This window comes from Mycobacterium sp., assembly GCF_049585075.1.
Taxonomy (GTDB): domain Bacteria; phylum Actinomycetota; class Actinomycetes; order Mycobacteriales; family Mycobacteriaceae; genus Mycobacterium.
Window position 1 is genome coordinate 1 of sequence record NZ_JBAUZA010000201.1, and the last position, 54,553, is coordinate 54,553.

General features: G+C 65.2%; 53 protein-coding genes, 4 pseudogenes and 2 riboswitches. Of the genes and pseudogenes, 33 read left to right on the forward strand and 24 right to left on the reverse strand.

What is annotated here, in order from left to right; genetic code table 11:
* Positions 1-187: hypothetical protein (locus WB785_RS09710; protein WP_424078753.1), on the forward strand; the 187-nt coding region annotated here is incomplete at its 5' end.
* A gap of 439 nt (positions 188-626) precedes the next feature.
* Positions 627-860 (forward strand): hypothetical protein, encoded by a 234-nt coding sequence (locus tag WB785_RS09715; RefSeq protein WP_424078754.1) that lies wholly within the window; start codon positions 627-629, stop codon positions 858-860.
* Here WB785_RS09715 and WB785_RS09720 read toward each other — a convergent pair.
* From WB785_RS09720 to WB785_RS09730, 3 genes are all read right to left on the reverse strand, one after another.
* On the reverse strand, positions 857-1,726 hold the full coding sequence (locus WB785_RS09720; RefSeq protein WP_424078756.1) for a pseudouridine synthase: 870 nt from the start codon (positions 1,724-1,726) through the stop codon (positions 857-859). The two genes, WB785_RS09715 and WB785_RS09720, sit on opposite strands and share 4 nt — an antisense overlap.
* Before the next feature lie 7 nt (positions 1,727-1,733).
* Positions 1,734-3,491, reverse strand: a complete 1,758-nt coding sequence (locus WB785_RS09725) for a glycerol-3-phosphate dehydrogenase/oxidase (protein ID WP_424078757.1) — start codon at positions 3,489-3,491, stop codon at positions 1,734-1,736.
* A gap of 155 nt (positions 3,492-3,646) precedes the next feature.
* Positions 3,647-5,053, reverse strand: a complete 1,407-nt coding sequence (locus tag WB785_RS09730) for an NAD(P)H-quinone dehydrogenase (protein ID WP_424078759.1) — start codon at positions 5,051-5,053, stop codon at positions 3,647-3,649.
* 75 nt (positions 5,054-5,128) lie between these two features.
* On the opposite strand from WB785_RS09730, the gene WB785_RS09735 reads away from it, so the two are divergent.
* Positions 5,129-5,602, forward strand: coding sequence for a gamma-glutamylcyclotransferase (locus tag WB785_RS09735; protein WP_424078760.1), 474 nt, complete (start codon positions 5,129-5,131; stop codon positions 5,600-5,602).
* Between the two features lie 4 nt (positions 5,603-5,606).
* On the opposite strand, the gene WB785_RS09740 is transcribed toward WB785_RS09735, so the two are convergent.
* Genes WB785_RS09740 through WB785_RS09755 form a run of 4 tightly spaced genes read right to left on the reverse strand, consistent with a single transcriptional unit; the run spans position 5,607 to position 9,095 of the window.
* Entirely contained in the window at positions 5,607-6,779 is a 1,173-nt protein-coding gene (locus WB785_RS09740; protein ID WP_424078762.1) for an amidohydrolase, read from the reverse strand.
* Complete coding sequence (locus WB785_RS09745) at positions 6,776-7,960, reverse strand: M20 family metallopeptidase (RefSeq protein ID WP_424078764.1); 1,185 nt, start codon at positions 7,958-7,960, stop codon at positions 6,776-6,778. The genes WB785_RS09740 and WB785_RS09745 overlap by 4 nt, the downstream gene beginning before the upstream one ends.
* 44 nt (positions 7,961-8,004) lie before the next feature.
* Positions 8,005-8,484 carry a hypothetical protein gene (locus tag WB785_RS09750; protein ID WP_424078765.1) on the reverse strand — a complete coding sequence of 160 codons (480 nt, stop codon included), beginning with the start codon at positions 8,482-8,484 and terminating at the stop codon, positions 8,005-8,007.
* Positions 8,457-9,095, reverse strand: coding sequence for a TIGR03086 family metal-binding protein (locus tag WB785_RS09755; RefSeq protein ID WP_424078766.1), 639 nt, complete (start codon positions 9,093-9,095; stop codon positions 8,457-8,459). Before WB785_RS09755 ends, WB785_RS09750 begins: the two co-directional genes overlap by 28 nt.
* A 66-nt stretch (positions 9,096-9,161) precedes the next feature.
* Between WB785_RS09755 and WB785_RS09760 the strand changes: the two genes are divergently transcribed.
* The 3 genes from WB785_RS09760 (at position 9,162) to WB785_RS09770 (ending at position 12,041) form a co-directional block, all read left to right on the forward strand.
* Complete coding sequence (locus tag WB785_RS09760; RefSeq protein ID WP_424078816.1) at positions 9,162-9,584, forward strand: MarR family winged helix-turn-helix transcriptional regulator; 423 nt, start codon at positions 9,162-9,164, stop codon at positions 9,582-9,584.
* Between the two features lie 11 nt (positions 9,585-9,595).
* Positions 9,596-10,402, forward strand: coding sequence for a purine-nucleoside phosphorylase (locus WB785_RS09765; protein WP_424078768.1), 807 nt, complete (start codon positions 9,596-9,598; stop codon positions 10,400-10,402).
* Positions 10,403-10,463: 61 nt separating this feature from the next.
* Positions 10,464-12,041, forward strand: a complete 1,578-nt coding sequence (locus tag WB785_RS09770; RefSeq protein ID WP_424078769.1) for a phospho-sugar mutase — start codon at positions 10,464-10,466, stop codon at positions 12,039-12,041.
* A gap of 1 nt (position 12,042) precedes the next feature.
* Here WB785_RS09770 and upp read toward each other — a convergent pair whose 3' ends face one another.
* Positions 12,043-12,666: a uracil phosphoribosyltransferase gene (upp, locus tag WB785_RS09775; RefSeq protein WP_424078770.1), complete on the reverse strand. Its 624-nt coding sequence runs from the start codon at positions 12,664-12,666 to the stop codon at positions 12,043-12,045.
* A gap of 190 nt (positions 12,667-12,856) precedes the next feature.
* A complete protein-coding gene (locus WB785_RS09780; protein WP_424078772.1) occupies positions 12,857-14,239 on the reverse strand; it encodes a PE-PPE domain-containing protein in 1,383 nt (460 codons plus the stop codon).
* Positions 14,240-14,441: 202 nt separating this feature from the next.
* On the opposite strand from WB785_RS09780, the gene WB785_RS09785 reads away from it, so the two are divergent.
* Together WB785_RS09785 and WB785_RS09790 are read left to right on the forward strand one after the other, a co-directional pair.
* Positions 14,442-15,341 (forward strand): alkaline phosphatase family protein, encoded by a 900-nt coding sequence (locus WB785_RS09785; protein WP_424078773.1) that lies wholly within the window; start codon positions 14,442-14,444, stop codon positions 15,339-15,341.
* 50 nt (positions 15,342-15,391) lie between these two features.
* Positions 15,392-16,660: a primosomal protein gene (locus WB785_RS09790; RefSeq protein WP_424078774.1), complete on the forward strand. Its 1,269-nt coding sequence runs from the start codon at positions 15,392-15,394 to the stop codon at positions 16,658-16,660.
* 75 nt (positions 16,661-16,735) lie between these two features.
* On the opposite strand, the gene WB785_RS09795 is transcribed toward WB785_RS09790, so the two are convergent.
* Genes WB785_RS09795 through WB785_RS09805 form a run of 3 tightly spaced genes read right to left on the reverse strand, consistent with a single transcriptional unit; the run spans position 16,736 to position 19,575 of the window.
* Entirely contained in the window at positions 16,736-17,824 is a 1,089-nt protein-coding gene (locus WB785_RS09795) for an adenosine deaminase (RefSeq protein WP_424078776.1), read from the reverse strand.
* Complete coding sequence (locus WB785_RS09800; RefSeq protein WP_424078778.1) at positions 17,824-19,146, reverse strand: thymidine phosphorylase; 1,323 nt, start codon at positions 19,144-19,146, stop codon at positions 17,824-17,826. The genes WB785_RS09795 and WB785_RS09800 overlap by 1 nt, the downstream gene beginning before the upstream one ends.
* A 48-nt stretch (positions 19,147-19,194) precedes the next feature.
* Positions 19,195-19,575, reverse strand: coding sequence for a cytidine deaminase (locus tag WB785_RS09805; RefSeq protein WP_424078817.1), 381 nt, complete (start codon positions 19,573-19,575; stop codon positions 19,195-19,197).
* Positions 19,576-19,882: 307 nt separating this feature from the next.
* Between WB785_RS09805 and sdhC the strand changes: the two genes are divergently transcribed.
* From sdhC to WB785_RS09835, 6 genes and pseudogenes are all read left to right on the forward strand, one after another.
* The gene (sdhC, locus tag WB785_RS09810; protein WP_424078819.1) at positions 19,883-20,221 is read left to right on the forward strand and encodes a succinate dehydrogenase, cytochrome b556 subunit; all 339 of its coding nucleotides are present in this window, start codon (positions 19,883-19,885) and stop codon (positions 20,219-20,221) included.
* Complete coding sequence (locus tag WB785_RS09815; protein WP_424078779.1) at positions 20,218-20,685, forward strand: succinate dehydrogenase hydrophobic membrane anchor subunit; 468 nt, start codon at positions 20,218-20,220, stop codon at positions 20,683-20,685. Before sdhC ends, WB785_RS09815 begins: the two co-directional genes overlap by 4 nt.
* A gap of 11 nt (positions 20,686-20,696) precedes the next feature.
* Entirely contained in the window at positions 20,697-22,451 is a 1,755-nt protein-coding gene (gene sdhA / locus WB785_RS09820) for a succinate dehydrogenase flavoprotein subunit (protein ID WP_424078821.1), read from the forward strand.
* Positions 22,451-23,245 (forward strand): succinate dehydrogenase iron-sulfur subunit, encoded by a 795-nt coding sequence (locus WB785_RS09825; RefSeq protein WP_424078780.1) that lies wholly within the window; start codon positions 22,451-22,453, stop codon positions 23,243-23,245. Before sdhA ends, WB785_RS09825 begins: the two co-directional genes overlap by 1 nt.
* Positions 23,246-23,389: 144 nt before the next feature.
* Positions 23,390-23,554 (forward strand): hypothetical protein, encoded by a 165-nt coding sequence (locus WB785_RS09830; protein ID WP_424078825.1) that lies wholly within the window; start codon positions 23,390-23,392, stop codon positions 23,552-23,554.
* Positions 23,545-24,153: pseudogene (locus WB785_RS09835) on the forward strand (carboxymuconolactone decarboxylase family protein); the annotation flags it as partial. The gene WB785_RS09830 and the pseudogene WB785_RS09835, both read left to right, overlap by 10 nt.
* Here the strand turns inward: WB785_RS09835 and WB785_RS09840 are convergent.
* Positions 24,098-25,027, reverse strand: coding sequence for a sigma-70 family RNA polymerase sigma factor (locus WB785_RS09840; protein ID WP_424078782.1), 930 nt, complete (start codon positions 25,025-25,027; stop codon positions 24,098-24,100). The pseudogene WB785_RS09835 and the gene WB785_RS09840 sit on opposite strands and share 56 nt — an antisense overlap.
* A gap of 32 nt (positions 25,028-25,059) precedes the next feature.
* On the opposite strand from WB785_RS09840, the gene WB785_RS09845 reads away from it, so the two are divergent.
* The 3 genes from WB785_RS09845 to WB785_RS09855 all read left to right on the forward strand — a co-directional run bounded on the left by WB785_RS09845 (position 25,060) and on the right by WB785_RS09855 (position 28,684).
* The gene (locus tag WB785_RS09845) at positions 25,060-26,391 is read left to right on the forward strand and encodes an aspartate aminotransferase family protein (RefSeq protein ID WP_424078784.1); all 1,332 of its coding nucleotides are present in this window, start codon (positions 25,060-25,062) and stop codon (positions 26,389-26,391) included.
* A complete protein-coding gene (locus WB785_RS09850; RefSeq protein WP_424078785.1) occupies positions 26,388-27,377 on the forward strand; it encodes an SMP-30/gluconolactonase/LRE family protein in 990 nt (329 codons plus the stop codon). Before WB785_RS09845 ends, WB785_RS09850 begins: the two co-directional genes overlap by 4 nt.
* A 68-nt stretch (positions 27,378-27,445) precedes the next feature.
* Entirely contained in the window at positions 27,446-28,684 is a 1,239-nt protein-coding gene (locus tag WB785_RS09855) for a D-alanyl-D-alanine carboxypeptidase family protein (protein ID WP_424078787.1), read from the forward strand.
* Here the strand turns inward: WB785_RS09855 and arsB are convergent.
* Both arsB and WB785_RS09865 read right to left on the reverse strand, forming a co-directional pair.
* Positions 28,681-30,191, reverse strand: a pseudogene (gene arsB / locus WB785_RS09860) (ACR3 family arsenite efflux transporter). The gene WB785_RS09855 and the pseudogene arsB sit on opposite strands and share 4 nt — an antisense overlap.
* Positions 30,188-30,592: an ArsI/CadI family heavy metal resistance metalloenzyme gene (locus WB785_RS09865; protein ID WP_424078788.1), complete on the reverse strand. Its 405-nt coding sequence runs from the start codon at positions 30,590-30,592 to the stop codon at positions 30,188-30,190. Before WB785_RS09865 ends, arsB begins: the two are co-directional and overlap by 4 nt.
* A gap of 95 nt (positions 30,593-30,687) precedes the next feature.
* Here WB785_RS09865 and WB785_RS09870 point away from each other — a divergent pair, with 95 nt between their 5' ends.
* Genes WB785_RS09870 through nagA form a run of 3 tightly spaced genes read left to right on the forward strand, consistent with a single transcriptional unit; the run spans position 30,688 to position 33,593 of the window.
* Positions 30,688-31,047, forward strand: a complete 360-nt coding sequence (locus WB785_RS09870; RefSeq protein WP_424078789.1) for an Rv2640c family ArsR-like transcriptional regulator — start codon at positions 30,688-30,690, stop codon at positions 31,045-31,047.
* A gap of 9 nt (positions 31,048-31,056) precedes the next feature.
* Complete coding sequence (locus WB785_RS09875) at positions 31,057-32,460, forward strand: sugar porter family MFS transporter (RefSeq protein WP_424078790.1); 1,404 nt, start codon at positions 31,057-31,059, stop codon at positions 32,458-32,460.
* Positions 32,451-33,593: an N-acetylglucosamine-6-phosphate deacetylase gene (nagA, locus tag WB785_RS09880; protein WP_424078791.1), complete on the forward strand. Its 1,143-nt coding sequence runs from the start codon at positions 32,451-32,453 to the stop codon at positions 33,591-33,593. The genes WB785_RS09875 and nagA overlap by 10 nt, the downstream gene beginning before the upstream one ends.
* A 70-nt stretch (positions 33,594-33,663) precedes the next feature.
* Here the strand turns inward: nagA and WB785_RS09885 are convergent, their stop codons facing one another.
* Positions 33,664-34,566: a class I SAM-dependent methyltransferase gene (locus WB785_RS09885; protein WP_424078822.1), complete on the reverse strand. Its 903-nt coding sequence runs from the start codon at positions 34,564-34,566 to the stop codon at positions 33,664-33,666.
* A gap of 63 nt (positions 34,567-34,629) precedes the next feature.
* On the opposite strand from WB785_RS09885, the gene WB785_RS09890 reads away from it, so the two are divergent.
* Positions 34,630-36,102: a PLP-dependent aminotransferase family protein gene (locus WB785_RS09890; protein ID WP_424078792.1), complete on the forward strand. Its 1,473-nt coding sequence runs from the start codon at positions 34,630-34,632 to the stop codon at positions 36,100-36,102.
* Here WB785_RS09890 and WB785_RS09895 read toward each other — a convergent pair.
* Positions 36,038-36,571: a methyltransferase family protein gene (locus WB785_RS09895; protein WP_424078794.1), complete on the reverse strand. Its 534-nt coding sequence runs from the start codon at positions 36,569-36,571 to the stop codon at positions 36,038-36,040. The genes WB785_RS09890 and WB785_RS09895 overlap by 65 nt on opposite strands.
* Before the next feature lie 100 nt (positions 36,572-36,671).
* Here WB785_RS09895 and WB785_RS09900 point away from each other — a divergent pair, with 100 nt between their 5' ends.
* The 3 genes from WB785_RS09900 to WB785_RS09910 all read left to right on the forward strand — a co-directional run bounded on the left by WB785_RS09900 (position 36,672) and on the right by WB785_RS09910 (position 38,145).
* On the forward strand, positions 36,672-37,283 hold the full coding sequence (locus tag WB785_RS09900; RefSeq protein WP_424078795.1) for a TetR family transcriptional regulator: 612 nt from the start codon (positions 36,672-36,674) through the stop codon (positions 37,281-37,283).
* Between the two features lie 83 nt (positions 37,284-37,366).
* Positions 37,367-37,735, forward strand: coding sequence for a DoxX family protein (locus WB785_RS09905; protein ID WP_424078797.1), 369 nt, complete (start codon positions 37,367-37,369; stop codon positions 37,733-37,735).
* Positions 37,736-37,755: 20 nt separating this feature from the next.
* A riboswitch (guanidine-III (ykkC-III) riboswitch) is annotated at positions 37,756-37,819 on the forward strand.
* A gap of 11 nt (positions 37,820-37,830) precedes the next feature.
* Positions 37,831-38,145, forward strand: coding sequence for a DMT family transporter (locus WB785_RS09910; protein ID WP_424078823.1), 315 nt, complete (start codon positions 37,831-37,833; stop codon positions 38,143-38,145).
* Here the strand turns inward: WB785_RS09910 and yhjD are convergent.
* Both yhjD and trpS read right to left on the reverse strand, forming a co-directional pair.
* A complete protein-coding gene (gene yhjD, locus WB785_RS09915) occupies positions 38,142-39,170 on the reverse strand; it encodes an inner membrane protein YhjD (protein ID WP_424078798.1) in 1,029 nt (342 codons plus the stop codon). The genes WB785_RS09910 and yhjD overlap by 4 nt on opposite strands.
* Positions 39,171-39,179: 9 nt before the next feature.
* Positions 39,180-40,196, reverse strand: coding sequence for a tryptophan--tRNA ligase (gene trpS, locus WB785_RS09920; protein WP_424078800.1), 1,017 nt, complete (start codon positions 40,194-40,196; stop codon positions 39,180-39,182).
* A 160-nt stretch (positions 40,197-40,356) separates the two neighbouring features.
* Here trpS and WB785_RS09925 point away from each other — a divergent pair, with 160 nt between their 5' ends.
* Positions 40,357-41,193, forward strand: a complete 837-nt coding sequence (locus tag WB785_RS09925) for an alpha/beta fold hydrolase (RefSeq protein WP_424078801.1) — start codon at positions 40,357-40,359, stop codon at positions 41,191-41,193.
* On the opposite strand, the gene WB785_RS09930 is transcribed toward WB785_RS09925, so the two are convergent.
* Positions 41,180-42,412 (reverse strand): NADP-dependent isocitrate dehydrogenase, encoded by a 1,233-nt coding sequence (locus WB785_RS09930; RefSeq protein WP_424078802.1) that lies wholly within the window; start codon positions 42,410-42,412, stop codon positions 41,180-41,182. The two genes, WB785_RS09925 and WB785_RS09930, sit on opposite strands and share 14 nt — an antisense overlap.
* 158 nt (positions 42,413-42,570) lie before the next feature.
* Between WB785_RS09930 and WB785_RS09935 the strand changes: the two are divergent.
* Together WB785_RS09935 and WB785_RS09940 are read left to right on the forward strand one after the other, a co-directional pair.
* A pseudogene (locus WB785_RS09935) lies at positions 42,571-42,690 on the forward strand (nuclear transport factor 2 family protein); the annotation flags it as partial.
* Positions 42,691-42,701: 11 nt separating this feature from the next.
* A complete protein-coding gene (locus tag WB785_RS09940; RefSeq protein WP_424078803.1) occupies positions 42,702-43,742 on the forward strand; it encodes an LLM class F420-dependent oxidoreductase in 1,041 nt (346 codons plus the stop codon).
* Here WB785_RS09940 and WB785_RS09945 read toward each other — a convergent pair.
* Positions 43,739-45,979, reverse strand: a complete 2,241-nt coding sequence (locus WB785_RS09945; RefSeq protein WP_424078805.1) for an NADP-dependent isocitrate dehydrogenase — start codon at positions 45,977-45,979, stop codon at positions 43,739-43,741. The genes WB785_RS09940 and WB785_RS09945 overlap by 4 nt on opposite strands.
* A gap of 179 nt (positions 45,980-46,158) precedes the next feature.
* Positions 46,159-46,279, forward strand: a riboswitch (SAM riboswitch).
* 172 nt (positions 46,280-46,451) lie between these two features.
* On the opposite strand from WB785_RS09945, the gene WB785_RS09950 reads away from it, so the two are divergent.
* From WB785_RS09950 to WB785_RS09960, 3 genes are read left to right on the forward strand one after another with little or no spacing between them, the layout of a single operon-like run.
* Positions 46,452-47,822 carry a bifunctional o-acetylhomoserine/o-acetylserine sulfhydrylase gene (locus WB785_RS09950; protein ID WP_424078807.1) on the forward strand — a complete coding sequence of 457 codons (1,371 nt, stop codon included), beginning with the start codon at positions 46,452-46,454 and terminating at the stop codon, positions 47,820-47,822.
* An 11-nt stretch (positions 47,823-47,833) separates the two neighbouring features.
* A complete protein-coding gene (gene metX, locus WB785_RS09955; protein ID WP_424078808.1) occupies positions 47,834-48,961 on the forward strand; it encodes a homoserine O-acetyltransferase MetX in 1,128 nt (375 codons plus the stop codon).
* Positions 48,958-49,689 (forward strand): class I SAM-dependent methyltransferase, encoded by a 732-nt coding sequence (locus WB785_RS09960; RefSeq protein WP_424078809.1) that lies wholly within the window; start codon positions 48,958-48,960, stop codon positions 49,687-49,689. The genes metX and WB785_RS09960 overlap by 4 nt, the downstream gene beginning before the upstream one ends.
* Before the next feature lie 15 nt (positions 49,690-49,704).
* Here the strand turns inward: WB785_RS09960 and WB785_RS09965 are convergent, their stop codons facing one another.
* Positions 49,705-51,156, reverse strand: a complete 1,452-nt coding sequence (locus WB785_RS09965; protein ID WP_424078811.1) for an FAD-binding protein — start codon at positions 51,154-51,156, stop codon at positions 49,705-49,707.
* Between the two features lie 124 nt (positions 51,157-51,280).
* Between WB785_RS09965 and WB785_RS09970 the strand changes: the two are divergent.
* Positions 51,281-51,682, forward strand: a pseudogene (locus tag WB785_RS09970) (DUF732 domain-containing protein); the annotation flags it as partial.
* On the opposite strand, the gene WB785_RS09975 reads toward WB785_RS09970, so the two are convergent.
* Both WB785_RS09975 and WB785_RS09980 read right to left on the reverse strand, forming a co-directional pair.
* The gene (locus tag WB785_RS09975; RefSeq protein WP_424078812.1) at positions 51,682-51,963 is read right to left on the reverse strand and encodes a DUF3017 domain-containing protein; all 282 of its coding nucleotides are present in this window, start codon (positions 51,961-51,963) and stop codon (positions 51,682-51,684) included. The pseudogene WB785_RS09970 and the gene WB785_RS09975 sit on opposite strands and share 1 nt — an antisense overlap.
* Complete coding sequence (locus tag WB785_RS09980) at positions 51,960-52,805, reverse strand: bifunctional methylenetetrahydrofolate dehydrogenase/methenyltetrahydrofolate cyclohydrolase (protein ID WP_424078813.1); 846 nt, start codon at positions 52,803-52,805, stop codon at positions 51,960-51,962. The genes WB785_RS09975 and WB785_RS09980 overlap by 4 nt, the downstream gene beginning before the upstream one ends.
* 15 nt (positions 52,806-52,820) lie before the next feature.
* Here WB785_RS09980 and WB785_RS09985 point away from each other — a divergent pair, with 15 nt between their 5' ends.
* Together WB785_RS09985 and WB785_RS09990 are read left to right on the forward strand one after the other, a co-directional pair.
* The gene (locus WB785_RS09985) at positions 52,821-54,059 is read left to right on the forward strand and encodes an NADH:flavin oxidoreductase (RefSeq protein ID WP_424078814.1); all 1,239 of its coding nucleotides are present in this window, start codon (positions 52,821-52,823) and stop codon (positions 54,057-54,059) included.
* A 60-nt stretch (positions 54,060-54,119) separates the two neighbouring features.
* Positions 54,120-54,553, forward strand: a 434-nt coding sequence (locus WB785_RS09990; RefSeq protein ID WP_424078815.1) for an FHA domain-containing protein, incomplete at its 3' end; no start/stop codon positions are given.

Consider the following 54,553-nt stretch of genomic DNA (forward strand, 5'->3'; position numbering starts at 1 on the left):
CTTCAAAGTAGGCTTGCCGCCGCATGCCACCTTCGCCGGCAGCGTCCCCGTCGCCGAGCTTCCTCCGGGAGCATTCTTGTCACCGCCACATGCCGACAAAATCGCTGCACAAGTGGCTAGGACAAGCAGCGCAGCGCCAAATCTGTTGATTTTCAACCCAATTCCTTCAATCGGAACGATGTGGTGATCGACGCCGGCCTAGCCGCAGCCCGACACACTGCTGGCATGGTAACAAGATTCGCCGCTGCGCAATCGTGCCGGGGCATCGTCGGATTCGCGATTTCAGCCGCAGTTTCCGAGCTGTTTACGTCCAGAGAGCGGTCACCGACGCGCCCGCTATCTCAGCGTCGACGAGGCCCGTCGCCGAAGCGCCAGTCCGCAGGCGATCGACTACTGGGGCCCGGATGCCTGTCCGAAGATTGCGACACGGCCTGCTGCGCACCGGGCAGAAACGTCTCCTGGCACGTACCGTGGAATAGAAATTGCCGATGCACGGTTGGTCATTGCTGACTGGCCTGTGACCCCGATCACCGACACTGCAGGGTCTTCGTGCTAGTCGCGGAGGAATACACCGACGACGTCGAATTTCGGCGAACGACGTCGCCGGATTACTGAAGGGCACCAGGGTGCTAGCACTGCAGAACCACGTCAACCTCAGCAACCTGACGACTATCCGCTCTCTCAATGCGGGCGTGTTGACGGCTCGCGCCTGGGAGACATTGCGCGCCGCCGTTGCGGGCGCGAATCTCAGTTGGGCGATGCGGCCTGTCCGGGAGGACGGCAATCCGGCCACCCGGAACGTGGCCGCATCGGTTGATCAAGACCTGCCGCGCATGCGTCGCGGCGCCGAGCGCTGCTAGCCCGCGGCGTGTAGGCCTCGGGAGCTGACGAACTGGCGCAGAGATCCGGTCAACGGGTCTTCGAATTCGATACTCTTCGCCAGCAATTGCAGGGGCTGACTGAAGTCGTCGTCTGGAACGTCAACCACGCTGGGGTACAACGGGTCTCCGTAGATCGGTGTGCCGAGCGAGGTCATGTGTACCCGCAGCTGGTGGGTGCGCCCGGTGCGCGGCGTCAGCCGGTAGGAGCCATCCGGTGCTATCAACTCCACCAACGTCTCGGCGTTGGGCTCGCCTGGTTCTTCGACGGCTTGCAAATGGCCGCGGCGCTTGATGATCCGGCTGCGCACCAAGCGCGGTAACGCCAGCTCGCTGTTGACCGCGGCTCTCGCCAAGTACGTCTTGTGCACCGCGCCGCGGGCGAACATCGTCTGATAGGCGCCCCGAAGCTCGCTGCGGGCGGTGAACAGCAGCACGCCTGCGGTCAGCCGGTCCAGCCGGTGGGCCGGGCTCAGCTCGGGTAATCCCAGTCGCCGTCGCAAACGCACCAGCGCGGTCTGCGCGACGTGACGCCCGCGCGGCATGGTGGCCAGGAAGTGCGGCTTGTCGACCACGACGATGTCGTCGTCGCGATACAGCACGGGGATGTCGAATGGCACCGGCACCTCGTCGCGCAGGTCGCGGTAGAAGTAGACGCTGGCACCAGCAGGCAGCACGGTGGCGGGATCGAGCACCTCGCCGCGGGAGTCGACGACCTCACCGGCGATCGCCTTGGCCGCCACCACAGGCCCGAACCGGCTCAGCAGTTCGTCGCCGAGCGGGCCGCCGCGCACCCGCAGTCGCGCCGGTCCCAATCCGTCGCGTGGCGGCAGCGGCAGTGACCTCACGGTCGGCTCAAACTAAGGGCACCGGCTCGAGGATTTCCGCGCGGGCTTCGGGAGCGCTGGCCCGCAGCGCATCCGCCGACGCGTCGTCGGGCTGGGCTTGCGACAAAACCTCGGCCTCCACCCGCGCCGTGTACGTATCGACCTCGCGGTCGACGTCGGCGGTGGACCAACCCAGCAGCGGCGCGACGATGTCGGCCACTTCACGCGCGCAGTCGACCCCGCGGTGCGAATATTCGATGGCGATCCGCGTCCGGCGCGCCAAGACGTCCTCCAGATGCAACGCGCCCTCGGCCGCGGCGGCATAGGCGGCTTCGACCCTCAGGTAGCCCGGAGCCGCGGCGATCGGGTTGAGCAGGTCGCGGCGGTCGGCGGCCATCGCCAGCACCTCGTGGATCAGCGAGCCGTAGCGGTCCAGCAGGTGTCGCACCCGGTAGGGATGGAGTCCCTCCAGCGCACCGACGTGCTCGGTCTGATTGATCAGCGCGAAGTAGCCGTCGGCGCCGAGCAGGGGCACTTTCTCGGTGATCGACTGCGCCACCCTAGCCGGAATGTATTGCGACGCGGCATCGATCGCATCGGCAGCCATCACCCGGTACGTGGTGTACTTGCCGCCGGCGATGGCGACCAGGCCGGGAGCGGGCACCGCAACTGCGTGCTCACGCGACAACGTGGAGGTGTCCTCGCTCTCCCCCGCCAGCAGCGGTCGCAAACCGGCGTACACCCCGTCGATATCGGCGTGTGTCAACGGGGTGGCCAGCACGGTGTTGACGGTGCCCAGGATGTAGTCGATGTCGACCTTGGTGGCCGCCGGATGCGCCAGATCCAATGCCCAGTCGGTATCGGTGGTCCCGATGATCCAATGGTTGCCCCACGGGATGACCAACATCACCGACTTTTCGGTGCGCAGGATGATCGCGACGTCGCTGACGATGCGGTCCCGCGGCACGACGATGTGCACACCCTTGGAGGCACGCACTTGAAATCGTCCGCGCTGCTTGGACAGTGCCTGAATCTCGTCGGTCCAGACCCCGGTCGCGTTGACGACAACGTGGCCGTGGACTTCGGTGACGGCGCCGTCCTCCGAGTCGCGTACCCGCACGCCGGTCACCCGATCGCCCTCGCGCAGCAGCGAAACCACCTGAGTGGACGACCGCACCACCGCGCCGTAATGCGCGGCGGTACGCACGACGGTCATGGTGTGCCGGGCGTCATCGACGACGGTGTCGTAGTAGCGGATACCGCCGACTAAAGACGTCCGCTTTAAGCCAGGGCTTAAGCGTAATGCGCCGGCGCGGGTCAAATGCTTCTGGCCCGGAACGGATTTCGCGCCACCAAGTTCGTCGTACAGCAGGAGGCCGGCAGCGACGTATGGGCGTTCCCACCACCGCTTGGTCAGCGGGTACAAAAACGGCAACGGCTTGACGAGATGCGGCGCCAAGGTGGTCAACGACAGCTCGCGTTCGAAGAGCGCTTCACGAACCAGCCCGAATTCCAGTTGCTCGAGGTAGCGCAGTCCGCCGTGAAACATCTTCGAGGATCGGCTCGACGTGCCCGAGGCGAAGTCACGGGCTTCGACCATCGCGACTTTCAGGCCACGGGTGGCGGCGTCCAACGCGGATCCCGAACCCACCACACCGCCGCCGATGACCACGACGTCGAATTGCTCGCTGCCGAGCCGCTCCCAGGCCGAGGCGCGCTGCTCAGGTCCTAAGAAGGAACCCGGTCGGGTCTGCTCGCTCCCCGGTATGCGAATCGGGTCGCTCACGGCACAGGACTCCTGTCGGTTACTCGTCAGTAGGACACTGGCTCCCAAGGCTACCTGGCACGGGCCCGATTGCCCGTCTCCTCCTCATCGCGCTACGCGTCCCCCTCGCCGCTGCGCGGCTGGGGGTGCCCCCACTGCATCGTCGCGCGGCTGCGTCAGTCCAGATCATCGTGCGCCATCAGCCGCCGCGCCGCCTCCGTGATCGAGCCAGACAGCGACGGGTAGACGGAGAGCGTCTCGGCTAGCTGATTCACGGTGATTCGGTTCTGCACGGCCATCGCGATCGGCAGGATCAACTCCGATGCGATCGGCGCAACCACGACACCGCCGATGACCACACCGGTTGACTGCCGGCAAAAGACCTTGACGAAGCCTTGCCGCAGCCCCGACATCTTTGCTCGCGCATTGGTCCGCAACGGCAGCATGATGGTCCGGGCACTGACCGATCCGTTGTCGATCGCCGACTGAGGAACGCCGACCGCGGCGATCTCCGGCCGGGTGAACACCGCGGCGGCCACCGTACGCAGCCGGATGGGGCTGACGGCCTCCCCCAGCGCATGCCACATGGCGATCCGGCCCTGCATCGCAGCGACCGAGGCCAGCAACAGCAGGCCGGTGCAGTCCCCGGCGGCGTAGATGCCGGGCACCGACGTCCGCGATACCCGGTCGACGGTCAGGTAGTTTCCCCGCCCCAACTCGATGCCCACTCGTTCCAGGCCCAGGCCGCTGGTGTTGGGAACGGACCCGATCGTCATCAGCGCATGGCTGCCCTCCACGGTGCGACCGTCGGTCATCGTGACCAGCACCCCGGAGTCGGTGCGGGTGACCGACTCCGCGCGGGCATTCTTGACCAACTGGACGCCACGTTCGGCAAACGAATCCTCCAGCACCCGGGCGGCGTCGGCATCCTCATACGGCAGCACCCGGTCGCGGCTGGCCACCACCGTGACGTCAACGCCCAATTCGGTGTAGGCGTTTACGAATTCGGCACCGGTGACACCGGAACCGACCACGATCAGATGGTCGGGCAGGGTGTCCAGGTCGTAGAGCTGGCGCCAGGTCACGATGCGCTCGCCATCAGGCTGCGCCGACGGCAGCACTCGCGGGCTGGCGCCGGTGGCGATCAGGACGACGTCAGCGTCGTGGGTTGTCGTGGTGCCGTCGGCAGCAGTTGCCTTGACGCAGTGGGTGGCCAGACCAGGGGTCGCGTCGATCAGCTCCCCTTTGCCCGCGACCACCTCGACGCCCGCATTGACCAGTTCGGAGTTGACGTCTGCCGATTGTGCGGCGGCCAGCGTCTTGACGCGCTGATGGATTTCCGGCAGCGAGATCTTGGCGTCCTCGATGTCGATGTCGAAACCCAGGTGAGGCGCCCGGCGCAGTTCGGTGCGCACGCCAGTGGAGGCGATGAACGTTTTCGATGGCACACAGTCGAAGAGCACGGCCGCGCCGCCGACGCCGTCCGAGTCGATGACGGTGACCTCCGCGTCGCGTGCCGCGGCGACCAGCGCCGCCTCATAACCGGCCGGCCCTCCGCCGAGGATCACGATGCGGGTCGCCACGGGTCTAACCTAACCAACCTCAGGCCAACCCGTCGGTTCACCGCCACGCCAGCGGCGGCCGTTTAAGCTTTCTCCGTGCCGCTCTACGCTGCCTACGGGTCGAATATGCATCCCGAGCAGATGCAGCAGCGTGCGCCCCACTCGCCGATGGCCGGAACCGGCTGGTTGCACGGCTGGCGGTTGACGTTCGGCGGCGAGGACATCGGCTGGGAAGGCGCGCTGGCCACTGTCGTCGAGGACCCCGCCTCAAAGGTGTTCGTCGTGCTCTACGACATGACGCCAGCAGACGAGCGAAACCTCGATCGCTGGGAGGGATCCGAGCTGGGCATCCACAAAAAGATTCGGTGCCGGGTGGAACGTGTGTCGTCCGACACGACCACCGATCCGGTGCTGGCGTGGCTGTATGTGGTGGACGCCTGGGAGGGTGGCCTGCCGTCGGCCCGCTATATCGGTGTGATGGCCGATGCCGCCGAAATCGCTGGTGCGCCAGACGAATACGTGCACAACCTACGTACCCGTCCAGCCCGCAATATCGGCCCGGGAACCTAGAAGGCTAGGTTGCGAGGGAGGCCTGCTCGACGATGTTGACCATCAGCCGCAACCCGATCGCCAGCGCACGCTCGTCGAGGTCGAACGTCGGCTGATGCAGGTCGAGCTGCGGGCCCTGACCCGACCAGACACCCAGCCTCGCCATCGCGCCGGGCACCTCCTCCAAATACCAGGAGAAGTCCTCGCCACCGCCGGACTGCTTGGTATCGGTCAGCACATCTGGGCCGACCGCCTCGATGGCGTGGGCGATGATGCGCGTCGAGATCTCCTCGTTGACCACCGGTGGAACACCGCGGCTGTACTGCAAGGTGTGCTCGATACCCAGCGGCGAGAGCAGGCCGACCACCGCCTGGCGCACGATGTCCTCGAGGCTCAGCCAGGTTTCGCGGCTGGCCGTGCGGATGGTGCCCGCCAGCACGCCGCTCTGCGGGATCGCATTGGCGACCACTCCGGCGTTGACCGCGCCCCACACCATCACGGTGCCGTTGCGCGGGTCGATCCGGCGTGACAACACACCGGGCACCCCGGTGATCAGCGTGCCCAACCCGTAAACCAGGTCGGCGGTCAGGTGCGGCCGCGAAGTGTGGCCACCCGGCGAATAGAGGGTGATTTCGATCATGTCGGCCGCCGATGTGATCGGACCCGGTTTCACCGCGATCTTGCCGACCGCCAGCCGGGGATCGCAGTGCAAGGCGAAGATCCGGCTCACCCCGGACAACGCGCCGGCGGCGATCGCGTCGATGGCGCCGCCTGGCATCAGCTCTTCGGCGGGCTGAAAGATCAGCCGCAGCGCGATAGGCAACTCCGGAACAGCTGCCAACGCCAGCGCCGTGCCCAGCAGGATCGCGGTATGGGCGTCGTGGCCGCAGGTGTGCGCGGCGTTGGGCATCGTCGATTCATACGGGGCACCGGTCCGCTCGGCCATCGGCAACGCATCCATATCGGCCCGCAGTGCGATGCGGGGCTGGTGTTCGGGACCGAAATCGCAGGTCAACCCCGTCCCTCCGGATAGCACCTTCGGGTTGAGGCCGGCGTCGGCCAACCGTTCGGCGACGTACTGCGTGGTGGCGTACTCCTGACGACCCAACTCCGGGTAGCGGTGGATGTGCCGCCGCCAGGCAACCAAGTCGTCGAAATGTGCTGCCAGCCACGATTCAGCGCTCTCGGAGAGGCTCATGACGCCGCCCGCTGGTCGCGAGCCGCCAGCACCCGGTCGCGTTCCTCCGATGACTCGGCGAGGCGAACGACACTGCGCGCCAACATGATTGCGCCGTCGATAACGGCCTGGTCGGCACTGGAACCGACGGCCGCGGCGGTGAATTCGGGCTGGTGCAACGACGCGCCGCCGGCATCGACAGCGACCATCGGATGGATGCCCGGCAGAACCTGCGTGACGTTGCCCATGTCGGTACTGCCCAATGGGAGCTTCTCCTCGAGTTCCTCATCGATGGGTGCGCGCCCGAGCCGCGTCATCTCGGCGCGCACAGCACCGGCCAGCCATGGGTCGGGCTTGAGCGCGTCATACACCGGCTCGGTTTGCTCGACGCTGAACTCACAGCCGGTGGCGATCGCACCGGCCAAGAAGCAGTCGCCGACCTTGCCTTCCAGGTCGCCCAGCGACCACGCCTCGGTCGCCCGCATCGTGTACTGCAGTTCGGTCCGGCTCGGGATGACATTGGCCACCTGACCACCGTCGGAGACGATGCCGTGCATCTGCTGACCGGGTGCCAGCTGTTGACGCAACAGCCCGATAGCCACCTGTGCGACGGTGACCGCGTCGGCAGCATTGACACCCAGGAAGGGTGCGGCCGACGCATGCGCTTCGCGCCCGTGGTATTCCACCCGGACCGCGGACAACGTCAGCGATCGGGCGGCGGCGATGTCCACCGGCCCGGGATGCATCATCACGGCCGCGGCCAAGTCGTCGAAGACTCCGGCCTCTAGCAGCAACACCTTTCCCCCGCCGAACTCCTCGGCGGGCGTGCCGAGCAGCGCAACCGTCAGGCCTAGTTGGTCGGCGACGTCGGCTAGCGCCAGCGCCGCACCCACCGCCGACGCGGCGATGATGTTGTGGCCGCAGGCATGGCCGATCTCGGGCAGCGCGTCGTACTCGGCGCAGATGCCGACGGCCAACTGACCGCTGCCGAAGTCGGCGCGGAAAGCCGTGTCGAGCCCGCCGGCGGACTCGGTGATCTCAAAACCTCGCTCAGCGACCAATGCTTGCGTCTTGGCACAACTGCGGTGCTCGGCGAACGCCAACTCCGGTTCGGCGTGAATCGCGTGGGATAGCTCGACCAGGTCCGTGCCACGGCGCCGCACCGCGTCTTCGACGCGATCCAGTACCGGGAATGAGGCCATCCTCGCAGTATCTCACCGACGGTAACCGCGCCGTCGCGACCGGCTCACATGTCGCGCGGAGACCGCATCTGCGCCTCGGCGCGAAGCCACGCCTGCGCCGGGACAAATCGCTCGTCATCCCAGCTGGCGGATCGCACGCGTACTCGTCCCCGCCAATTTTTCATGATGGCGACGTGAGCGGGCCAGCGGATGAAGCGACGCAAGTCCGCGTGACTTTCCCAGACGGACACCGATCCGCCGCGCAACTCAATCGGCTTGCCCCACAGCCAAAGCCCGACCGCGCCGCGCATAATCGGCCAGCTTTCCGCCAGCTTCACACCCAATTCGGCGATCTGTTGCCAGTCCTCCTCGGAATCGGAATGAAAGTCGGTGAAACTCACCACGACTGGAGACTGGCTCCCGTCGGACGGGCCGGGCAACCAATCCGTGCTGAAAATGCCGCTGTCGGGCGTGATGGGCGGCTGACCGGTGATGGCGCCGAAGGATGTCGTCGTCATCATGCCGCCGCGACGGGTGGTTCCCACTGCGGGGAGCGGCCGAGATAAGCGAGGATGCGGTCGAGGTCGTTGGCGTGTTCCCTGGACGGCATGGCCGGGATCGCCGGGCCAAACACCGCGCTTTCCGCGATGCGGAAGTCTCCGTCGGGCACCGCGAGCGCCAACGGCACTGCGGCGGACACAACGTCGACCGGAAGCTCAAAGGGCTGACCCATCGTGCGAGCCACATCCCAGCCGTGCACGACATAGTCCACATAGTGAAAACCGATCGCCATTGAGCCCGGGACGGCTGCGCCGGGCCCGAACTCCGGTAACGCGAACGGCGCATCGAGCACATCGGCACCGGCGAACGCGTCTAACAGCGTGCTGGCTGCCGCCGAATAGGTGCCTGCTGGATCAACTGCCACCGCTTCGGCGACGGTGTCGGGTTGCCATATCGCCAGGTCGGCTCCGTGACCGCGGGCGGCGGCGGCAAAGCCGAGATGCTGGACCGTCATGTGAGTGAGCAGGTCAGCCAGATTCCATCCCACACATGGCGTCACCTTCGATAAGTCGTCGGAGGTGACGGTCGAGACCACGTCAACAGAGGCCAGCACCGCAACCCGATGCAACGGCCGAACATCTTGATTTATATGCACGCGCATATCATGTGCGTGTATAGATCATATGTCAACCCTTATCATCCAGAGGTGGTGCGAAAGGCGATGCGGCCCGACCTCGCGGCGATGCTGGTGCAGCTGGCTCAGCAAACCGTGGCTGCCGAGCAGCCAGTGCTGGCCGCGCACGGCCTGTCGATGTGGGGCTACATCGTTCTCAGCGCCTTGGATCGTTCACCGATCCGCACGCAAGCGGCGCTCGCGGAGGCGATCGGCGCGGACAAGACACGCATCATTCCCACCCTCGACGAGTTGCAGCAGCAGGGTTACATCGAACGAATTCCCGATCCCGACGACCGCCGCGCGCGCCTGCTGGCGATCACAGAGTCGGGCCGGTCCATCAAGGACACGGTGCAGGTGGCCATCCAGCGTGGGGAGGAGCACTGGCTCGGCCAGCTATCGGCCAGCGACCGAGACGTCTTTCTGCGTGCACTGCGCCAACTCACCTTTGGCGCAACGTTGTCCGATTAGGCTGCCCCACTGTGACTGACGGTCCGTCCGACCCTGACGCGCTCGCGCGGCGGGCCGCACGATTCATCGCCGACGGCACCGGGATCGCCGAGCACGACGTCGCGATCGTGCTGGGGTCGGGGTGGGCCCCGGCGGTAGCCGCGCTGGGCTCGGCGACCGCGGAGCTGCCGATGGCCGAAGTGCCCGGCTTCACCCCACCGACCGCGGTCGGCCACACCGGTCAGGTGTTTTCTGTGGGTGTCGGCGCACACCGCGTGCTCGTGCTGGCCGGTCGTGTGCACGCCTATGAAGGCCATGACCTGCTGCACGTCGTGCATCCGGTGCGGGCGGCGCGCGCAGCGGGAGCGCGCGTCGTCATACTCACCAACGCCGCCGGCGCAGTACGTGAGGACTTCGAGGTAGGCCGGCCGGTGCTGATCAGCGACCAGCTGAACCTGACGGCGCGGTCTCCGCTTAGCGGCGCCCAGTTCGTCGACATGGTCGACGCTTATGCGCCGCGACTACGGGCGCTGGCCCGCGAGGTCGACCCGGCACTGGCCGAAGGCGTCTACGCGGGGCTGCCCGGGCCGCAGTACGAGACGCCCGCGGAGATCCGGATGTTGCGGACGCTGGGCGCCGAGCTGGTCGGGATGTCGACTGTGCACGAGACGATCGCGGCGCGGGCCGCGGGCGCCGAGGTGCTGGGCGTGTCGCTGGTGACGAATATGGCGGCCGGGATAACCGGCGAACCACTGAGCCACGTCGAGGTACTGGCGGCGGGCGCAGCCTCGGCGACGCGGATGGGCGCCCTGCTGGCTGACGTGGTTGCGCGACTGTAGAGGACTGGCGTGACGCGCGCCGGCGACGATGCAGAGCGAAGCGATGAAGAGGAGCGGCGCCATGACTCCGGAGGATTGGATCGCGCACGACCCCGACCCCGTGACGGCCGCCGAACTCGCCCGGTGCCCCCGGACCGAACTCGCCGCGCGGTTCGCCCGGCCGCTGACGTTCGGCACCGCTGGACTGCGCGGCCCGATACGGGGTGGGCCGGATGCAATGAACCTCGCTGTGGTGTTGCGCGCCACGTGGGCGGTGGCGAAGGTGCTCGCAGACCGCGGCCTTCGCGGCTCGACGGTGATCGTCGGGCGCGACGCTCGGCACGGCTCGGCCACGTTCGCGGTCTCAGCAGCTGAAGTGCTTGCCGCCAAGGGTTTTTCGCCCATACTGCTTCCGCATCCGGTACCCACTCCGGTGGTCGCGTTCGCCGTACGGCACACCGGCGCAGCGGCGGGTATTCAGATCACCGCGTCACACAATCCACCGACCGACAATGGCTACAAGGTCTATTTTGACGGCGGAATCCAGATCGTCTCCCCTACCGACCACGAGATCGAAACCGCGATGGCCGTCGCCCCGTTCGCTGACGAAATCGCCAGGGCGGACGTCGAACCCGCCGACGCCGATCTGGTCGAGCTGTACATCGAGCGGGCCGCCCGGGTCGGGCGCTCGTCGGGCCCGCTCCGGGTGGCGCTGACGGCGCTGCACGGGGTAGGCGGCGCGGTGGCTGTGGAAACGCTGCGACGCGCCGGCTTTTCCGACATGCACACCGTCGCCAGCCAGTTCGCTCCGGATCCGGATTTCCCGACCGTTCGGTTCCCCAATCCCGAAGAGCCCGGCGCGACGGATGCGCTGGTGGCGCTGGCCAACGGCATCGATGCCGACATCGCGATCGCGCTGGATCCCGACGCGGATCGATGCGCCGTGGGAATACCCGCAGCGGCGGGCTGGCGGATGCTAACCGGTGACGAGACCGGTTGGCTGCTGGGCGATTTCATTCTGGCCCGGACCAAGGCGGGCGAACTCGCTAACAGTGTGGTGGCCAGCACCGTGGTGTCATCGCGGATGCTGTCTGCGATCGCTGAGCACAGGGGCGCGCGCCACGTCGAGACCCTGACCGGATTCAAGTGGCTGGCCCGCGCCGATGCCGACCTGCCCGGCAGCAGGTTGGTCTACGCGTATGAGGAGGCGATCGGGTACTGCGTCGACCCGGCCGCGGTCCGCGACAAGGACGGCATCACCGCCGCGGTGCTCGCCTGCGATCTAGTGGCAACGCTGAAACGGCAAGGCCGCTCGGTGCTCGACGCGCTGGATGACCTGGCCCGCCGATTCGGGGTCCATGTCGGGGCGGCCGTGTCGCGGGCGGTGGCCAACGCCGATGAGGCCACCGCGCTAATGCGCCGACTACGGGCTTCGCCGCCCAGTCATCTAGCCGGATTCGCTTCGACCACAACGGATCTGCTGCCCCACACTGATGCGCTGATCTTCACAGGCGGTGACGAAGACACGTCGGCGCGAGTTGTGGTGCGACCCTCGGGCACCGAACCGAAGCTCAAGTTCTACATCGAAGTTCGCTCCGGCGCCCGTCAGCGGGCGACCGCGTTGTGCGACGACCTGGCGTCGTCGGTTCAGCGCTGGTAATTCATCGCGGTCCGAATTGGCGGTCGCCGGCGTCGCCGAGGCCGGGGACGATGTACGCAACCTCGTTGAGGCCCTCATCGAGCGCCGCAGTGAACACCCGGGCGTTGGGGGCTGCTTTCTCCAGCGCCGCAATGCCTTCCGGGGCCACCACCACACACAGCACGGTGATGTCGTCGGCGCCGCGGCGTTGCAGCAACCCGATCGCGTGCGTCATCGAACCGCCGGTAGCCAGCATTGGATCGAGGGCCAGCACCGGCTGACCGTGCAGATCTTCGGGCAGCGACTCCAAATATGGTGTGGCCAAAGCGGTCTGCTCGTCACGGGCGACGCCGACGAACCCCACTCGCGCTTCCGGTACCAGGGTGAGCGCCGCATCGACCATGCCCAGTCCGGCTCGCAAAACCGCCACCACCAATGGCGGTTTCGCCAATCGGGTGCCCGCCGTCTCGGCCAGCGGGGTGCGCACGGTGACGGTCTGGCTGGGCGCGTCACGGGTGGCCTCGTAGACCAGCATCAGAGTCAGATCGCGCAGCGCGGCGCGAAACGTCGCATCGTCGGTGCGCTCGTCGCGCAGTGTGGTCAGCCGGGCCGTCGCCAGCGGGTGGTCAACGACACGGACATCCACGGGGCATGACCCTACGCCCCGGCTGAATCCCATCCGTCTCAGAAGGCCCTCGCCTAGGGCATAGTGCCTTGTGTGATTTGAATGCGCATGCGATATCACGTGCCCGGCGAGCGACGGGTGATATCACATGCGCCCTCTTTTCGGAAAAGGCGTGCAGGCCAGTTGCTGTTGCGGCAGTGGCTGATGCGACTTAGGCGCCGAAGAAGTTGAAGGCGTCGAAACCGAAGCCAACGAGGTCGATCAGCGGCTGCCCGGAAATCAGCGGCGCACCATCGAAGATCGCGTCCGGGCCCAAAGACGGCATGCTCGCCGTCAGGTCAATCCAGTTGGTCAGCAGCGACGCGTCCAGTTGGTTGGTGGCGTCATAGCCCGACAGCAGCGAGTCGACGACCGACTGCGATAGCGGCGCCTGCCCCGCATCCTGCAGCAGGTCGTTGATCGGGCCGACGAACGACTGCACCCCGGCATACTCCATGCCGGCCAGCATCTGCAGCGGATCCATCTTCGGGATGAACCCGTCGACGCCGGAGGCCATCAACTGGCCGGTCGCATCGACCTGCCAGGGACCGACGACACCAATCGGGTCGACCCCGTTGACTGCGAAACCGGCACCCGGGTCGCCCGGGTTTCCGTAGGCCCAGTCGTCAGACAAGATCGCGGACGGGGAGAAGAAATCGTAAAAGAAGTGCCCGGCAGGTCCACCGTCGAACATGAACGCCAGCGTCGGCAGCGGTGCGGGAATGTCGTAGAAGTGAGCGCTGCCGATCGTCCCGAGATCAACCATGTTGGTGGTGTCTAGGTTCACACCGGGAGTCGGGTCCGGATAGAACGGGTGCACGGTCTGTATGCCGATGAGCGCGTTGAGGTCGGCGAAGAGGTTGCTGGGGTCCTCGGGGAAGTTGGCCCAGCCGTCGTATTCGCCGGTGTAGATGTCGCTGGCAATGCCGGTGGTTGGGGTGTCGGCCAAGCCCAGCGGGATACCGAGGAACGGAACGTGTTGCGGCTCAGGGCTCAAACTGAAAGCGCCGACGCCGTCGGGGAATGGGAACCGGTCGAGGATCCCGCCGATCGGGCTATTGGGGTCGCCGAGCAGCACGACGTTCAAATGGCTCAGGTCAACTCCGGGCGGAGTGTTGTCGAGCAGGTTGTTCACCTCCACGGTGGCGACGGTTGCGCTCTGCGAGTAGCCGAGCACCGCAACGTTGTTTCCGCCCTGCAGCGCCGGGACGATCACGTTGTTCAGGTCGGTAACGCCCTCGTTGACCGACTGGCCGAAGGTGAGATCAGGCTCGCTGGGGTTGCAGATGATCGGGCAAAACTGCTCAGGCGTGGTCAGGCCCTGGAAGGTGTAGTTGCTGAACTGGCTGAGGTAAAGCGATTCAACTGAGTCGATGTAGTTCTGGTCGGGTGTCGGGACGCCGGTGCCGCTCATGATCCAGCCTTCGTTGGCCAGCAGCTTGGCTTCGGCGATGATCGCCTTCATCTCCGACGGGAAGGCCCACATTCCTATCGACAAGGCGCCTGTGACGGCCGCACAGGCGATCGCCAAGGACCGCAACCTCGAATCTGACATCGCGACCTCCCCGGCATAATCCGCCAGCCGAGGATTGAGTGATGGATCGCGCTCGATCCTCCCCGGCCGGGCGATTGGCAAACATCATGTCTTGTTCGGGCATCCGTCATGACGTGATTCGCAAATTTGTTTGCCGCGTGTCCGGGCTCGACACGCGTGTACGTGAGCCAATGCGCGGGCGCAGGAACCATATACTCCCGCCATGCGGCGCCGACCATGGCGAAACGGCAAACGATATCGAGCGGTCAGCCTATTCGGCGTCCTGGCGGTTTCCACTGCATTGATGTCGTGGCCGTCGACTCATCAAATCCACGAGGGTCCGGTGGACTTCGAGGCGGCGTCGGTTCCCACCCCCGCGCACGTCGTCGTCGTGGTGGAAGAAAATCGCTCGCAGAACAACATCATCGGAAACAAGGCCGCGCCCTATATCAACCAGCTGGCCGCCAACGGCGCAATGATGGCGCAGTCGTTCGCCGAGGTGCACCCCAGCGAACCCAACTACTACGCCTTGTTCGCCGGCAACACGCTGGTCAACGACAACGTCTGCCCGGTCAATGCGGGCAACACGCCCAACCTCGGCTCGCAATTGCTCGCCACCGGTCACACATTCGTGGGCTTCGCAGAGAGCTTGCCTGCGGTTGGTTCGACGGAATGCAAGGCGGGGAAGTACGCGCGCAAACACGTGCCCTGGGTCAGCTTCAGCAACATCCCGGCCAACTACTCGCTGCCGTTTTCCGCCTTTCCTGCCCCAGCGAACTACACCAGCCTGCCAACGGTCGCATTCGTCACCCCCAACCGCGACAATGACATGCACGACGGCACGATCGCCCAGGGCGATGCGTGGCTGTATCAGAACTTGTCGCAGTACGCGGAATGGGCGAAAGCCAACAACAGCTTGCTGATCCTGACCTGGGACGAGGACGACAACAGCTCGCGGAATCAAATTCCCACGGTGATCTACGGAGCGAACGTCAAGCCGGGTACCTACACCGAGACCATCAGCCACTACAACGTGTTGTCCACGCTCGAGCAGATGTACGACCTGCCCAAGCTCGGCCTTGCAGCCAGAGCACCCGGGATCACCGACATCTGGGGCGGCTAACCGCGGGCTGGGGTCCGTCGGCCGCGCGGGCCGTCGCTATTGTGTGCCGCATGGCTGCTGACCTCGTGCCGATCCGCTTGAGCCTGACCGACGGTGACCGCTACACGGTGTGGGCGCCCCGCTGGCGCGACGCGGGTGACGAGTGGGAGGCGTTTCTGGGTAAGGACGAGGACCTCTACGGCTTTGAGACGGCCGCTGACCTGGTGGCATTCGTGCGCACCGACACCGACAACGATCTGGTGGACCACCCGGGGTGGAAACGGCTGACCGAGGCCAACGCCCACAAGCTCGAGCCCGCCGACGACAAGCAATTCGACCTGATCGCGGTTGAAGAGCTGGTTGCGGAAAAACCGACCGAGGAGTCGGTGACGGCGCTGGCCAACACGTTGGCGATCGTCTCGTCCATCGGGTCGGTCTGCGAGCTGCCGGCGGTGATGAAGTTTTTCAACGGCAACCCGACCTTGGGCACGCTGGGCGGCGGAATCGGCCACTTCACCGGCAAAGCGGGTCTCAAGCGCTGGAATGGGATCGCCGAAATCGTCGGACGAAGCTGGGACCAGGTGCTCGCCGCGCTGGACGAGATCATCACCGTTCCCGACGTGGATAGCGCCGTGTCCGAAGTCGCCGCGGCCGAGCTGGCCGAGCCGCTCGAGGAAGAGGACCTCGACGAGGAAAGCGCCGAGGAGGAACAGACAGAGTCCGCCGACGATGCTGCCGCCGAAGTCGCCGAGGAGGCTCAGTCCACCGGCGACGAGGCTGTGCTCGGCGGCGACGAGGACTTCTGGGCGAAAGTCGGTATCGACCCGATCCGGATCATGATCGGCGGACGCAGCTTGTACACGCTGCGCTGCTATTTCGACGACCGCCCGATCTTCCTGGGCCGCAACGGTCGAATCAGCGTGTTCGCCTCGGAGCGGGCCCTGGCCAGATATCTCGCCGACGAGCGCGACCACGATTTGTCCGAGCTGAGCACCTACGACGACATCCGCACCGCGGCAACCGACGGCTCGCTGCGGATCGACGTGACCCACGACAACGGCTACGTCCTGAACGGGCTGGCCGACGATTTGGCCGCCGGGCCGGATGCAGTGGACCGTGAACAGCTTGATCTGGCCGTCGAGTTGCTACGCGATGTCGGGGACTACGCCGAGGACAACACCGCCGACAAAGCGCTCGCTACGGAGCGCCCGTTGGGCAAGTTGGTGGCCTGTGTCCTCGAACCCGACGCGGTGAGCAAACCCGCGCCTCCGTATGCCGAGGCCGTGCGGGCGTGGGAAGAGCTGGAGCAGTTCGTGGAGTCGCGGCTAAGGCGCGAATAGCGCCGCAAGTCGGCGACGACATTTGTGTGAGAGTCGCGGCTAAGGCGCGAATAGCGCCGCAAGTCGGCGACGACATTAGCCGATCAGGACCGCAAAGCGCGGTTTGATGACTTCGTCGATGATCGCCAACCGCTCGTCAAACGGAATGAACGCCGACTTCATCGCGTTGATCGTGAACCGCGCGAGGTCGGTCCACCCGTAGCCGAAAGCGTCGACGAGCACGAGCATTTCCTGGCTCATCGACGTGTCGCTCATCAACCGGTTGTCGGTATTGACGGTGACCCGGAACCGAGCCCGCGCGAGCAGGTCGAACGGATGCTCGGCGATGCTGTTAACTGCGCCGGTTTGGACGTTGGAGCTGGGGCACAGCTCCAACGGAATCCGCTTGTCCCGCAATATCGATGCCAATCGGCCCAGACGCACCGCGCCGTCGTCGGCGACATCGATGTCGTCGACGATCCGCACCCCGTGCCCGAGCCGGTCGGCGCCGCAGAACGCGATCGCCTCGTGGATAGACGGCAAACCAAAGGCCTCACCGGCATGAATCGTGAAGCGGGCGTTGCTGTTTCGCATGTATTCGAACGCGTCCAGGTGCCGGGTGGGCGGATAACCGGCCTCCGCCCCGGCGATATCGAAACCAACCACGCCCTTGTCGCGGAATCGGATCGCAAGCTCGGCGATTTCGCGGGACAGCGCAGCATGGCGCATCGCGGTGACCAGACACCGTACGACGATCGGTCGCCCCGCTGCAGCGGCTGCCTTCTCCCCGTCCGCGAAACCGGCCAGCACGGCATCGGTGACGGCGTCGAAAGAGAGTCCGCGGTTGATGTGCAGTTCAGGGGCGAACCGCACCTCCGCGTAGACCACCGAGTCGGTGGACAGGTCCTCCACACACTCGTAGGCCACCCGGTGCAGCGACTCGGGAGTCTGCATCACCGCCACGGTGTGGGAGAACGGCTCGAGGTAGCGCTCCAGCGATCCGCTGTGCGACGACGTGTGAAACCACCGTGTCAACCCGTCGACGTCGGTGGCCGGCAGGCCGTCATAGCCAGTCTGGCCGGCGATGTCGATGACGGTAGCCGGGCGCAAACCGCCGTCGAGATGATCGTGCAACAGCGCCTTGGGCGCCCGCTTGATTGCCTCCAAGCTCAGTGGCGTGGTCATCAGTCGATCCGATCAATGATCAGCGGTCGCCGGACGGGCGGTGCATCGCCTACGCTCCAGCCCGCGGCCAGCTCGGCCATCGCAGACTCGAAGCGTTCGGGAGTATCGGTATACAGCGTGAACAGCTGCTCGCCAGCGGCCACCGGCTCGCCGGGACGGCGGTGAATCTGAATCCCTGCGCCGGGCTGGACCAGCTCGCCCGGACGGGACCTGCCCGCTCCGAGCCGCCACACCGTGAGCCCCACTGCCATCGCGTCGATATCGCCCATTGTGCCGCCCCGGTCAGCGGTCACGGTTTCGGAGTACTTACCAACCGGCAACGGTATGGACAAGTCACCGCCCTGCGCGGTGATCAGCGCGCGAAATCGGTCCATCGCGGTGCCGTCGCGCAACGTCTGCGCTGGATCCCGATCGTCGATGCCAACGATCTCGAGCATTTCGCCGGCCAGCTGCAGGGTCAACTCGACCACATCGGGCGGACCGCCGCCGGCCAGCACCTCCAGTGCTTCGGCGACTTCGAGCGCGTTGCCCGCGGCCCCGCCGAGCGGGCTGTTCATGTCGGTCAACACCGCGCGGACAGGAAGCCCGTGTTCGGCGCCGAGCGCCACCATGGTTTCGGCCAGCTCACGGCACTGCGATGTCGAGCTGAGCAACGCACCGGAACCGACCTTGACATCGAGCACCAGTGCGCCCGCCCCCTCTGCGATTTTCTTGCTCATCACCGAGCTCGCGATCAACGGCAGCGACTCGACAGTGGCTGTGATATCGCGCAGCGCGTAGAGCTTCGCGTCGGCGGGCGCTAGCCGGCCGGCCGCAAAGATCGCCGCGCCGATGTCGCAAAGTTGTTGGCGCACTTGTTCATTAGTCAGATCTGCGGTGAAGCCGGCGATGGATTCCAACTTGTCCAGGGTGCCGCCGGTGTGGCCGAGTCCACGACCCGACGCCTGCGGCACAGCGGCGCCGCACGCCGCGACCACCGATACCAGCGGCAGCGTGATCTTGTCTCCGACCCCGCCGGTGGAGTGCTTGTCCACCGTCGGCAGCGGATGACCGTCACGGCGCAATTCGGTGAAATCCATTCGCTCACCGGAGGCCACCATCGCCGCCGTCCACCGCGCGGTCTCGCCGTAGTCCATGCCGCGCAGGAAAACCGCCATCAACAGCGCCGACATTTGCTCGTCGGCAATCCGACCGTTGGTGTAGGCGTCGATGACCCAATCGATTGCGGAATCCGACAGCCGCCCGCCGTCGCGTTTGGTTGTGATTACGGTGGGCGCGTCATAGGTCACCAGCGCTGCTCCTCCTCGTCGCTTGGTCCCCATCGCCGCTTCGCGGCTGGGGGTGCCCCCACTGCATCGTCGCGGCGCGGCTCACCGGAGGTCGTCCGGTCCGAACGGCTCGGGCAGCAAGTCGCCCAGCCGTCGGGGTGCATCGGGGTGATCGATGAGCAGCTCGGGCCCGCCGTGTTCCAGCAACACCTGACGGCACCGGCCGCATGGCATCAGCGCCCTGCCGCCCCCGTCGACGCATGCCAACGCCAGCAGCCTGCCGCCGCCGGTCGAATGCAGCGCGCACACCACGGCACACTCGGCACAGAGACCCAGGCCATATGAGACATTCTCCACATTGCAACCGGTGACTATCCGCTGATCGTCGACCAACGCCGCAGCACCCACGGGAAAACCTGAGTATGGCGCGTAGGCTCTCTGCGCTGCTTGGATAGCCTTGTCCCGCAGCAAATTCCAGTTAATCGTGTCGGTCACGGTCGCGATACCACGCGTGTCGAGAAAGCATCGGGTTACCTCGTTCACTGTCGGCTAATTCACAAGGCAACCCTAGATTCTTCGCGCTGGAAAGCGTTGGTGGACACGAAGCGGGTCCTTTGACAGCAAGAATGGGTTTAGAGTCCCACCCGGGAGTCCCACCTACAGCCCCGCACGAGAAGTTGAGGCGCTGATGACGACGACGACATCTGCGAATCCCGCTACGCCGACACCGGGAGACGGATCTTCGCGCGCACGGCGGCTACGACGAACCCTCTACCGCGGCGATCCAGGTATGTGGTCGTGGGTGCTGCACCGCATCACCGGGGCGACGATCTTCTTCTTTCTGTTCGTGCATGTGCTGGACACCGCACTGGTTCGAGTGAGCCCGCAAACCTACAACGAAGTCATCACGACCTACAAGACACCGATCGTCGGCTTGATGGAACTCGGACTGGTGGCCGCGGTGCTCTATCACGGGCTCAACGGGATCCGTGTCATCCTGATCGACTTCTGGGCGCAGGGCACTCGCTATCAGCGGCTGATGCTATGGGCGATCGGCATCGTGTGGCTACTGGTGATGGTGCCGGCGACAGTGGTAGTCGGCATGCACATGTCGGAACACTTCCGATGAGCTCCCCTGACCTTCAAACCAGCCGTGGCCAGGTCGCACCCATACGGCAGCGCAGCCACGACCGTCCGGCCGGTCTGGACAATCCGCGCGCGCCGCGCCGGCGCGCCGGCATGCCCAACTTCGAGAAATACGCCTGGCTGTTCATGCGGTTTTCCGGCATCGTGCTGGTGGTCTTGGCGCTCGGGCACTTGTTCGTGATGCTGATGTGGGACGACGGTGTATACCGCATCGACTTCAACTACGTGGCGCAGCGCTGGCACTCGCCGTTCTGGCAGACCTGGGACCTGCTGCTGCTCTGGCTGGCGCAGTTGCACGGCGGCAACGGTCTGCGCACGATCATCGACGACTACAGCCGCAAGGATTCCACCCGCTTCTGGCTGAACTCCCTGCTTGCGTTGTCGATGGTGTTCACGCTGGTGCTGGGGACCTATGTGCTGCTGACATTTGATCCGAACATTTCGTGAAAGGCCAAGCCGTGATCTCCCAACACCGTTACGACGTGGTGATCGTCGGCGCGGGCGGTGCCGGAATGCGGGCAGCCGTCGAGGCCGGACCTCGGGCCCGCACGGCAGTGCTGACCAAGCTCTACCCGACCCGTAGCCACACCGGCGCTGCCCAGGGTGGCATGTGTGCGGCGTTGGCCAACGTCGAAGACGACAACTGGGAATGGCACACCTTCGACACCGTCAAGGGCGGTGACTATCTCGCCGACCAGGACGCGGTAGAGGTGATGTGCAAGGAAGCCATCGACGCCGTGCTGGACCTGGAGAAAATGGGGATGCCGTTCAACCGCACCCCAGAAGGCCGTATCGATCAGCGCCGCTTCGGCGGGCACACCCGCGACCACGGCAAGGCCCCGGTACGCCGGGCCTGTTACGCCGCCGACCGCACCGGCCACATGATCTTGCAGACGCTCTACCAGAACTGCGTCAAGCACGACGTCGAGTTCTTCAACGAGTTCTACGCGCTGGACCTGGTGCTCACCCAAACGCCAAGCGGCCCGGTGGCCACCGGCGTTGTCGCCTACGAGCTGGCCACCGGCGAAATCCACGTCTTCCACGCCAAGGCCGTCGTGATCGCAACCGGCGGGTCGGGCCGGATGTACAAGACCACCTCCAATGCGCACACGTTGACCGGCGACGGCATCGGGATCGTGTTCCGCAAGGGACTTCCGTTGGAGGACATGGAGTTTCACCAGTTTCACCCGACCGGCCTGGCCGGGCTGGGCATCTTGATCTCTGAAGCCGTGCGCGGTGAGGGTGGTCGCCTGCTCAATGGCGAAGGCGAGCGGTTCATGGAGCGCTACGCCCCGACAATCGTCGACCTGGCGCCGCGCGACATCGTCGCCCGCTCGATGGTGCTGGAAGTGCTGGAGGGCCGCGGCGCGGGCCCGCACAAGGACTACGTCTACATCGACGTCCGTCACCTCGGCGAGGATGTGCTGGAGGCAAAGCTCCCCGATATCACCGAATTTGCCCGCACCTACCTTGGTGTGGACCCCGTCAAAGAGTTGGTCCCGGTCTACCCAACCTGCCATTACGTGATGGGCGGCATACCGACAACGATTACCGGACAAGTGTTGCGGGACAACACATCTACCGTGCCCGGCCTGTACGCGGCCGGCGAGTGCGCGTGCGTTTCGGTGCATGGCGCCAACCGGCTGGGCACGAACTCGCTACTGGATATCAATGTCTTCGGCCGGCGGGCCGGAATCGCTGCGGCAAACTACGCCCTGGGCCACGACTTCGCCGAACTGCCGCACGAGCCGGCAGCGATGGTGGTCGGTTGGGTGGCCGACATCCTGTCGGAGCACGGCAACGAGCGCGTCGCCGACATCCGCGGAGCACTGCAGCAGACGATGGACAACAACGCCGCAGTGTTCCGCACCGAGGAGACCCTCAAGCAGGCGCTCACCGACATTCACGCACTCAAAGAGCGCTACTCCCGGATCTCCGTGCACGACAAAGGAAAACGCTTCAACAGTGACTTGCTGGAAGCCATCGAGCTGGGCTTCCTGCTTGAGCTGGCCGAAGTCACCGTGGTCGGTGCCTTGAATCGCAAGGAGTCCCGCGGTGGTCATGCCCGCGAGGACTATCCGAACCGTGACGACGTCAACTACATGCGCCACACCATGGCGTACAAGCAGGGCACCAACCTGCTCAGCGACATACGGCTGGATTTCAAGCCTGTGGTGCAAACCCGTTACGAGCCAAAGGAACGGAAGTACTGATGAGTTCGGTTGTCGAGACCGCGCCAAGCGAGGATCCACCGTTGCCCGCAATCCCTGAGGGCTCGGTGATGGTGACGCTGAGGATCGCACGGTTTAATCCGGAAAACCCGGACCAGTACGCCGATTCCAATGGCTGGCAGAGCTTTCGGGTACCCTGCCTGCCTACCGACCGGCTGCTCAACCTGCTGATCTACATCAAGAGCTACCTCGACGGCACGCTCACCTTCCGGCGGTCCTGCGCGCACGGCGTTTGCGGATCCGACGCGATGCGAATCAACGGCGTCAACCGACTGGCATGCAAAGTGCTGATGCGCGACCTGCTTCCCAAAAAGGCGGACAAGGCGCTCACCATCACGGTCGAGCCGATCCGCGGGCTGCCGGTGGAGAAGGATCTGGTGGTCGACATGGAGCCGTTCTTCGAGGCCTACCGCGCGGTGAAGCCTTACCTGATCACCAGCGGCAACCCGCCGACCCGGGAGCGGATCCAAAGCCAAACCGATCGCGCGCGCTACGACGACACCACCAAGTGCATCCTGTGCGCGGCGTGCACCACCAGCTGCCCGGTGTTCTGGCACGAGGGCAGCTACTTCGGTCCGGCGGCCATCGTCAACGCGCACCGATTCATCTTCGACAGCCGCGACGAGGCCGCCGCCGAACGCCTCGACATCCTCAACGAGGTCGACGGGGTGTGGCGCTGCCGCACCACGTTCAACTGCACCGAGGCCTGCCCACGCGGTATCGAAGTGACCAAGGCGGTTCAAGAGGTCAAGCGCGCATTGATGTTCACCCGCTGACATCGGCCGCGAGAGTGCGGCTAGCCGCACGTTCGGCGTCGAGAGTGCGGCTAGCTGCATATTCGCCAATGACCCCTCACCGGCACCTGCACAGCTCCTACACATGCGGGAATAAGCTAGTAGACAGCTCCGTTCACTATTATTGTGAACCGCACGCCGGCGCTGGAGACCGAGCCCCGCCGATACCAGACCAACGCAAGCCTGAGCCAGCCACCGACCCGGGGTGCCGACCGGCCAGTGCGCGAGTACGTGACCAACGTCAGCTCGCGGCCCAGCGACCGTCACACATTCGCGGGGTATCTCGTCTGACTGGTATGACACAGAAAACCCGCATCGAACCCTTGCCTCCGAAACGGGCCAACTGGCTGATCCGCGCCATGTACCGGTACGCGAAACGCCGCTTTGGCGAAGTCCCTGAGCCGTTCGCGGTAGCCGCGCACCACCCGCGGTTGCTGATCGCCAACGCCGTGCACGAGACCATGCTGCAATCCGCCTCACGCAAGCTCCCCACGAGCGCGCGTGAGCTGGCCGTGTTTTGGGCTGCGCGCACCGTCGGCTGCTCGTGGTGCGTCGATTTCGGGTCGATGCTGCAGCGCCTCGACGGCCTGGATATGGAGCGACTCAAGGACATCGAGAACTACGCCACGTCACCGCGATTCACCGATGATGAGCGGGCCGCGATCGCCTATGCCGACGCGATGACCACCGACCCACACACGGTCACCGATGAGCAGGTAGCCGACCTGCGCACCCGCTTCGGTGACAACGGGGTGATCGAGCTGAGCTATCAGATCGGCGTGGAGAACATGCGGGCGCGGATGAACACCGCACTGGGCATCACCGAGCAGGGCTTCAATTCCGGTGACGCGTGCCGTGTTCCATGGGCCGCCGCAGTGGAGAACCAGTGAACTTGTCCGGATTGGCGATATCCCATAGCGCGCAGACCTTTCCGTCACGCACGGTTATCGCCAGAATCCGCGGCAGCATTTCCCAGTGCTCGTCGTCGCCGGGGCTGCCCGCGGTGTAGACGCCCAGTTCACCGTTGACCAGGCCCGGCTGATTCGCCGTGAAGAATGCCGGGCCGTATCGGCTGGCCAGACCGAAGATGAATCGGGCCACCTTGTCCGCCCCGTTGATAACGTGGACTGCCGTGGGCGCCTTGCCATTTGAATCGCCGGTGAACACCACATCCGGATGTAGCAGCGCCACTACGGCCTCCAAGTCGCCGGCGGCCATCGCGGCCATCAGCCGGCCGACCACCTCGTTGTGCGAGGGGTCTGGTTCCGGCGGCGGCTCGGCGGCGACGGCCTTGCGGGCCCGCGACGCCAACTGCCGCGCGGTGGCGTCGCTGGTCCCGAGCACCTCAGCGACTTCCGTGAAAGGCACCGCGAATCCGTCGTGCAGCACGAACGCGACCCGCTGATCGGGCGACAGCCGCTCCAGTACCACCATCGCCGCGAACCGGGCGTCCTCGTTGGCCACCACAGCCGACAGCGGATCGGCCTCGTCGAACCCGGTGACCACCGGTTCGGGCAGCCAGTTTCCGGTGTAGGTCTCACGACGATGCGCGGCCGAGCGCAACCGGTCCAGGCCCAGCCTGCTCACCACGGTGGTCAGCCACGCCCGCAAGTCAGCGATCGTTTGATCCTGGCCGTGCCAGCGCAGCCAGGCATCCTGGACGATGTCCTCGGCATCGGCCACGGTGCCGGTCAGCCGGTAGGCGACCGACATGAGGTGCGGCCGTAGCTCTTCGAACTCACTGACCTGCTGCGCTGCGGTCACAGTGTCGAGCCTAGCGCTACGCTCAGCGCAAGATGACTGACAACCTGTGGCTGCACTTCGCCCGGCATGGCCCGGGCATCACGCCGCCGATCATCGCTCGCGGCGAGGGTGTCACGATCTTCGATGACCGCGGCAAGAGCTATCTCGATGGGCTGTCCGGTCTGTTCACTGTGCAAGTCGGCCATGGTCGTAGCGAACTTGCCGAGGTGGCCGCTCGGCAGGCCAGCACGCTGGCGTTCTTCCCGCTGTGGGGATATGCCACCCCGACCGCGATCGAGCTTGCCGAGCGTCTGGCGCATTACGCCCCCGGCGATTTGAACCGGGTGTTCTTTACCACCGGCGGCACCGAGGCCGTCGAGACCGCGTGGAAGGTGGCCAAGCAGTACTTCAAGCTGACCGGCAAACCCGGTAAGCACAAAGTGATTTCGCGATCGATCGCCTACCACGGCACCACCCAGGGCGCCCTGGCCATTACCGGGCTGCCGAAGTACAAGGCGCCGTTCGAACCGGTGACACCCGGCGGATTTCGGGTGCCCAACACCAACTTCTACCGCGCGCCGGAACCGTTTAGCGCCGACATCAAAGCCTTCGGGCAATGGGCCGCCGACCGGATCGCTGAAGCGATCGAGTTCGAAGGGCCCGACACCGTCGCCGCGGTGTTCCTGGAACCGGTGCAGAATGCGGGCGGCAGCATCCCGCCTCCCCCAGGCTATTTCGAACGGGTGCGGGAGATCTGCGACGCCTACGACGTGCTGCTGGTCTCCGACGAGGTGATCTGCGCGTTCGGCCGGATCGGGTCGATGTTCGCCTGTGACGACTTCGGCTACGTGCCCGACATGATCACTTGCGCCAAGGGGATGACGTCGGGCTACTCGCCGATCGGCGCGATGATCGCCAGCGAGCGCCTGTTCGAGCCATTCAACGACGGCAGCACGATGTTCCCGCACGGCTACACATTTGGCGGCCACCCGGTGTCGGCCGCCGTCGGGCTGGCCAACCTCGACATCTTCGAGCGCGAGGGTCTCAACGAGCGCGTCGAACGAAACGCACCGGTGTTCCGTGCCACCCTGGAAAAGCTGTATGACTTGCCCATCGTCGGCGATGTCCGCGGCGAGGGGTACTTCTATGGTGTGGAACTGGTCAAGGACAAGGCAACCAAGCAAACTTTCACTGACGCCGAACGCAGCGCGCTGCTCGGCCATGTGTCGTCGGCGCTCTTCGAGGCCGGGCTGTACTGCCGCACCGACGACCGCGGCGATTCCGTCATCCAGTTGGCGCCGCCGCTGATCAGCGGCCAAGCCGAGTTCGACACCATCGAATCGATTCTGCGCAGCGTGCTGACAGAGGTTGGGAGCCATCTGTGAGCAAGCCGCCGATCGACCCGATCCGCTGGCAGCCACCGCCCTCACGGCCATTGCCCGAACCTGACCTCACCGCCGCGCTGCACGTGGTTGAGCTACCCGGCACCGCCCCCGAGGACGTCGTCGCCGACGCCGAAGGCAACATTTGGACCGGTGTCGAGGACGGCCGCATCGTCCGGATCACCCCGGACGGCAGCTCGACCCGGGTGATGGTCAACACCGGCGGCCGACCGCTGGGCTTGGCGGTCGCCCGCGACGGCCGGCTGCTGATCTGCGACAGCCACCGCGGCCTGCTGCGATACGACCCTTCCGCCGGAACGTTAGAGACGCTGGTCGCCGAGGTGGCCGGACGGGCGCTGACATTCTGCTCCAACGTCGTCGAATCATCGGACGGCACAATCTTTTTCACCGAGTCCACCAGCCGATTCCACTACGAGTACTACAAGGGCGCCGTTGTCGAGGGACGTGCGACCGGTTCGCTGTTCCGGCGTGATCCCGACGGCACGGTCAGCATCCTGGCGTCGCGTCTGCAGTTTGCCAACGGCGTGACGCTGACCGCCGACGAGTCGGCGGTGGTGTTCGCCGAGACCACCGGCTGCCGACTGTCCAAGTACTGGCTCACCGGAAGCCGGGCCGGCTCGATCACTCCGCTGGCCACCGACCTGCCCGGTTACCCCGACAACATCGCGACCGGTCTCGACGGCAGGATTTGGGTCGCGATGGTCTCGGAGCGCAACAAGCTCAGCGAATGGCTGGGCCCCCGCGCCCCGGTGATCCGCTCGCTGCTGTGGCGGCTGCCCTACCGCTGGCTGCCGAACCCGAAGCCGACGGTTTGGGTGATCGCGTTCGACCCCGACGACGGCCATGTCGTGACCCAGCTACGCACCCAGCATCCGGTCTTCGGCCTGGCCACCGGAGTTGTGGAAACGCCCGGACGGCTGTGGCTGGGCCGCATCGCCGGCCCGGGCGTGTGTTACCTGGATTTGTAACTTCTGTAACACCAGTCACAGCGCGGCTCCCCGAAATCGGGCCGCTGATCGCCTACTCTGCACAAACGATGGCTCTCTTACGTACTGCGTCATGCCTGGTAGCAGCGGCTTTCCTGGCTGCGACGCCCGTCGTCCTCGGCGTGCCGATCGCGCTTGCCGAGCCCGCTGTCGGATCCGGTCCCGCACCCGACAGCTGCCCGTACAAGGTGGCCACCCCGCCGGCCGTGGACTCGTCGGAAGTCCCGCAGGCCGGTGACCCGCCCATGCCATTGCCGGTGCCCCCGTCGCCGATCGGTGGTAACGCGTTGGGCGGCTGCGGTGTGGTCACCGCGGCCGACACCCCACCGGTGCCCGGCGACGTCTCCGCGGAGGCGTGGGTGGTCGCCGACCTGGACAGCGGCGCGATCATCGCGGCCCGCGACCCGCACGGCCGCCAACGCCCGGCCAGCGTCATCAAGGTGCTCGTCGCGATGGAATCGCTGCGCGAGCTCAACCTCAACAAGACCGTCGACGGCACGCCCGAGGATGCCGCCGCGGAGGGCACCCGGGTCGGCGTTGCCCCGGGTGGCACCTTCACCGTCAACCAGTTGCTGCACGGGCTGCTGATGCACTCCGGCAACGATGCGGCGCACGCGCTTGCGATGCAGCTGGGCGGCATGCAAGTCGCGCTGGAAAAGATCAACTCGCTGGCCGCCAAGCTCGGGGGCCGCGACACCCGGGCCGCGACGCCGTCCGGACTGGACGGACCCGGCATGAGCACCTCGGCGTACGACATCGGGCTGTTCTACCGATATGCCTGGCAGAACCCAACTTTCGCTGACATCGTGCACACGGAGAAGTTCGATTTCCCCGGGCATGCCGACCGCCCTGGCTACGAGCTGGAAAACGACAACCAGCTGCTCTACCACTATCCGGGTGCGCTGGGCGGCAAGACCGGCTACACCGACGACGCGGGCCAGACCTTCGTGGGCGCGGCTAACCGCGACGGGCGCCGGCTGATGGCAGTGCTGTTGCACGGCACCCGGCAGCCGATTGCACCGTGGGAGCAGGCCGCGCATCTGCTCGATTACGGCTTCGCGACCGCGCCGGGCACTCGGGTGGGAACGCTGATCGAACCCGACCCGTCGGTGGCGGCCAAATCCGCCAACGGCGGTGACGCCGCTCCCGGGACATCGACGAACGCGGCCACGTTTGTGCCATCCGCCGACGCGCTGCCGGTACGAGTCGGTGTGGCGGTGATCGGTACCGTCATCGTGCTCGGGTTGATCATGGCTGCTCGCTCGATGAATCGCCGGCCGCAGAACTAAGTCGGCAGAAGTTCGGCGATGAGTGCGCGGACGCGCTCGGCGATGTCATCACGGATGACACGAACAGTGTCCAGCGGTTGACCGGTTGGGTCGTCAAGTTTCCAATCGCGGTAGGACACATCGGGATAGTAGGGGCAGTTGTCGCCGCAGCCCATGGTGATCACAACGTCACTGGCCTCAACCGCGTCGGGGGTCACGACTTTCGGGTCCTCTGCGGTGATATCGATACCGAGTTCAGCCATCACCGTGACGGCGGCCGGGTTGATGCGATCGGCGGGTTCGGTTCCCCCCGAGCGAACTTCGATTCGACCACCGGCGAGATGGGTTAGCAGCGCGGCTGCCATTTGGGAGCGGCCGGCATTGTGCACGCAGACGAAAAGGACGCGGGCCCTCCCGCTCATTGGTGGGCGCTGCCGGCGGAATCGACTGTGACTGCGGGGGACGAGAATAGGCGTGGTCGCAGGGCGAGCGAGACGTAGACCAGCGCGACGAGCACAGGCACTTCGATGAGCGGCCCGACGACGCCGGCCAGGGCCTGGCCGGAAGCGGCGCCGTAGGTGGCGATTGCCACGGCGATAGCCAATTCGAAGTTGTTGCCGGCGGCGGTGAATGCCAGCGTCGTGGTGCGTTCATATCCCAAGCCGAGTGCGGAACCCGAAAGGTAGCCGCCGATCCACATGATGGCGAAGTAGGCCAAAAGTGGCAGTGCGATGCGGGCGACATCCCATGGGCGAGTAGTGATCTGGTGGCCTTGTAGTGCGAACAGGATCACGATGGTGAACAGCAGACCATAGAGTGCCCAAGGCCCAATTTTCGGCAGGAAGCAAGTCTCATACCAGTCCCGGCCCTTGGTTTTTTCGCCCCAACGGCGGGACAGGTATCCAGCAAGTAGGGGGATGCCCAGAAAGATCAGCACGGATTTGGCGATCTGCCAGGGCGAGGTGGAGATGGTGGTTTGCGGAAGGTGCAGCCAGCCTGGAAGCACTGAGAGGTAGAACCAGCCCAGGGCGGCGAACATCAGGACTTGGAAGATCGAGTTCAACGCGACCAGCACGGCGGCGGCTTCACGGTCCCCGCGGGCCAGGTCGTTCCAAATGATGACCATCGCGATGCAGCGGGCCAGACCGACGATGATCAGCCCGGTGCGGTATTCCGGCAGATCGGCCAGCATCAGCCAGGCCAGCGTGAACATCACCGCAGGACCGAGCACCCAGTTGAGCAGCAGCGAACTGATCAGCAGTCGGCGGTCGCTGGTGACGGTGTCGAGCCGGTCGTAGCGCACCTTGGCCAGTACTGGATACATCATGATCAGCAGTCCCAGTGCGATGGGCAGCGAGATCCCGTCGATCTGCACTCCCTGCAGGGCCGTGTTGAAGCCGGGCGCCCATCGTCCCAGCAGCAGCCCGGTGGCCATCGCGACCGCGATCCACACCGGCAATAGCCGATCCAACGCGGAAAGCCTTCTCACCGCGATGGTTTCGTCAGCTGCGGTTGTGGTCTCAGTCACTGGCAACCACACGGTGTTGGCGCCGCGCCGTGGGTGTCGGAATCGGCGAGCACGGTGTAGACCTCCCAGTGCTCTCCGCTGGGGCCGGTGACCCAAACCTTGTCCTGCTTCGCAAAGCAGCAGGTAGTGCCGATCTCCTCTTCGGTGAACATTTCGGCATTGTTCAGCCGAGCGATCTCTGCGTGCACGACCTCGCTGGATTCGACCTCGACCCCGAGATGATTCAGCGTCCCACCCTCGCGAGGGTTCTCCAGCAAGACCAGCTTCAGCGGCGGATCAGCGATGGCAAAGTTCGCATAGCCAGGCTTGCGTTTGGCCGGTTCGGTGCGAAACAGCTTGGAGTAGAATGCAATTGCCTGATCGAGGTCATCAACGTTGAGCGCCAGCTGAACCCGCGACATGGCACGAACCTCCCACTTGTGAGACATATATCGAACTTGCGACCTAGCATGCCGACCTTTTCGATATATGTCAAGGCATGTGGCAAGATGGTGTGATGCCGAAAGCGTTGCCGGTCATCGATACGACCGCCCCGGTCTGCTGTGCCCCGGTGGCAGCAGGACCGATGAGCGACACCGACGCGTTGCAGATTGCGCTGCGTTTGAAGGCCCTTGCCGATCCGGTGCGAGTCAAGATCATCGCGCATCTGTTCAGTTGCCCGGCCGGCGAGGAGATTTCCGGAGAGCTTGCCGCCATTCTCGACTTGAGTGAGTCCACGGTCAGCCATCACCTGACCCAGCTGCGTAAGGCAGGCCTGGTGATTTCAGATCGCCGTGGGATGAATGTCTTTCACAAGGTGCGCCCGGAAGCGTTACAGGCGCTTTGCGTGGCGCTGGACCCGAGCTGCTGCTTGTAGTCGCAAAGGGTGACAGTGGGCCAAAACAACAAACAATGCACCCGGCGGCATGGGCTACTACTAGGCCTCACCGCAGCAAGTCTGGGCATCGTTTACGGCTACGACCTATCCAACATCGCCGGTGCGATGCTGTTCATCACCGACGAATTCGGTCTGACGACACGGCAACAGGAGCTGGTGACGACCGCAGTGGTGCTCGGCGAGATCGCCGGCGCGTTGGGCGCCGGCATGCTCGCCAATCTGATCGGGCGCAGGTGGTCGATGGTGCTGGTGGCTATCGGCTATACGGTCTTCGCGTTGCTGGGCGCGATGTCGGACTCGGTGCCAATGCTGCTGACCGCCCGGTTACTGCTGGGCATGACCATCGGAGTGTCGGTCGTGGTGGTCCCGGTGTTCGTGGCCGAATCCGCACCGGCTCGCGTACGCGGCGCATTGCTGGTCGGCTACCAGGTCGCAACCGTATTCGGCATCATCGTCGGCTACCTGGCCTGCTACGTGCTGGCCGATTCGCGCGACTGGCGCGCGATGCTGGCGCTGGCCGCGATCCCGGCGGCACTGCTGGCGTTGGTGATGCTGCGGATGCCCGACACTGCGCGGTGGTATGTGCTCAAGGGCCGGGTCGCCGACGCCCGCAGGGCGCTCCAACTGGTGGAGCCCGACGGTGATGTCGAACATGAACTCGCCGAAATCAGCGCTGCGCTAAAGGAAGAACACGGCGGCACGTTCGCCGAGATGCTGCACCGGCCATACCTGCGCGCCACTGTCTTTGTCGTCGGCCTCGGATTTTTCATTCAAATCACCGGCATCAACGCGATCGTCTATTACAGCCCCCGCCTATTCGGCGCGATGGGCTTCCGTGGCAACTTCTCGCTGCTGGTGCTACCGGCGATAGTCCAGGTCGCGGCGCTGGCCGCGGTGTTGGTCTCCGTAACGCTGGTCGACCGGATGGGCCGGCGGCCGGTTCTGTTGTCCGGCATCGCGATGATGATCGCTGCGGATGCAGCGCTGATCGTCGTATTCGCTGCGCAATCCCCCGCAATTTTCGGATTCATTGGCGTGCTGGTATTCACGATGGGGTTCACCTTCGGCTTCGGCGCGATGGTGTGGGTCTACGCCGGGGAAAGTTTCCCGTCCCGGCTGCGTTCGATGGGCTCCAGCGCGATGCTGACCGTCAACCATCTAGCCAACGCCGTGGTAGCCGGGCTATTCCTGACGATGCTGCACTCGCTTGGCGGTGCAGGCACTTTCGCAGCATTCGGCGTTTTCGCGGTCGCCGCGTTTGGGTTCGTGTACCGGTATGCTCCCGAGACCAAAGGTCGGCAACTCGAAGAGATCCGTCACTTCTGGGAGAACGACGGCCGTTGGCCTGACGAATTCGCCAGCACGGCAACGGATGTGCCGGCATGTCGCTGATCGCCGCTGGCACTGTCGCACTGGAACATGGCCTGTGCCGCCCCGGTTGGGTGGAAACCTCGAACGGACGAATCGCAGGCTGCGGGTCGGGTCTGCCGCCGCGGCCGGCCGATGCCGACATGCCCGAGGCGCTGCTAGTACCCGGATTCGTCGATATCCATGCACACGGTGGCGGCGGAGCGTCATACACCGACGGCAATGACGCAGATATCCTGCGCGCGGCTCTGTTTCACCGCAGACACGGCACCACCACCGCAATTGCCAGCATCGTCACGACATCGCCCGGCGACTTGCGCAGGGCGATGCGTGTACTCGCCGATTCGACCCGCGCGGGCGTCGTCGCCGGCATCCATTTGGAAGGGCCATGGCTGAGCGTGGCACGTTGCGGCGCGCACGATCCTCGGCAACTGCGCGACCCGGAACTCGCTGAGATCGACTCGCTGTTGACCGTCGGCGGCAACGCGATCCGGATGGTCACCTTGGCACCGGAACGCCGAGGGAGCGACAATGCGATTTCCCACTTTGTCGCGGCCGGAGTTGTTGTCGCCGTTGGGCATACGGATGCCACCTACGAGCAGACCCGCCATGCCATCGAGCTCGGCGCGACGGTCGGCACTCATCTATTCAACGCGATGCGCCCCGTGCATCACCGCGAGCCCGGTCCGGCGCTCGCGTTGCTGGAGGATGGCAGGGTAGTCGTCGAGTTGATCGCCGACGGCATACACGTCCACCCCGCAATGCAGCGAGCTGTGATCGCGGCGGCGGGAGCCGACAGGGTGGCGTTGGTCACCGATGCCACCGCAGCGGCAGGGTTAGGCGACGGCGAATTTCGGCTCGGCACAGTGCAGATCGAGGTCGTCGGGAACGCTGCGCGCGTGCGTGGAACCTCGACGATCGCCGGAAGCACTGCGACGATGGACCAGCTTTTCCGGGCCGCGGCCGGCCTCGGCGCAGACCGCGACGCGGCGCTGGCCGCTGCGGTGCAGATGACCTCGACGACACCGGCCCGGGCGCTCGGCCTCGGCGATGTCGGCAGTTTGCGCGTCGGTGCTGACGCCAATCTTGTTGTACTGAACCAGGATTTGCGAGTGATCGGTGTCATGGCCGCTGGCGAATGGGTGGGGAGCGGTTAGCGTTGGCGTAGTCTCGCCCATGCGGCGACTACCGTCATCGTCGGTGAGCCCAGCAAGAGCCTCATCTCTCTCATTTCGTGTGTTGGTTGGTTGGTGCAGCACGCTGGGCGCAGGCGATTGCCAGCCAGTCGTGATCGGCGAGCCCGCGACGGCACGCCGGGTCGTAGCGCCGCAGGAGTGTGGAGACGCTTGCGTGTTCGCGACTGGTGAAGCCATGGGCGGCAAGCAGACTATCCAGGCCGGCTGCGGTGAAGCCGCTGCGATACGGTTCACCGCGCCGTGCAACAAGGCGGGCAACCCGGCGAGCACTTTTCCACCGGCTAGTTGCAGTGGCGACGTCGGCTTCGATGTAGTCCAGCACAAGATGGCTGCCGGGCGCGCAAAGTGTCGCGAGGTCGGCAAGAGTTTGATCGATCGCGTGGCCGGTCAGATACGGGGTCACCCCGATCCAGGCGATCACGCTTCGTCGGTCCGGGTCAAACCCGCTGTCCAACAATCGCCCGCGGAGCACGCCGTCCTCGAAATCGCATGGCACCCAGACTGTTCTGTGGTTGTCTGAGACATTTCCGATCACCGCACGCTTGTCCTGTTGGGTGGTGGGCGCGTCGACCTCGAAGATGGTCACCGGGGTCCCGGCCAACCGAAGGCTGGTGCTGTCGAACCCAGCACCGAGCAGCACCAGCTGATCGACGCCATCGCTGATGGCTGCCCGACATACGTCATCGACATAGCGCACCCTGAGCACGATGTGGGCATGTAGTCCGCCCCACAGCCAATCGAACACGCGGATGGCCGCGTCGGCCGCCACCCGGTGGGCCAGCACCGCTCGTAACAGCGGGTGGCGGACGAAATATCGCGAGTATGGGTCGTCGAGGAGCCGACGACCCGGCGGCAGCAGCGTTTCCGCGGCACGTTGGGCGGCGTTGATCTGCGCGGTCAAACTCGCCTTACGGTCAAGGCGCCGACCAGTCACGACGAAACTCGTCACAGCATTCGACGCTACGAGGTGACCGGTTCACCTGTAAGGTCCAATTCCATGCCGGATTCATGGACCAGTGGTGCTGCCGGAGTCGACTTGCACCTCGACATTCCGCCGGGTCGAGGGCGGCGCAATGCTTTGGAAGATGCACTGCGGCGGGCTATCCGGGACGGGCGGCTAGCCCACGGCGAGCGGTTGCCGTCGTCGCGCGGGCTTGCTGCGCAACTGGGCCTCGCGCGCGGAACTGTCGTGGAGGCTTACACCCAACTGACCGCCGAGGGATACCTGCGTACCCGTCCGGGCGCCGTAACCGAGGTGGCGCATGGACCGGGAGTCCAGCCGCGCATCGATGCCACGCCGATTGCGTCGCGCATCATCGCTGACTTTCGCCTCGGACGCCCCGACCTCAGCATGTTCCCTCGCGCGGATTGGCTCCGTGCGCTGCGGCGCGCTTTCACTGTGACGCCGCATGCGGAGTTAGGTCCACTCGACCCGTGCGGATCCGACCGACTGCGCGCGGAACTCGCGAATTATTTGGGCCGGGTGCGCGGCGTGCTCACCACCGCCGAGCGCATCGTGATCTGCAGCGGATACACCCAGGGTCTGCGGCTGGTGTGTGACACACTCGCCGCTGCCGGAGCGCGAGCGATCGCCATCGAGGACCCGTGCCTTCCGGACCACCGCGCGACCGCCATCGCCAGTGGGCTCGACGTCATTCCGATTGACGTCGACGGCGACGGGGCCCGCCCCCAAGGGTTCAGCCCGCCAACACTTTCGGCGATGGTCCTCACCCCGGCCCACCAGGCCCCGCTGGGCGCCACATTGGCCGCCGAGCGCCGCGCGCAATTCGTGCGGATCGCGACTCAATGCGACGCCTATGTCGTCGAGGACGACTATGACGGCGAATTCCGCTACGACCGCCACCCCATCGGTGCGCTGCAGGGACTTGCCCCTGAGCGGGTCATCTACGCCGGCAGTGCCAGCAAGAGCCTGGCGCCCGGACTTCGGCTGGGTTGGCTGGTGCTGCCCGCCGACCTGATGGAGGCAGTTGTCGAGGCCAAGCGCCGCGCCGACCGAGGCAGCGATGTGCTGACGCAACTGGCGTTCACGGAGTTGATCGAAAATGGCGCCCTCGACCGACACGTGCGACGAATGCGGCGGCGTTACCGACATCGCCGCGACGCACTCGTGGCTACCCTCGCCCGCTATGCGCCGAACATGCCGGTGCGCGGGATCGCTGCGGGCTTACACGCCGTTGTGCTGCTGCCACAAGGAGTTTCGGAGGGTGATGTGCTGGCCGCTGCTGAAGAACGGCAGATCGCGCTTACCGGTTTGGCGCCCTTCTGGCATCGAAAATCGCGCGGTACACCAGGACTTGTGCTCGGTTACGGCACACCGTCGGAACACGAATTCGCCAGTGCGCTCGAACATCTCGGACGCTTGCTGCGTGATGTCGGATGTACGCCTATGCGCTCGGCGTCCAAGCCGAAATTCGGGGGACCCAGGCCGGGACGTTCTGCCGATAGTTGACGTACTCGTCGCCGTAGCGCTGAGCGAGATGGGGTTCTTCCCAGAACCGGATGAAAGTCGCGAGGCACGCGAAGAAGATCGCAAACCACAGCAGCAGCCAACCCGACGCCGCGACGGCCGCCTCGCCGAGCAGGATGGCCAGCACACCGCTGATCATCGGGTTGCGCACATGCCGGTACGGACCCTGCACGACGAGGTGGACCGGTTCTCCGAGCACCTTGCCGACGCCAAGCGTTCCCTTACCCTCTCGGTCGAACAGCAACACGGTCCAGACCAGCAGGCCCAGCCCGCCGGCGATCAACAGGCCGCCGACCGCCGCCAGCCCCGCGATCAGCGGCGAACCGTAATCCGGCAGGTGGGCCCAGTCCAGGATCAGCGCCGGTATCAATAGCGACATGGTGACCGGAGCGATCAGAACCGAGATCAGATGCCGCCACCACAGCCGTCGTTCACGAGTTTCCGCAACCATCTCTAGCTCCTTCCTTTCTGATACTTCAACCCTCGTTGAAGAACAACAGTACGCCGCTCGAAGACCTAACGTTAACGTGCGTTGAAGTATGCTGCTGTGCATGTCAGAGCCCCGGCGCCCGGGTCGGTGGCGGACCGGCCAGCAGAACCGCCAGCGGATCATCGATGCCGCACGCGAACGTTTCATGCGCAACGGGTACGAGCGAGCCACCGTGCGCGCGATCGCCGCGGACGCGGGCGTGGATGTTGCGATGGTCTATTACTTCTTCGGCAGCAAGGAAGGGTTGTTCAGCGCATCGACGCTGACCGGTCCCGAGCACCCGTTGCACCAGTTGGCCACGCTGCTCGACGAAGGTGCCGACGACGTCGGCGAGCGACTGGTACGCCGTTTCCTCGAGCACTGGGACGAAGGCGGCGTCTTCGAGCCGTTCCTGACCCTGTGGCGGTCGGCGGCCATCCAGCCTCAGGCCCGAGAGGTGCTGCACGACACCATCGCCGGACCGGTCGCCCAGCGGATCGCCGCGGAGTTCGGAGTCGACGATGCCGAGTTGCGCGTCGAGCTGGTGGCCAGCCACTTGGCGGGGTTGGCTTTCGCGCGTTACCAACTCAAGCTCGAACCGATCGCGTCAACCCCCGCCGAAGAGGTTGTCGGCTGGATTGGGCCGACCGTGCAACGCTATCTGACCGGACCGAGCCTGCGCCTCGACAACTGACCGGCCACTTCGGCCGGCACTGTCACATTGCGCTGCGGCACCGCGTCATACATGTGAAACGACCATCAATTTGGGAGATCACGATGAACGCACTGCTATGGACCTTGCAGGTGTTACTGGCCGTCGTCTTCGCCGGATCGGGCGCAGCGAAGATCAGCCGGTCCAAAGATCAGCTCATTGCCAGTGGCCAGACCGGCGTCGCGCCGTTTCCGTTGCCGGTGATTCGCGTCACCGCGTTGTGTGAATTGCTAGGCGCAGTCGGGATACTCGTCCCCCGACTGGTGGGCATTGCGCAGTTTCTCACTCCGGCAGCAGCCGCCGGCTTCGCGATCGTCATGGTGGGTGCCATCGGATCACACGCCTACCTACGCGAACCCCGTAACGTCGCTCTGACCAGCGTGATTTTCATCGCCGCCGTCACCGTCGCCGTCGGCACTGCAACTATCCGATAGGCACCGGTTTGCTACCGTCGGACATGTCAGCAACTGACACCGGACGAGGGGCACCGTACCCGGCCAGCGAAAAGACGGCGCAGGAAAGGTGCATGATGGCCTGGCTGGTGTTGGTGGCGTCGGGGGTTCTGGAAGCCGTGTGGGCGACCGCTCTGAGCAGGTCCGACGGCTTCTCCCGTGTGCTGCCCTCGGCGGTTTTCGCTGTCGCGCTGGTGTTCTCGATGACCGGGCTGGCGTTCGCGATGCGCAGCCTGCCGACCGGAACGAGCTACGCGGTCTGGGTGGGTGTCGGGGCGGTGCTCACCGTCGGCTATGCGATGCTGACCGGTGACGAGACAGGATCGGCCGTGAAGCTGGTCTTGATCGCCGGTGTGGTCGGCTGCATCGTGGGTCTGAAGCTGGTCAGCTAATCGTTGTTGCGTCGGAGCAGTCGGGAAAGCCCAAGCGCGCCAACGGCGCCCACTGCGGCGGCGGCGAGTGCCTGCCGCGCTTTGAGACCGTCGTTCACCTGCACGCGCGTGGTGATGACCGCGGGCTCGGGTGGCTCTACCGACCCCACCCGCGAATTTTCCGTCGACGTCGCCGCCCACGCGGTGGCGAACAGCAGCAGCCGCGCGGTGATGTAGGCGAATACCATTAGGCCAAGCACCGGCCCGAATGTCGCGCCGGCGGGGCTGTGCAACACGGACTTCAGGAAAATCGACGCGACCAACTTGAACAACTCGAAGCCGATTGCCGCGATCAGCGCCGCCCGAACCACGCTGCCGAATCTGACTGGCTCCCTGGGCAATCGGGCGATCATCCAACAGAACACCAACCACGAAACCAGCAACGACACCAGTATCGATACCGACCGAAGAATGCCGTCTAGGACTGGCGCGTTGTCAATACCAAGCCACCCCAACACCTTGGCCATCGGTGCCGCGCTTGCGAGTGCACTGAGGGCGAGCGTGGCGAAAATCGCCACGAACGACGACAAGAAGGCGGCCAGATCAGAGAACTTGGTGCGAACGAACCCTTGCGAATGCGCATCCTGTTGCCACATTTCGCTGAGTGCGACACGAAGGTTGGCCATCCAACCCAGGCCGGCCCAGGCCGCGGTGGCCAAGCCGATGACACCGACCGATGCCCGCGAGTTGATCGCCGATTTCACCAGGTCGACAACTTGGTGCCCCAACGCGCCTGGCACCGCCGCCGTGACCTTGTTATCGATCGTGGTCAGCAGGTCAGGCCGACGCGACAGCAGAAACCCAGCGACGCTGAAACTCACCATCAACACGGGAAATAACGCGAAGATTGTGTAGTAGGTCAGTCCGGCGGCGAAGTAGTTACCCTTGCAGTCGTCGAAGCGATCGTTGGCGCGCATCGCGTGATCGAACCATCCGTACCGCGCCCGCAGCCGATCCAGAATTCCTGGTTTGCCCGGCTCACTCATGACAACACGCTAGGGACGTTTCGGCAGGAACCCGAGTCGGTCGTAGACCCGGTCGACCGTTTTTGCGGCCACGTCCTCGGCCCGTGCCGCACCGGCAGCCAGGACAGCCACCAATTCGGCTGGATCCGAGAGCAACTCGTCGACCCGGGTTTTGATCGGAGTCACGAATTCGACCACCGCATCGGCGGTGTCCTTCTTCAGATCGCCGTAGCCGCGTCCCTCGTACCGCTGCACCAACGCATCGACCTCGACGCCGGTAACCGCGGATTGAATGCTCAGCAAGTTGGAAACGCCGGGTTTGGCGTCCGGGTCGTATCGGATCTCGCGTTCGCTGTCGGTCACCGCGGAGCGAATCTTCTTGGCGGACACGGTCGGAGCGTCGAGCAGGCTGATCAGCCCGGCATCGGTGGCAGCCGACTTGCTCATCTTCGACGACGGGTCTTGCAGGTCGTAGATCTTGGCGGTGACCTTGGGAATCAGCAACTCGGGAACCACAAACGTGTCCGGGAACCGGCTGTTGAACCGCTGTGCGACATCGCGGGCCAGCTCCAGATGCTGACGCTGGTCTTCGCCGACGGGCACCAGTTCGGCGTCGTAGGCCAGCACGTCGGCGGCCTGCAGCACCGGATAGGTGAACAAGCCGACCGTGGTCGCGTCGCTGCCCTGCCGCAGCGACTTGTCCTTGAACTGCGTCATTCGCGAAGCTTGGCCAAAACCGGTGAAACAGCCCAGCACCCATGCCAACTGGGTGTGGGCGGGAACGTGGCTCTGCACGAAGATCGTGCTGCGGCCGGGGTCGATACCCAACGCCAGATACTGCGCGGTCGTGACCAGAGTCCGGCGCCGCAATACTTCGGGGTCCTGCGGGATGGTGATGGCATGCAGGTCGACGACGCAAAAGAACGCGTCATAGTCGTCTTGCAACTGGGCCCACTGCGTGACGGCCCCCAGCGCATTTCCGAGGTGCATCGAGTCGGAGGTCGGCTGCACGCCGGAGAAGACCCGACGGGATCCAGCGTCACTCATTGACGCCGCTCTCCCCCGCAAGCGGGAGGTGCCCCCACCTCATCGCTACCCTTCTCAATGTCGCTGGCGTGGTGCTCATGATGGCTTGATCTTTTCACGGAGACGGCGGCCCTTATCCTCTTGCTTGCGGTACCGCTGGTATCACCTTACTGTCGGCTGCATGACGACTCGCTCGCCCATCCATCTCGGGTCCGGCGAACCGGTCCTGCTGCTGCATCCCTTTTTGATTTCGCAGCTGGTCTGGCACAAGGTTGCTCCGCGGTTGGCCGATACCGGCCGCTACGAGGTGTTCGCCCCGACTATGGCCGGTCACAACGGTGGCCCGTACGCCGGCACATGGTTGCTGAGCTCTGCGGTGTTGGCCGATCATGTCGAGCGGCAACTCGACGAGCTGGGCTGGAGTACCTGTCACATCGTCGGCAACTCGCTGGGCGGCTGGGTGGCCTTCGAGCTGGAACGTCGAGGGCGGGCACGCACGGTGACCGGCATCGCGCCGGCCGGCGGATGGACCCGCTGGGCGCCGACCAAGTTCGAGGTGATCGCCAAGTTCATCTCGGGGATGCCGTTCTGGGCGCTGGCCCGGTGGGCGGGGCCCCGCGCGTTGCGCCTGCCGTTCAGTCGTCGGCTAGCCACCCTGCCGGTCAGCGCCTTGCCGGACGGGGTGACCGACAGTGAACTCGAAGCCATCGTCGACGACGTGGCGCATTGCCCCGCTTACTTCCAGCTGCTGGTCAAATCCATGCTGCTGCCCGGGCTGTTGGAGTTGGCGCAAACCGACGTTCCCGCGCACCTGGTGCTCTGCGAAAAGGACCGGGTGTTTCCGGGGCCCCGATCCCACCGGTATTTCAAGGCACAGCTTCCCGACGGGACGCGAGTGACGGAGCTCGACGGCGTCGGACACATTCCGATGTTCGAGGCGCCGGAACGAATCACCGAAGTCATCACCAGCTTCCTCGACGAGCACATTCCGCCGATCCGAGAGGTCAAGTCGAGCTGAGCGCCTTGTCCAGGTTGTCGGCGATCGTGCCGAGGAATTCCTCACTGGTCTGCCAGTCCTGATCCCCGCCGATCAGCAATGCGAGGTCCTTGGTCATCTGACCGCCTTCGACCGTGCTGACGACGACCTCTTCCAGCTTCTCGGCGAACTCACTCACCTCGGGTGTGTCGTCCAGCTTGCTGCGGTGCTCGAGCCCGCGCGTCCAGGCGAAGATCGACGCGATCGGATTGGTGGAGGTGGCCTTGCCCTCCTGGTACTGCCGAAAGTGGCGGGTGACCGTGCCATGGGCGGCTTCGGCCTCGACGGTCTTGCCGTCGGCGGTCATCAATACCGACGTCATCAGCCCCAGTGAGCCGTAACCCTGGGCGATTGCGTCCGACTGCACGTCGCCGTCGTAGTTCTTGCACGCCCACACATAACCGCCTTCCCACTTAAGCGACGCGGCCACCATGTCGTCGATTAGCCGGTGCTCGTAGGTGAGGCCGGCTTCTTCGAACTTGTCCTTGAACTCCTCGTCGTAGATGCGCTGAAACTCGTCTTTGAACATGCCGTCGTAGGCCTTGAGGATGGTGTTCTTCGTCGACAGATACACCGGGTAGTTCTCTTTCAGGCCGTAGGCGAACGACGTGCGGGCGAAGTCCTGGATCGAATCCTTGAAGTTGTACATCCCCATCACGACGCCGCCGTCGCCGGGAATGGACACCATCTGGTGCACGATCGGCTCGCCCTCGTCGTCCGGGGTGAAGGTCAGTGTGACGGTTCCGGGCCGGTCGACCTTGAAGTTGGTCGCACGGTACTGGTCGCCAAAAGCGTGACGGCCGATGATAATCGGCTTCTTCCAGCCCGGAACCAGCCGCGGCACGTTCGAAATCATGATCGGCTCGCGGAAGATGGTGCCGCCCAGAATGTTTCGGATTGTTCCGTTGGGTGATGACCACATCGTCTTGAGGTTGAACTCTTTGACCCGGGCCTCGTCGGGAGTGATCGTGGCGCACTTGACGCCCACCCCGTGTTTCTTGATCGCGTAGGCAGAGTCGATCGTCACCTGGTCGTCGGTGGCGTCGCGGTGCTCGATGCCCAGGTCGTAGTAGTCCAGGTGGATGTCGAGGTGCGGCAGGATCAGCTTGTCTTTGATCCACTTCCAAATGACCCGCGTCATCTCGTCGCCGTCGAGCTCTACCACCGTGCCTTCGACTTTGATTTTTGCGCGGCTGGACATGAAGCCCAGACTACAAGGAAAGCCCCTTTTCACCGGTCACAGCGGCTGAGGCTGCGCCCTGACGCTGTTCGATGATCGCCCCTCCGACAAAACCCGCCAGGCCACGCTCGGCCCCGATTCCCCCACCGGCTAGAGATGCCGGCCCCCTCGGCGCGTACTTTATCGTCATGGTGCGGCCGCTGTCGGGAGCGACGGCGTTGTCGGAAGCGATGGGTGCCCAATTCCAGCGGATCCAGCACGAGGCGCTCGAGCTGGCCGACCAGTTCACTAGAGCCTAGGAGTAACAAGCATGCGGATCGGGTTGGGAATCAACTATGCCGGCGGGTTCAAAGAGGTGGCCGCCGAGGTGGCGGACCTCGAACGCGCGGGATTGGACATCGTCTTTGTCCCCGAGGCCTATTCGTACGATGCCGTCAGCGCGCTGGGCTACTTGGCGGCCAGTACCGAGCGGGTTGAGTTGGCGTCGGGCATCCTGCAGCTCTACACCCGAACGCCCACGTTGACGGCGATGACGGCGGCGGGCCTCGACTATGTCTCCGACGGCCGGTTCACGCTGGGGCTGGGCGCGTCCGGCCCTCAGGTCATCGAGGGTTTCCACGGCGTGCCCTACGACGCCCCGATCGGCCGCACCCGCGAAGTCGTCGACATCTGCCGCCAGGTGTGGCGTCGCGAAACTCTGCAGCATCAGGGCAAGCACTACACCATTCCGTTGCCCCCTGAACAGGGCACCGGGCTTGGCAAACCGCTCAAGCTGATCAATCACCCTGTCCGGGAACGCATTCCGATATTGATCGCTGCGCTCGGCCCCAAGAACGTCGAGCTGGCCGCCGAGATCGCCGAAGGTTGGCAACCGATCTTCTATCTGCCGGAGAAAGCGCAGGACGTGTGGGGGCAGGCGCTGGCCGCCGGTCAGGCCAAGCGCGATCCCGCGCTGGGCAACCTCGACGTGTTCGCCGGACCGACACTGGCCATCGGCGAAAACGTCGAGCCACTACGCGAATTCGTCAAACCCCACCTGGCGCTCTACATCGGCGGGATGGGCGCCAAGGGCAAGAACTTCTACCACACGCTGGCCACCAGTTACGGCTATGGTCCGCAAGCCGACCGCATTCAGGAGCTCTACCTGGCCGGCGACAAGGACAGCGCCGCCAAGGCGGTGCCCGACGAGCTCGTGCGCGACGTCAACCTGATCGGCGCACCCGGGTTCGTTAAGGAACGGGTCGCGGCGTTCCGGGAGGCGGGCGTGACGACCTTGAACGTCGCGCCGATGGCAGCCACCTCTGCCGAGCGGGTCAAGCTGATCGAGACGCTTCGCAACATTGTCGACTAAGCCCGCTGTGCGTCCTCCAACGCCGCGTTGAGGGTTTTGCTCGGCCGCATCACCGCAGTGGTCTTCTCGTCGTCCGGCCGGTAGTAGCCGCCGATATCCACAGCGTCGCCTTGGGCTTCGGCGAGTTCAGCGACGATGACGTCTTCGCTCTCGGTCAACACATCGGCGAGTGCGGCGAAGTGTTTCTGCAACTCGCCATCATCGGTCTGGGCGGCCAGTTCCTGCGCCCAGTACATCGCCAAATAGAACTGGCTGCCCCGGTTGTCGAGCTCACCGGGCTTGCGCGACGGGCTCTTGTTGTTGTCCAGCAGTTTGCCGATCGCAGCGTCGAGCGTTTTACCCAGGATCTTGGCCCGCTCGTTGCCGGTTTTGATCCCGACGTCTTCGAAACATGCTCCCAATGCCAGGAATTCGCCGAGCGAATCCCAGCGCAGGTGGTTTTCTTCGACCAGTTGGTGGACGTGCTTGGGCGCTGAACCGCCCGCTCCTGTTTCGTACATGCCGCCGCCGGCCATCAACGGCACGATGGACAACATCTTGGCGCTGGTGCCCAGTTCCAGGATCGGGAACAGGTCGGTGAGGTAGTCGCGCAGGATGTTGCCGGTCGCGGCGATGGTGTCCAGCCCGCGGACGACGCGTTCAAGCGTGTACCGCATCGCCCACACCTGCGGCATGATCTGAATCTCGGCACCTTCAGTGTCGTGGTTCTTCAGGTATGCCTTGACCTTCTTGCGCAGCTCCACCTCGTGGGGACGTTCGGTGTCAAGCCAAAAGACCACCGTCATACCGGAATTGCGGGCACGCGTCACAGCCAGCTTGACCCAGTCCTGGATCGCCGCGTCGGTGACAATGGGCATGCGCCAAATGTCGCCGGTTTCCACGTTTTGCGTCAGCAGCACCTCGCCGGTGTCGATGTCGACGATGTTGGCGACGCCGTCCTCGGGGATCTCGAAGGTCTTGTCGTGGCTGCCGTACTCCTCGGCCTGCTGGGCCATCAAGCCAACGTTGGGCACGGTGCCCATGGTGGTTGGATCGAACTGGCCGTGCGTCTTACAGAAGTTGATCATCTCCTGATAGATGCGACTGAAGGTGGACTCTGGGTTGACGGCCTTGGTGTCCTTGAGTTTGCCGTCAGCGCCGTACATCTTGCCGCCCGCGCGGATCATCGCCGGCATCGACGCGTCCACGATTACGTCGCTGGGTGAATGAAAGTTGGTGATGCCCCTGGCCGAATCCACCATCGCCAGCTCGGGACGGTGCTCGTGGCAACGGTGCAGATCGTCGATGATCTCGTCGCGCTGCGACGCCGGCAGCGACTCGATCTTGCCGTAAAGATCGGATAGCCCGTTATTGACGTTAACGCCCAGCTCTTCGAACAGGTCGTGGTGTTTGGCGAAAGCGTCTTTGTAGAAGACCCTGACCGCGTGTCCGAAGACGATGGGGTGTGAGACCTTCATCATGGTGGCCTTCACATGCAACGAGAACATCACGCCGGTCTCGTATGCATCTTCCATCTCGCTCTCGTAAAAGTCGTAGATCGCGTTCTTGCTCATGAACATGCTGTCGATGACGTCGCCTTCCTGCAGCGACACCTTGGGTTTGAGCACGATCGTCTTGCCGCTTGTGGTCTCCAACTCCATCTTGACGTTGCGCGCACGATCCAGCGTCATCGACTTCTCGCCGTGGTAGAAGTCGCCGGTCCGCATGGTTGCGACATGGGTACGCGACGCCATCGACCAGTCGCCCATGCTGTGCGGGTGCTTGCGCGCGTACTCTTTGACGGCCTTAGGCGCGCGACGGTCCGAATTGCCCTGCCGCAGAACTGGATTCACGGCGCTGCCAAGGCATTTGGCATAGCGGTCCCGAATTTCCTTGTCCTCGTCTGTTTTCGGGCTTTGCGGATAGTCCGGAATCTTGAAGCCTTTGCCCTGCAGTTCCTTGACGGCGGCGATCAGCTGCGGCACCGAGGCGCTGATGTTCGGCAGCTTGATGATGTTGGTGTCGGGTTGCTGCGTCAGCCGGCCCAGTTCGCCCAGGTTGTCCGGCACTTTCTGGTCGTCGGTCAGATAATCGGGGAACTCGGCGAGGATCCGGGCGCCTACCGAGATGTCACTGCTCTTGATCTCGATGCCCGCCGGCTCGGCGAAGGCACGCACGATCGGCAGAAAAGAGTAGGTCGCCAGCAGCGGCGCCTCATCGGTCAGCGTGTAGATGATGGTCGGCTGTTCGGCGCTCACGGTCTGTCTCCCGGTATAGGTTTCACGTCTTGACGGGCTTCGCTGTGTAACTCACTGCCACGTTATCAAGGGCGTTTCGCCTGGTGTCGACCTCGATGTCGGCTCTGCGAACCGAAGTACCCCGGTCAGCGCAGCAGACCGCTGGCACGCGATCGGCTTGATGAGCTAAGCTTCATTTCGGTCATGAGCGCCAGCGTCAAGCCCCGGCTTGCTGGCCGGCAACCCTCCAACCGCGGTGGGGTGCCCCGGGTGATGACCAGGTTGAGTAGCCAAAACCGGCTACGTCGGCAAGCGCGGGTCCGCGATGACGGGCCCCCCGAGTAGACAGGGAAGCCTGATGCGCACCTATTTGGGCTGGCTCATCGTTCGTCGCAGTTGCTGAACGCATGGCTGCCGGTTGACGTCGTTTCAGATGACGTCCCGCGCGGCTGCGAGCACTCGACCACCCAATTCCTCCCAGAAAGACATCCACGTGAGCTCCGAAACCAACGCTGATAGCGAAACCGACCCGACCGCGCACTGGTCGTTTGAAACCAAACAGATCCACGCCGGCCAGCAGCCGGACCCGACCACCAGCGCCCGGGCGCTGCCGATCTACCAGACCACGTCGTACGTCTTCGACGACACCGCACACGCCGCGGCGCTGTTCGGGCTGGAAGTCCCGGGCAACATCTACACCCGCATCGGCAACCCGACCACCGACGTCGTCGAGCAGCGCATTGCCGCGCTGGAGGGCGGTGTGGCCGCGCTATTCCTGGCCTCCGGGCAGGCCGCGGAAACCTTCGCGATCTTGAACGTGGCCGGCGCCGGCGACCACATCGTGTCCAGCCCCCGGCTCTACGGCGGCACGTACAACCTGTTCCACTATTCGCTGCCCAAGCTGGGCGTCGACGTCAGCTTCGTCGAGGACCCCGATAATTTGGAATCCTGGGCTTCAGCGGTGCGCCCGAACACCAAGGCGTTTTTTGCCGAGACCATCTCCAACCCCCAGATCGACGTGCTGGATACCCCCGGCGTCTCCAGGGTGGCCCACGAGCACGGCGTTCCGCTGATCGTCGACAACACCGTCGCCACCCCCTACCTGATTCAGCCGATCGCTCAGGGCGCCGACGTCGTGGTGCACTCGGCCACCAAGTACCTCGGTGGGCACGGCGCAGCGATCGCCGGCGTGATCGTCGACGGCGGCACTTTCGACTGGTCCCAGGACCGCTTCCCGGGCTTCACCACCCCCGACCCCAGCTACCACGGCGTGGTGTACGCGGAGCTGGGGCCGCCGGCGTTCGCGGTCAAAGCGCGGGTGCAGCTGCTGCGCGACTATGGGTCGGCGGCGTCGCCGTTCAACGCGTTCCTGATTGCGCAAGGCCTGGAAACCCTGAGCTTGCGTATTGAGCGCCATGTCGCCAACGCCCAGCGGGTCGCCCAATTCCTGGACGGCCACGACGATGTGCTTTCGGTCAACTACGCGGGCCTGCCCAGCTCGCCCTGGTACGAGCGGGCAAAGAAGTTGGCGCCCAAGGGAACCGGAGCGGTGTTGTCGTTCGAGTTGGCCGGTGGTATCGAGGCGGGCAAGGCGTTCGTCAACGCGCTGAAACTGCACAGCCACGTCGCCAATATCGGAGATGTGCGATCGCTGGTGATTCACCCGGCCTCGACGACGCATTCGCAGCTCAGCCCCGCCGAGCAGCTGTCCACTGGCGTGAGCCCCGGGCTGGTTCGGCTGGCCGTGGGCATCGAGGGCATCGATGACATCCTGGCCGACCTCGAGCTTGGCTTCGCCGCGGCTCGAAAATTCGGCGATGCAACGGCCGGCAGCGGTGACCCGCACGCCGTGGCGGCGTTCTGAGGCGGCCCGCGATGACGATCTCAGACGTGCCCACTCAGACACTGCCCGCCCAGGGCGAAGTCGGCGTTGTCGACATCGGCTCGCTGACCTTGGAAAGCGGCGCGGTAATCGACGACGTCAGCGTCGCCGTTCAGCGATGGGGCGAACTGTCGCCTACCCGCGACAACGTCGTGGTGGTGCTGCATGCGCTGACCGGCGATTCGCACATCACCGGACCGGCCGGCCCCGGGCATCCGACGCCGGGCTGGTGGGACGGCATCGCCGGCCCGGGCGGGCCAATCGACACCGACCGCTGGTGCGCGGTGGCCACCAATGGGCTGGGTGGGTGCCGCGGCTCCACCGGGCCGAGCTCGCTGGCCCCGGATGGAAAGCCTTGGGGTTCCAGGTTTCCGTTGATCTCGGTGCGAGACCAGGTCGAGGCCGACGTGGCCGCGCTGGCGGCGCTAGGTATCACCGAGGTCGCCGCCGTAGTCGGCGGATCGATGGGCGGAGCCCGCGCGTTGGAGTGGATCGTCGGCCACCCCGACCGGGTGGGCGCGGGCCTGCTGCTGGCGGTGGGCGCGCGCGCGACAGCCGACCAGATCGGCACCCAGTGCACCCAGATCGCGGCCATCAAAGCCGACCCGAACTGGCAGGGCGGTGACTACCACCGCACCGGCCGCAGCCCGGATGCCGGGCTGCACATCGCCCGCCGCTTCGCCCACCTGACGTATCGCGGCGAGATCGAGTTGGACACCCGTTTCGCCAACGACGCGCAGGCCGACGAAGACCCAGCGGATCCGGGCGGGCGTTACGCAGTGCAGAGCTACCTCGAACACCAGGGTCGCAAGCTGGTGTCGCGCTTCGACGCCGGCAGCTATGTGGTGCTGACCGAGGCGCTATCCCGGCACGATGTCGGCCGCGGCCGCGGCGGCGTGGCCGCGGCGCTGCGCGGTTGCCCGGTTCCGGTGGTGGTCGGCGGAATCACCTCTGACCGGCTGTACCCGCTGCGCCTGCAGGAGGAACTCGCCGAGCTGTTGCCCGGCTGCAGTCAGCTGCAGATCGTCGACTCGATCTACGGACACGACGGCTTCCTGGTGGAAGCCGAAGCGGTCGGTGACCTGGTACGGCAGACCCTCGACTTGGTGTGCCCGCGGTGACCCAGGCCGGGCAGGACCGCTCATTGTCATTTGGCTCTGAAGCGGCCGCATACGAGCGCGGCCGGCCGTCATACCCGCCGGAGGCGATCGACTGGCTGCTGCCGGCCGGCGCTCGCGACGTGCTGGACCTCGGTGCCGGGACGGGCAAACTGACCACCCGGCTGGTGGAGCGAGGCCTCGACGTCGTGGCAGTCGACCCGATCGCCGAGATGCTGGAGATGCTGCGCCGCTCGCTGCCGGACACACCGGCGCTGCTCGGCACCGCGGAGGAGATTCCGCTGGCGGACAACAGCGTCGACGCGGTGCTGGTCGCGCAGGCTTGGCACTGGTTCAACCCGCAGCGAGCGATTCCCGAAGTGGTCCGGGTGCTGCGGCCAGGCGGCCTACTGGGTTTGGTGTGGAACACCCGCGACGAGCGACTCGGCTGGGTCCGCGAGCTGGGCAACATCATCGGCCGCGACGGCGATCCGGTCCGTGACAGAGTGACGCTGCCAGATCCGTTCACCGAAGTGCACCGTCACCAGGTCGAGTGGACGAATTACCTTACGCCGCAAGCATTGATCGACTTGGTAGCTTCTCGCAGCTACTGCATCACTTCGCCGACCCAAGTGCGCACCAAGACACTGGACCAGGTGCGCGAATTGCTGGCCACCCATCCGGCATTGGCGAACGCCGGAGGCCTTGCGCTGCCCTACGTCACGGTTTGCGTGCGCGCGACGCTGTCCTAAGTGGCCGCTCGGCGGTCAGAAGTTGAGCCCGGAGAACATGATTCGCCCTGGGTCGTATTTCTGCCGGACGCCGCTGAGCCGGGATAGGTTCTCGCCGAAGTAGCGTGACGGCGCCTGGTTTGCCTCGATGTAGTTCACATAGCCGCCGACCGAATACGGTCGCACCGCTTGATGGGCGGCGTTGAGCCAGCCGGTCGCTGCCGCGGGATCACCGGTTTCGACGTACCACTGCACCAGCGCGGACTGTTGACGCCACGGGAATGCGCTGGCCCCGGGCGCCACGCTGGCGAGCGCGCCGTCGAGGGCGTGCATGATCGCCAACATGCGGCCCGCGCCACGAGGAAAGGCGTCGACCGCCGAGGCGATCCCTTGGGCAGCGGCCGGGGTGATCGTCGTAAAGACGTCGGATCCGCCGACGTATCCCAGCGGCGACGGGTTGAGGTTGCCGACGGCAAGGTAATTTACCAAGTCCAAGTAGTTGAACGTGTGGTTTTCGGTCCCGGTCGGTTGGATCCCGACGGCCGAGGTGATGGCGTTCGCCACGCTGCTACCCGACCCGGCCGGACAGGTCGCGAGGATGCGACAGTGGGTGCCCATCGCGTCGACGGTGGCGTCGGCCAACGCCCAGCTGCTCCGGTCGGCGGTGCGAAGCCAGTTCTGCCAACCGACGAGGACCTGTGCGAACGATTGCGGCGGGAAGTTGAGGTTCACCGCGTCGACGTCGGTGGTGGGGAACGTCGCAAAGGTCAGCGAGGTGGTCACGCCGAAGTTGCCGCCACCACCACCTCGTAACGCCCAGAACAGGTCAGGGTTGTCGGTGGCAGATGCGGTGACCGCCTGACCGCTGGGCAGTACGACCGACGCCGATCTCAACGCGTCACACATCAGGCCCGCATGGCGGGAATGGGCGCCCAGCCCGCCGCCCAGGGCGTGTCCCGAGGCGCCGACGGATGGGCAGGTACCCGTAGGGATCCCCCGGCCGGCCGCGGCCAGCGTCTGGTGCATCGCATACAAACTGGTCGCCGGCGTCACCGTGACCTGGCCGGTACCGGCGTCGTAATTGATTCCGCCCGGAAGCTGACGCAAGTCGAGCACCATTGTTCCGTTGGCCGTGGACGCACCCACATAGGAGTGCCCGCCACTGCGCGGAGCGACTTTGAGGTTGTGGGCGGCAGCGAATGCCATCGCCTTTTGCACGTCCGCCGCCGATGTCGGGACGACGATCACCGCGGGCGTGGAGGAGTTGTAGTTGGTGTTGAAAACCTGTTTGGCGGTGGCGAATTGGGGACCGTTGTCCGGTCCTATTACTTGCCCACCGATCGCGGAGGCGAGCGGGCCCCAACCGGAGGCAATCGGATCGGCGCCGGCCCGGCCCAAGCCAGCTCGTCCCGGTCCGAGGATCGCGCCGGCGGCTAATGCTCCGACGGCACCACGCAGAAACGTCTGGCGCGAAATCTCACGCGTCACGTCCCGCATTGTCGATCACGAGAACCGCGGCGCCGCATGACGTGTCGCGGAATATCTGAAACGTGCGCGAACCTTAACCTCACCGTGTCGTGAACGTGACCGCGGTAAATCAAGGTTGCACAACATGGCGACGCTCGACATCACCCGCAACCATCTGGCCGTTCGTCTGCTGCTCGGCGCCGGTTGCCTGATCACAGCGGCCGTACTGGTTTCGCCGCCGGTGCGGGCAGACCAAAACGACGACAGCTTCATCGACGCCCTGAGCCACGCCGGCGTCGAGTACGGCGAACCGGGCAACGCGATGGCCGTGGGCCAGTCCATCTGCCCGATGCTCGCTCAACCGGGCGGTAACTTCGCCGCCGTCGCATCGAGAGTCGGTAGCCGGGGCATGTCACCGCAGATGGCTCAGCTGTTCACCACGATTGCGATCCAAACCTACTGCCCAGAAGAGATGGCAAACATCCTTGGCGGCAACGTATCTGGCCTACAGCAGCTCCCGGGCGTGCCGGGCATGATTCCAGGAATCTAACGGGTACCCAGCGGGTCGATCGTCCAGGCGATATAGACCATTGCCGTCGCGACCACCGCCATCGTGGTGAAGTCAATTCCCTTGCTGCGCAGCACCAGAAGCCCGGCACGGTCTTCGGTCAACGCTAGCCGCAATACTGCGGCTAGCCCGACACCGATGCCGATCAGCAGCGCCCCGCGGCGCCAGAAGTTCGCCGCCGCAAGCGTGAATGCCACGACGAAGGTCAACATGACCGTCACGATCGGCCACTGAGAGCGGAAGAGCTGCCGCAGACTCATTGCCCTTCGGCCAATTCGACGACGTTCGTCAACAGGAACGCACGAGTCAGCGGGCCGACACCACCGGGATTTGGCGACACCTGACCGGCCATGTCCCACACGCCTGGGTGCACGTCGCCAACCAGCCCGTCGGCGGTACGGCTGACACCGACATCGACGACAGCGGCACCGGGGCGAACCATGTCAGCCGTCAGCATGTGCGGCACCCCGACCGCCGCCACAATGATGTCCGCCTGCCTGGTCAACGCGGGCAGATCACGAGTTCCGGTGTGGCACAAAGTCACCGTGGCGTTCTCTGAGCGGCGGGTCAGTATCAGCCCCAGCGGACGACCGACCGTGACACCGCGACCGAGGACGACGACGTGCGCGCCGGCGATCTCGACGTCAAAGCGCCGCAACAGGTGGACGATGCCGCGCGCGGTGCCCGGCAGCGGGGCCGGGGTACCGAGCACCAGCCGGCCGAGGTTGGTCGGGTGCAACCCGTCGGCATCCTTGTCGGGGTCGACACGCTCCAGCGCTGCGTTCTCGTCTAGTTGCTTGGGCAGCGGCAACTGCACGATGTAGCCGGTGCACTCGGGGTTGGCGTTGAGTTCGTCGATGGTCTCGTTGAGCTTGGCCCGGCTGATATCGGCCGGCAGGTCGCGGCGCAGCGAGGTGATGCCGACCTTGGCGCAGTCGGCGTGCTTTCCACGGACGTAGGCCTGCGACCCCGGGTCGTCACCCACCAGGATGGTGCCCAGGCCCGGTGTCCGCCCTGCAGCGGTCAACGCCGCCACCCGTTGCTTCAGGTCGACGAAGATCTCGTCGCGCGTGACTTTGCCGTCCAACGTGATTGCACCCACGCCCGACAGTCTTCCATGCCCGCGTACGCTCCTGACATGCCCGAGATCCCGGACGTGCTGAGCCCCGCCAAACTGGGTCCGATCACCCTGCGCAACCGCATCATCAAGTCCGCAACGTTCGAGGCCCGCACGCCCAACGCACTGGTCACCGACGACCTCATCGAATACCACCGGTTGCCCGCCGCAGGCGGGGTCGGCATGACCACGGTCGCCTACTGCGCGGTCTCCCAGGGAGGTCGCACCGAAGGCAACGGAATCTGGATGCGCCCGGAGGCAGTGCCCGGCTTCCGCCGGCTCACCGACGCGATCCACGCCGAGGGCGCGGCGGTCAGCGCTCAGATCGGCCACGCCGGTCCCGTCGCCAACGCCAAAACGAATAAGGCCACCGCCCTGGCGCCGGTGCGGTTCTTCAACCCCATCGGCATGCGATTCGCCAAGAAGGCAACCCGCGACGACATCGACGACGTCATCGCCGCACATGCCGACGCCGTCCGACTCGCCATCGAAGCCGGGTTCGACGCCGTCGAAATCCATTTGGGCCACAACTATTTCGCGAGTTCCTTTCTTTCTCCGTTGATCAATCGGCGGGCCGACGAGTTCGGCGGATCACTGGAGAACCGGGCCAAGGTTGCCCGCGGAATGGTGATGGCCGTTCGGCGCGCAGTGGATGAAGAGGGCACACCGATCGCGGTGACCGCCAAGCTCAACATGGCCGACGGTGTGCGCGGCGGTATCCCGGTCGAAGAGGCGCTGACCACGGCCAAGTGGCTACAGGACGACGGCGGGCTGGACGCAATCGAGCTGACCGCGGGCAGCTCACTGGTCAACCCGATGTATCTGTTCCGCGGGGACGCACCGCTGAAGGAGTTCGCCGGCGCCTTCAAGCCGCCGCTGCGCTGGGGCATGCGCATGACGGGTAAGAAGTTTCTCCGCGAGTACCCCTACCGTGAGGCCTATCTGCTGCGCGACGCCAAGCTGTTCCGCGCCGAGCTGACGATGCCGCTGATCCTGCTCGGCGGCATCACCAACCGGGAAACGATGGACCTCGCCATGGCGGAGGGATTTGATTTTGTGGCGATGGGTCGGGCCCTGCTGGCCGAGCCCGACCTGATCAATCGGATCGCCGCCGACGGAGACGCGCATACCGTGCATTCGGCGTGCACGCACTGCAACCGGTGCATGCCGACGATCTACAGCCGTACCCGCTGCGTGGTAACCGGCGCCCCTGACTCCGCGGGCCATCAGAACCCGTGATGCAAGCCGGCTATTCGTGTCGCGGTCTGTGCCTCGAGCCGAGCAGCTAAAGTTGGGGCGATGAGTCAAGCAGCGCCGCCCGTGCTGACAGTCCGCTACGACGGATCTCAACGCACTTTCGCCGCAGGCCATGACGTGGTTGTCGGGCGAGATCTGCGTGCCGACATGCGCATCACGCATCCGCTGATCTCGCGCGCGCATCTACTGCTGCGCTTCGAGCAAGGGCGCTGGCTGGCCATCGACAACGGTTCGTTGAACGGAACTTACGTCAACGGGCGTCGGGTGCCGGTGGTTGACATTCACGACGGCCAGACCATCAACATCGGCAATCCAGACGGGCCGCAACTTGCGTTCGAGGTCGGTCACCACGCGGGGATGGCCGGCCGGCCTCCGCAAACCGCGTCGATGCGCGCTGTCCAACCGGCTGCGGCCGGCAGGCCGCCATCTCCTCAGCCACCGCACCTAGCGCGTCCGGCAGCGGGCCCTCCCCCGGG

What these genes read in the sequence shown, in the direction of transcription:
- WB785_RS09740 (WP_424078762.1), bottom strand. Translation starts at nt 6,779, where the DNA reads ATGAGCCTCTCCGAGAGCGCTGAATCGTGGCTGGCAGCACATTTCGAC.
- WB785_RS09745 (WP_424078764.1), bottom strand. Translation starts at nt 7,960, where the DNA reads ATGGCCTCATTCCCGGTACTGGATCGCGTCGAAGACGCGGTGCGGCGC.
- WB785_RS09760 (WP_424078816.1), top strand. Translation starts at nt 9,162, where the DNA reads ATGCGGCCCGACCTCGCGGCGATGCTGGTGCAGCTGGCTCAGCAAACC.
- WB785_RS09770 (WP_424078769.1), top strand. Translation starts at nt 10,464, where the DNA reads ATGACTCCGGAGGATTGGATCGCGCACGACCCCGACCCCGTGACGGCC.
- WB785_RS09780 (WP_424078772.1), bottom strand. Translation starts at nt 14,239, where the DNA reads ATGTCAGATTCGAGGTTGCGGTCCTTGGCGATCGCCTGTGCGGCCGTC.
- WB785_RS09785 (WP_424078773.1), top strand. Translation starts at nt 14,442, where the DNA reads ATGCGGCGCCGACCATGGCGAAACGGCAAACGATATCGAGCGGTCAGC.
- WB785_RS09790 (WP_424078774.1), top strand. Translation starts at nt 15,392, where the DNA reads ATGGCTGCTGACCTCGTGCCGATCCGCTTGAGCCTGACCGACGGTGAC.
- WB785_RS09795 (WP_424078776.1), bottom strand. Translation starts at nt 17,824, where the DNA reads ATGACCACGCCACTGAGCTTGGAGGCAATCAAGCGGGCGCCCAAGGCG.
- WB785_RS09800 (WP_424078778.1), bottom strand. Translation starts at nt 19,146, where the DNA reads ATGGGGACCAAGCGACGAGGAGGAGCAGCGCTGGTGACCTATGACGCG.
- sdhC (WP_424078819.1), top strand. Translation starts at nt 19,883, where the DNA reads ATGTGGTCGTGGGTGCTGCACCGCATCACCGGGGCGACGATCTTCTTC.
- WB785_RS09815 (WP_424078779.1), top strand. Translation starts at nt 20,218, where the DNA reads ATGAGCTCCCCTGACCTTCAAACCAGCCGTGGCCAGGTCGCACCCATA.
- WB785_RS09825 (WP_424078780.1), top strand. Translation starts at nt 22,451, where the DNA reads ATGAGTTCGGTTGTCGAGACCGCGCCAAGCGAGGATCCACCGTTGCCC.
- WB785_RS09845 (WP_424078784.1), top strand. Translation starts at nt 25,060, where the DNA reads ATGACTGACAACCTGTGGCTGCACTTCGCCCGGCATGGCCCGGGCATC.
- WB785_RS09855 (WP_424078787.1), top strand. Translation starts at nt 27,446, where the DNA reads ATGGCTCTCTTACGTACTGCGTCATGCCTGGTAGCAGCGGCTTTCCTG.
- WB785_RS09865 (WP_424078788.1), bottom strand. Translation starts at nt 30,592, where the DNA reads ATGTCGCGGGTTCAGCTGGCGCTCAACGTTGATGACCTCGATCAGGCA.
- WB785_RS09870 (WP_424078789.1), top strand. Translation starts at nt 30,688, where the DNA reads ATGCCGAAAGCGTTGCCGGTCATCGATACGACCGCCCCGGTCTGCTGT.
- nagA (WP_424078791.1), top strand. Translation starts at nt 32,451, where the DNA reads ATGTCGCTGATCGCCGCTGGCACTGTCGCACTGGAACATGGCCTGTGC.
- WB785_RS09890 (WP_424078792.1), top strand. Translation starts at nt 34,630, where the DNA reads ATGCCGGATTCATGGACCAGTGGTGCTGCCGGAGTCGACTTGCACCTC.
- WB785_RS09895 (WP_424078794.1), bottom strand. Translation starts at nt 36,571, where the DNA reads ATGGTTGCGGAAACTCGTGAACGACGGCTGTGGTGGCGGCATCTGATC.
- WB785_RS09900 (WP_424078795.1), top strand. Translation starts at nt 36,672, where the DNA reads ATGTCAGAGCCCCGGCGCCCGGGTCGGTGGCGGACCGGCCAGCAGAAC.
- WB785_RS09905 (WP_424078797.1), top strand. Translation starts at nt 37,367, where the DNA reads ATGAACGCACTGCTATGGACCTTGCAGGTGTTACTGGCCGTCGTCTTC.
- WB785_RS09910 (WP_424078823.1), top strand. Translation starts at nt 37,831, where the DNA reads ATGGCCTGGCTGGTGTTGGTGGCGTCGGGGGTTCTGGAAGCCGTGTGG.
- yhjD (WP_424078798.1), bottom strand. Translation starts at nt 39,170, where the DNA reads ATGAGTGAGCCGGGCAAACCAGGAATTCTGGATCGGCTGCGGGCGCGG.
- trpS (WP_424078800.1), bottom strand. Translation starts at nt 40,196, where the DNA reads ATGAGTGACGCTGGATCCCGTCGGGTCTTCTCCGGCGTGCAGCCGACC.
- WB785_RS09925 (WP_424078801.1), top strand. Translation starts at nt 40,357, where the DNA reads ATGACGACTCGCTCGCCCATCCATCTCGGGTCCGGCGAACCGGTCCTG.
- WB785_RS09930 (WP_424078802.1), bottom strand. Translation starts at nt 42,412, where the DNA reads ATGTCCAGCCGCGCAAAAATCAAAGTCGAAGGCACGGTGGTAGAGCTC.
- WB785_RS09940 (WP_424078803.1), top strand. Translation starts at nt 42,702, where the DNA reads ATGCGGATCGGGTTGGGAATCAACTATGCCGGCGGGTTCAAAGAGGTG.
- metX (WP_424078808.1), top strand. Translation starts at nt 47,834, where the DNA reads ATGACGATCTCAGACGTGCCCACTCAGACACTGCCCGCCCAGGGCGAA.
- WB785_RS09975 (WP_424078812.1), bottom strand. Translation starts at nt 51,963, where the DNA reads ATGAGTCTGCGGCAGCTCTTCCGCTCTCAGTGGCCGATCGTGACGGTC.
- WB785_RS09985 (WP_424078814.1), top strand. Translation starts at nt 52,821, where the DNA reads ATGCCCGCGTACGCTCCTGACATGCCCGAGATCCCGGACGTGCTGAGC.